At 59.0% G+C, this 52,930-nt stretch carries 50 protein-coding genes and 10 pseudogenes; 26 read left to right on the top strand and 34 right to left on the bottom strand.

Annotation, left to right across the window (positions count from 1 at the left end; all coding sequences use genetic code 11):
• From DMO26_RS30650 to DMO26_RS35010, 11 genes and pseudogenes are all read left to right on the top strand, one after another.
• A partial coding sequence (locus tag DMO26_RS30650; protein ID WP_117196099.1) for a site-specific integrase occupies window positions 1-1,004 on the top strand: 1,004 nt, incomplete at its 5' end.
• 367 nt (window positions 1,005-1,371) lie between these two features.
• Window positions 1,372-2,607, top strand: a complete 1,236-nt coding sequence (gene repA / locus DMO26_RS30645; protein ID WP_117196098.1) for a plasmid partitioning protein RepA — start codon at window positions 1,372-1,374, stop codon at window positions 2,605-2,607.
• Window positions 2,604-3,578 carry a plasmid partitioning protein RepB gene (repB, locus tag DMO26_RS30640; RefSeq protein WP_117196097.1) on the top strand — a complete coding sequence of 325 codons (975 nt, stop codon included), beginning with the start codon at window positions 2,604-2,606 and terminating at the stop codon, window positions 3,576-3,578. The genes repA and repB overlap by 4 nt, the downstream gene beginning before the upstream one ends.
• Window positions 3,579-3,734: 156 nt before the next feature.
• Complete coding sequence (repC, locus tag DMO26_RS30635; protein WP_117196096.1) at window positions 3,735-4,949, top strand: plasmid replication protein RepC; 1,215 nt, start codon at window positions 3,735-3,737, stop codon at window positions 4,947-4,949.
• A gap of 425 nt (window positions 4,950-5,374) precedes the next feature.
• Window positions 5,375-7,240: pseudogene (locus DMO26_RS30630) on the top strand (ParB/RepB/Spo0J family partition protein); the annotation flags it as partial.
• A gap of 452 nt (window positions 7,241-7,692) precedes the next feature.
• The gene (locus DMO26_RS30620) at window positions 7,693-8,631 is read left to right on the top strand and encodes a DUF2493 domain-containing protein (protein ID WP_117196094.1); all 939 of its coding nucleotides are present in this window, start codon (window positions 7,693-7,695) and stop codon (window positions 8,629-8,631) included.
• A 93-nt stretch (window positions 8,632-8,724) separates the two neighbouring features.
• On the top strand, window positions 8,725-9,009 hold the full coding sequence (locus DMO26_RS30615) for a type II toxin-antitoxin system TacA family antitoxin (protein WP_117196093.1): 285 nt from the start codon (window positions 8,725-8,727) through the stop codon (window positions 9,007-9,009).
• A 3-nt stretch (window positions 9,010-9,012) separates the two neighbouring features.
• On the top strand, window positions 9,013-9,528 hold the full coding sequence (locus DMO26_RS30610; RefSeq protein WP_117196092.1) for a GNAT family N-acetyltransferase: 516 nt from the start codon (window positions 9,013-9,015) through the stop codon (window positions 9,526-9,528).
• Between the two features lie 61 nt (window positions 9,529-9,589).
• On the top strand, window positions 9,590-10,216 hold the full coding sequence (locus DMO26_RS30605) for a plasmid pRiA4b ORF-3 family protein (RefSeq protein WP_117196091.1): 627 nt from the start codon (window positions 9,590-9,592) through the stop codon (window positions 10,214-10,216).
• 484 nt (window positions 10,217-10,700) lie between these two features.
• The gene (locus tag DMO26_RS30600; RefSeq protein ID WP_117196090.1) at window positions 10,701-11,024 is read left to right on the top strand and encodes a DUF736 domain-containing protein; all 324 of its coding nucleotides are present in this window, start codon (window positions 10,701-10,703) and stop codon (window positions 11,022-11,024) included.
• A gap of 54 nt (window positions 11,025-11,078) precedes the next feature.
• A pseudogene (locus tag DMO26_RS35010) lies at window positions 11,079-11,407 on the top strand (hypothetical protein).
• A 66-nt stretch (window positions 11,408-11,473) separates the two neighbouring features.
• Here DMO26_RS35010 and DMO26_RS30590 read toward each other — a convergent pair.
• Window positions 11,474-11,752: an HU family DNA-binding protein gene (locus tag DMO26_RS30590; protein WP_117196089.1), complete on the bottom strand. Its 279-nt coding sequence runs from the start codon at window positions 11,750-11,752 to the stop codon at window positions 11,474-11,476.
• 55 nt (window positions 11,753-11,807) lie between these two features.
• Complete coding sequence (locus DMO26_RS30585) at window positions 11,808-12,110, bottom strand: WGR domain-containing protein (RefSeq protein WP_117196088.1); 303 nt, start codon at window positions 12,108-12,110, stop codon at window positions 11,808-11,810.
• Between the two features lie 348 nt (window positions 12,111-12,458).
• Here DMO26_RS30585 and DMO26_RS30580 point away from each other — a divergent pair, with 348 nt between their 5' ends.
• Window positions 12,459-12,680 carry a hypothetical protein gene (locus DMO26_RS30580; RefSeq protein WP_117196087.1) on the top strand — a complete coding sequence of 74 codons (222 nt, stop codon included), beginning with the start codon at window positions 12,459-12,461 and terminating at the stop codon, window positions 12,678-12,680.
• A 17-nt stretch (window positions 12,681-12,697) separates the two neighbouring features.
• On the opposite strand, the gene DMO26_RS30575 is transcribed toward DMO26_RS30580, so the two are convergent.
• Window positions 12,698-13,900 carry a DUF1173 domain-containing protein gene (locus DMO26_RS30575; RefSeq protein WP_117196086.1) on the bottom strand — a complete coding sequence of 401 codons (1,203 nt, stop codon included), beginning with the start codon at window positions 13,898-13,900 and terminating at the stop codon, window positions 12,698-12,700.
• 275 nt (window positions 13,901-14,175) lie between these two features.
• On the opposite strand from DMO26_RS30575, the gene DMO26_RS33955 reads away from it, so the two are divergent.
• Complete coding sequence (locus DMO26_RS33955; RefSeq protein WP_162895130.1) at window positions 14,176-14,334, top strand: hypothetical protein; 159 nt, start codon at window positions 14,176-14,178, stop codon at window positions 14,332-14,334.
• An 8-nt stretch (window positions 14,335-14,342) separates the two neighbouring features.
• Here the strand turns inward: DMO26_RS33955 and DMO26_RS34605 are convergent, their stop codons facing one another.
• Both DMO26_RS34605 and DMO26_RS30565 read right to left on the bottom strand, forming a co-directional pair.
• Window positions 14,343-14,750: a hypothetical protein gene (locus DMO26_RS34605; RefSeq protein WP_117196085.1), complete on the bottom strand. Its 408-nt coding sequence runs from the start codon at window positions 14,748-14,750 to the stop codon at window positions 14,343-14,345.
• The gene (locus DMO26_RS30565; RefSeq protein WP_117196084.1) at window positions 14,747-15,457 is read right to left on the bottom strand and encodes a ParA family protein; all 711 of its coding nucleotides are present in this window, start codon (window positions 15,455-15,457) and stop codon (window positions 14,747-14,749) included. Before DMO26_RS30565 ends, DMO26_RS34605 begins: the two co-directional genes overlap by 4 nt.
• A 462-nt stretch (window positions 15,458-15,919) precedes the next feature.
• Here DMO26_RS30565 and DMO26_RS30560 point away from each other — a divergent pair, with 462 nt between their 5' ends.
• Both DMO26_RS30560 and DMO26_RS30555 read left to right on the top strand, forming a co-directional pair.
• A complete protein-coding gene (locus DMO26_RS30560; protein WP_117196083.1) occupies window positions 15,920-16,327 on the top strand; it encodes a plasmid mobilization protein in 408 nt (135 codons plus the stop codon).
• 212 nt (window positions 16,328-16,539) lie between these two features.
• Window positions 16,540-18,645, top strand: a complete 2,106-nt coding sequence (locus tag DMO26_RS30555) for a conjugal transfer protein TraA (protein ID WP_162895129.1) — start codon at window positions 16,540-16,542, stop codon at window positions 18,643-18,645.
• 281 nt (window positions 18,646-18,926) lie between these two features.
• Here DMO26_RS30555 and DMO26_RS30545 read toward each other — a convergent pair whose 3' ends face one another.
• The 14 genes from DMO26_RS30545 to DMO26_RS30480 all read right to left on the bottom strand — a co-directional run bounded on the left by DMO26_RS30545 (window position 18,927) and on the right by DMO26_RS30480 (window position 32,985).
• Window positions 18,927-20,051, bottom strand: coding sequence for a metallophosphoesterase (locus tag DMO26_RS30545; protein WP_117196080.1), 1,125 nt, complete (start codon window positions 20,049-20,051; stop codon window positions 18,927-18,929).
• Between the two features lie 126 nt (window positions 20,052-20,177).
• Window positions 20,178-22,175, bottom strand: coding sequence for a type IV secretory system conjugative DNA transfer family protein (locus DMO26_RS30540; protein ID WP_117196079.1), 1,998 nt, complete (start codon window positions 22,173-22,175; stop codon window positions 20,178-20,180).
• Entirely contained in the window at window positions 22,172-23,212 is a 1,041-nt protein-coding gene (virB11, locus tag DMO26_RS30535) for a P-type DNA transfer ATPase VirB11 (protein WP_117196078.1), read from the bottom strand. Before virB11 ends, DMO26_RS30540 begins: the two co-directional genes overlap by 4 nt.
• Window positions 23,175-24,431, bottom strand: coding sequence for a type IV secretion system protein VirB10 (virB10, locus tag DMO26_RS30530; protein ID WP_117196077.1), 1,257 nt, complete (start codon window positions 24,429-24,431; stop codon window positions 23,175-23,177). The genes virB11 and virB10 overlap by 38 nt, the downstream gene beginning before the upstream one ends.
• On the bottom strand, window positions 24,431-25,195 hold the full coding sequence (locus DMO26_RS30525) for a TrbG/VirB9 family P-type conjugative transfer protein (RefSeq protein WP_404947100.1): 765 nt from the start codon (window positions 25,193-25,195) through the stop codon (window positions 24,431-24,433). Before DMO26_RS30525 ends, virB10 begins: the two co-directional genes overlap by 1 nt.
• 47 nt (window positions 25,196-25,242) lie before the next feature.
• On the bottom strand, window positions 25,243-25,935 hold the full coding sequence (locus tag DMO26_RS30520; RefSeq protein ID WP_117196075.1) for a virB8 family protein: 693 nt from the start codon (window positions 25,933-25,935) through the stop codon (window positions 25,243-25,245).
• Between the two features lie 27 nt (window positions 25,936-25,962).
• A complete protein-coding gene (locus DMO26_RS30515) occupies window positions 25,963-26,967 on the bottom strand; it encodes a type IV secretion system protein (RefSeq protein ID WP_117196074.1) in 1,005 nt (334 codons plus the stop codon).
• A gap of 7 nt (window positions 26,968-26,974) precedes the next feature.
• Window positions 26,975-27,178 (bottom strand): hypothetical protein, encoded by a 204-nt coding sequence (locus tag DMO26_RS30510; protein WP_226951473.1) that lies wholly within the window; start codon window positions 27,176-27,178, stop codon window positions 26,975-26,977.
• Entirely contained in the window at window positions 27,179-27,892 is a 714-nt protein-coding gene (locus tag DMO26_RS30505; RefSeq protein ID WP_117196073.1) for a type IV secretion system protein, read from the bottom strand.
• Between the two features lie 16 nt (window positions 27,893-27,908).
• Window positions 27,909-28,988, bottom strand: a complete 1,080-nt coding sequence (locus DMO26_RS30500; protein ID WP_117196072.1) for a lytic transglycosylase domain-containing protein — start codon at window positions 28,986-28,988, stop codon at window positions 27,909-27,911.
• Window positions 28,985-31,399: a VirB4 family type IV secretion/conjugal transfer ATPase gene (locus DMO26_RS30495; RefSeq protein WP_117196071.1), complete on the bottom strand. Its 2,415-nt coding sequence runs from the start codon at window positions 31,397-31,399 to the stop codon at window positions 28,985-28,987. Before DMO26_RS30495 ends, DMO26_RS30500 begins: the two co-directional genes overlap by 4 nt.
• A gap of 2 nt (window positions 31,400-31,401) precedes the next feature.
• Entirely contained in the window at window positions 31,402-31,701 is a 300-nt protein-coding gene (locus DMO26_RS30490) for a type IV secretion system protein VirB3 (protein ID WP_117196070.1), read from the bottom strand.
• 2 nt (window positions 31,702-31,703) lie between these two features.
• On the bottom strand, window positions 31,704-32,042 hold the full coding sequence (locus DMO26_RS30485; RefSeq protein ID WP_117196069.1) for a TrbC/VirB2 family protein: 339 nt from the start codon (window positions 32,040-32,042) through the stop codon (window positions 31,704-31,706).
• A gap of 52 nt (window positions 32,043-32,094) precedes the next feature.
• On the bottom strand, window positions 32,095-32,985 hold the full coding sequence (locus DMO26_RS30480; RefSeq protein ID WP_117196068.1) for a lytic transglycosylase domain-containing protein: 891 nt from the start codon (window positions 32,983-32,985) through the stop codon (window positions 32,095-32,097).
• Between the two features lie 199 nt (window positions 32,986-33,184).
• Between DMO26_RS30480 and DMO26_RS30475 the strand changes: the two genes are divergently transcribed.
• The 4 genes from DMO26_RS30475 (at window position 33,185) to DMO26_RS30460 (ending at window position 35,517) form a co-directional block, all read left to right on the top strand.
• The gene (locus DMO26_RS30475) at window positions 33,185-33,751 is read left to right on the top strand and encodes a hypothetical protein (RefSeq protein ID WP_117196101.1); all 567 of its coding nucleotides are present in this window, start codon (window positions 33,185-33,187) and stop codon (window positions 33,749-33,751) included.
• Window positions 33,752-33,977: 226 nt separating this feature from the next.
• Window positions 33,978-34,280: a thermonuclease family protein gene (locus DMO26_RS30470; RefSeq protein ID WP_117196067.1), complete on the top strand. Its 303-nt coding sequence runs from the start codon at window positions 33,978-33,980 to the stop codon at window positions 34,278-34,280.
• The gene (locus DMO26_RS30465) at window positions 34,277-34,963 is read left to right on the top strand and encodes a thermonuclease family protein (RefSeq protein WP_226951472.1); all 687 of its coding nucleotides are present in this window, start codon (window positions 34,277-34,279) and stop codon (window positions 34,961-34,963) included. The genes DMO26_RS30470 and DMO26_RS30465 overlap by 4 nt, the downstream gene beginning before the upstream one ends.
• 23 nt (window positions 34,964-34,986) lie before the next feature.
• Window positions 34,987-35,517, top strand: coding sequence for a hypothetical protein (locus DMO26_RS30460; protein WP_117196066.1), 531 nt, complete (start codon window positions 34,987-34,989; stop codon window positions 35,515-35,517).
• Between the two features lie 26 nt (window positions 35,518-35,543).
• On the opposite strand, the gene DMO26_RS30455 is transcribed toward DMO26_RS30460, so the two are convergent.
• Window positions 35,544-35,792: a helix-turn-helix domain-containing protein gene (locus DMO26_RS30455; RefSeq protein WP_117196065.1), complete on the bottom strand. Its 249-nt coding sequence runs from the start codon at window positions 35,790-35,792 to the stop codon at window positions 35,544-35,546.
• Window positions 35,793-36,047: 255 nt separating this feature from the next.
• Here DMO26_RS30455 and DMO26_RS30450 point away from each other — a divergent pair, with 255 nt between their 5' ends.
• Both DMO26_RS30450 and DMO26_RS30445 read left to right on the top strand, forming a co-directional pair.
• A complete protein-coding gene (locus DMO26_RS30450; RefSeq protein WP_117196064.1) occupies window positions 36,048-36,284 on the top strand; it encodes a hypothetical protein in 237 nt (78 codons plus the stop codon).
• A gap of 32 nt (window positions 36,285-36,316) precedes the next feature.
• Window positions 36,317-36,793, top strand: a complete 477-nt coding sequence (locus tag DMO26_RS30445; RefSeq protein ID WP_117196063.1) for a helix-turn-helix domain-containing protein — start codon at window positions 36,317-36,319, stop codon at window positions 36,791-36,793.
• A gap of 383 nt (window positions 36,794-37,176) precedes the next feature.
• Here DMO26_RS30445 and DMO26_RS30440 read toward each other — a convergent pair whose 3' ends face one another.
• The 3 genes and pseudogenes from DMO26_RS30440 to DMO26_RS30430 form a co-directional block, all read right to left on the bottom strand.
• Entirely contained in the window at window positions 37,177-37,953 is a 777-nt protein-coding gene (locus DMO26_RS30440) for an SDR family NAD(P)-dependent oxidoreductase (protein ID WP_117196062.1), read from the bottom strand.
• Between the two features lie 364 nt (window positions 37,954-38,317).
• Window positions 38,318-38,677, bottom strand: coding sequence for a cupin domain-containing protein (locus DMO26_RS30435; RefSeq protein ID WP_117196061.1), 360 nt, complete (start codon window positions 38,675-38,677; stop codon window positions 38,318-38,320).
• Window positions 38,678-38,859: 182 nt separating this feature from the next.
• Window positions 38,860-39,759: pseudogene (locus DMO26_RS30430) on the bottom strand (L-idonate 5-dehydrogenase).
• Between the two features lie 106 nt (window positions 39,760-39,865).
• On the opposite strand from DMO26_RS30430, the gene DMO26_RS30425 reads away from it, so the two are divergent.
• Window positions 39,866-40,811 (top strand): IS630 family transposase gene (locus DMO26_RS30425; protein ID WP_117196060.1). Its coding sequence is split into 2 segments (ribosomal slippage): window positions 39,866-40,203 and window positions 40,202-40,811, totalling 948 coding nucleotides; the frame shifts between segments, so codons are not numbered across the junction.
• Window positions 40,812-40,823: 12 nt separating this feature from the next.
• On the opposite strand, the pseudogene DMO26_RS30420 reads toward DMO26_RS30425, so the two are convergent.
• The 10 genes and pseudogenes from DMO26_RS30420 to ltnD all read right to left on the bottom strand — a co-directional run bounded on the left by DMO26_RS30420 (window position 40,824) and on the right by ltnD (window position 47,374).
• Window positions 40,824-41,369 (bottom strand): annotated as a pseudogene (locus DMO26_RS30420) (gluconokinase).
• Window positions 41,370-41,401: 32 nt separating this feature from the next.
• A pseudogene (locus tag DMO26_RS30415) lies at window positions 41,402-42,167 on the bottom strand (SDR family oxidoreductase).
• An 8-nt stretch (window positions 42,168-42,175) separates the two neighbouring features.
• Entirely contained in the window at window positions 42,176-42,808 is a 633-nt protein-coding gene (locus tag DMO26_RS30410) for an SMP-30/gluconolactonase/LRE family protein (protein WP_319025421.1), read from the bottom strand.
• A 23-nt stretch (window positions 42,809-42,831) separates the two neighbouring features.
• Window positions 42,832-43,086: a hypothetical protein gene (locus DMO26_RS35005; protein WP_319025420.1), complete on the bottom strand. Its 255-nt coding sequence runs from the start codon at window positions 43,084-43,086 to the stop codon at window positions 42,832-42,834.
• Between the two features lie 2 nt (window positions 43,087-43,088).
• Window positions 43,089-43,855 (bottom strand): annotated as a pseudogene (locus tag DMO26_RS30405) (SDR family NAD(P)-dependent oxidoreductase).
• 17 nt (window positions 43,856-43,872) lie between these two features.
• Complete coding sequence (locus tag DMO26_RS30400; RefSeq protein ID WP_117196059.1) at window positions 43,873-44,637, bottom strand: hydroxypyruvate isomerase family protein; 765 nt, start codon at window positions 44,635-44,637, stop codon at window positions 43,873-43,875.
• A pseudogene (locus tag DMO26_RS30395) lies at window positions 44,634-45,200 on the bottom strand (class II aldolase/adducin family protein). The gene DMO26_RS30400 and the pseudogene DMO26_RS30395 overlap by 4 nt, the downstream one beginning before the upstream one ends.
• A gap of 47 nt (window positions 45,201-45,247) precedes the next feature.
• Window positions 45,248-45,723, bottom strand: a pseudogene (locus DMO26_RS34995) (nucleotide-binding domain containing protein).
• A complete protein-coding gene (locus tag DMO26_RS34990; protein ID WP_319025416.1) occupies window positions 45,720-46,430 on the bottom strand; it encodes a four-carbon acid sugar kinase family protein in 711 nt (236 codons plus the stop codon). Before DMO26_RS34990 ends, DMO26_RS34995 begins: the two are co-directional and overlap by 4 nt.
• Window positions 46,427-47,374, bottom strand: coding sequence for an L-threonate dehydrogenase (ltnD, locus tag DMO26_RS30385; protein WP_117196058.1), 948 nt, complete (start codon window positions 47,372-47,374; stop codon window positions 46,427-46,429). Before ltnD ends, DMO26_RS34990 begins: the two co-directional genes overlap by 4 nt.
• Before the next feature lie 60 nt (window positions 47,375-47,434).
• Here ltnD and DMO26_RS30380 point away from each other — a divergent pair, with 60 nt between their 5' ends.
• From DMO26_RS30380 to DMO26_RS30370, 3 genes and pseudogenes are all read left to right on the top strand, one after another.
• On the top strand, window positions 47,435-48,295 hold the full coding sequence (locus DMO26_RS30380; protein WP_117196057.1) for a tyrosine-type recombinase/integrase: 861 nt from the start codon (window positions 47,435-47,437) through the stop codon (window positions 48,293-48,295).
• A 12-nt stretch (window positions 48,296-48,307) separates the two neighbouring features.
• Window positions 48,308-49,486 (top strand): IS91 family transposase, encoded by a 1,179-nt coding sequence (locus DMO26_RS30375; RefSeq protein ID WP_117196056.1) that lies wholly within the window; start codon window positions 48,308-48,310, stop codon window positions 49,484-49,486.
• A 430-nt stretch (window positions 49,487-49,916) separates the two neighbouring features.
• A pseudogene (locus tag DMO26_RS30370) lies at window positions 49,917-50,917 on the top strand (IS256 family transposase); the annotation flags it as partial.
• A gap of 90 nt (window positions 50,918-51,007) precedes the next feature.
• Here DMO26_RS30370 and DMO26_RS30365 read toward each other — a convergent pair.
• Window positions 51,008-52,228, bottom strand: coding sequence for an IS110 family RNA-guided transposase (locus DMO26_RS30365; RefSeq protein WP_162895131.1), 1,221 nt, complete (start codon window positions 52,226-52,228; stop codon window positions 51,008-51,010).
• Window positions 52,229-52,490: 262 nt separating this feature from the next.
• Between DMO26_RS30365 and DMO26_RS30360 the strand changes: the two are divergent.
• A pseudogene (locus DMO26_RS30360) lies at window positions 52,491-52,703 on the top strand (transposase); the annotation flags it as partial.
• Window positions 52,704-52,930: the final 227 nt, after the last annotated feature.

Below are 52,930 nucleotides of genomic sequence, written 5' to 3'. Positions count from 1 at the left end.
CCTTGCCGGCGCACCTCGAAAGCCTCGCCGATCGGGCGCGTGGTTACGTCGAAGCGGCCTCCTCCGCCAACACGCGGCGGGCTTATGCCGCCGACTGGAAGCATTTTGCCGCCTGGTGCCGCCGCCAAAACCTGTCTCCCCTCCCCCCGGATCCGCAGGTGGTTGGCCTCTACATCACCGCCTGTGCTTCGGGCAGTGCCGTTGGCATCGCGACGCCCGGCATGACGCCTAATTCAGTATCGACCATCGAGCGTCGTCTCGCTGCGATCGGTTGGAATTGCGCGCAGCGTGGCATGCCGCTCAATCGCAAAGATCGCGCCATTGCCACGGTGATGGCCGGTATCCGCAACAAGCACGCCGCGCCCCCGCGGCAGAAGGAAGCGATCCTCCCCGAGGACCTCATCGCCATGCTGGAAACCCTCGACCGGGGTAACCTGCGCGGCCTGCGCGGCCGGGCGATGCTGCTGATCGGCTTTGCCGGCGGTCTGCGCCGCTCCGAAATCACCGGCCTCGATCTCGGCCGCGACCAGACGGACGACGGCCGCGGTTGGATTGAGATTTTTGACAAGGGGCTGCTGGTGACGCTGCGCGGCAAGACCGGCTGGCGGGAGGTGGAGATCGGCCGCGGCTCATCCGACGCCACTTGCCCTGTCGCCGCAATCGAAACTTGGATCAAGTTCGCCAGACTGGCATATGGCCCCCTCTTCCGTCGTGTGACGGGACAAGGCAAAGCGGTCGGGTCGGAGCGATTGAACGACAAAGAAGTGGCGCGGCTTGTAAAACGGGCTGCGATGGCCGCCGGCGTTCGTGGCGATCTCAGCGAGGCCGATCGGGCTTCAAAGTTTTCTGGTCACTCCCTTCGCGCAGGTCTCGCCTCCTCTGCCGAAGTCGACGAGCGTTATGTACAAAAACAGCTCGGCCACGCTTCCGCGGAAATGACCCGCAAGTATCAACGTCGGCGCGATCGCTTCCGTGTGAACCTGACTAAGGCTTCAGGACTTTAGCATGCCCGTCGATGACCCTAGGATGACAGGTTTTCCATCCGTTTAAGAGGTTCGTCGCCGGCAGGACCATCGTCCTGATCCGATTATGATTCGCGCGAAACAAGCTTGGTCCCACGAACTGTGGCCAATCGTAAGTTCTCGACTCTTTTCTCGAGTGGGAGGTTTTTCATTCAGAAGGCATGACAACGCCCTATTTCGTGGGCTTTTGCTATACAGAGGTGTCGATCCCGCAACACCCTCGAGCGGCAGTTAAGGTTCTGTTAACTTTAAAAAGCTTGCCGACTCGCATCTTCTAAGTCTTATTAGACCTGCGGAGTTTGACGGGTCATGCCGCAAATTAGCGCAGGTCACGCTAGAGGCACCGAGAATGGCGAAGATGAAGTCAGTCACACCAACCGAAACAGAACCGTTGAGGGCTGTGATTCGACGCCTATCTGAGACGCTATCGTCGCAACTCCAGGCACATCAGACCAGGGTTTTTCCGCCAACTGCCAAGAAAAGCATTCGTCCCTTCACGCCGTCTGAGGTGGCAAAATTGCTCGGTCTTGCCGAAGGTTATCTCCGGACCGTTGTCTCCGAGCTTGAGGCGCGGCCAGATAACGATTTCAGTCCGGCGACCGGGCCTGGAAATCGACGCGTGTACACCGTCGAAGACGTAGCACAGTTGCGTAAGCTACTTGACGAGAGCACGCGTGGATCCCGCGGTGCTCGTCGGTATGTACAGAACCGCAAGGCTGGCGAGGACTTGCAGATAGTTGCCGCCATGAACTTCAAGGGCGGTTCGGGCAAAACGACTACCGCAGCACATCTTGCCCAGTATCTCGCGTTAAGGGGCTACCGCGTACTCGCGATCGATCTTGATCCGCAGGCAAGCCTCTCAGCGCTCTTTGGTACCCAGCCGGAATTGGACGTGGGCGAAAATGATACGATCTATGGCGCGATCAGATATGACGATGAACGGAGACCCGTTCGCGACGTAATCCGAAACACATATATTCCGGGTCTCAATCTGATTCCCGGCAATATCGAGCTGATGGAGTTTGAACACGACACTCCAAAAGCTTTGATGAACAGACGGTCGGACGAACCGATTTTCTTCGCGCGTATCGAAAGCGTGATTGGTGAGGTTGAGGATGACTATGACGTCGTCGTAATCGACTGCCCGCCTCAGCTTGGTTTCCTCACGATGTCGGCGTTGACCGCTGCGACGTCTTTGGTGATCACTGTCCATCCGCAGATGCTAGATGTAATGTCGATGAACCAGTTTTTGGCGATGACGAGCGATTTGCTCGACGAGATCGCAAGCGTCGGAGCGGCGGACCGAAACAACTGGATGCGCTTCCTCATTACTCGATTTGAGCCGACAGACGGGCCGCAAAACCAGATGGTCGCTTTGCTGAGAAGCATGTTTAACGAACATGTCATGGTGAACTCGATGCTGAAAAGTACTGCGATCTCTGATGCGGGTCTTACCAATCAGACACTATATGAAGTTGAGCGAGGACAGTTCACGCGTACCACTTATGATCGTGCCCTTGAATCAATGAACAACGTCAACTCTGAGATCGAGAGCCTAATTAAACAAGTCTGGGGACGCCCATGAGTAGAAAAGGAATATTTGCGCACCTTAGCGAGACGGCGGAGAACGGACAGACGCCAGCTCCTCGCGCATTATCGAAACCGAAGGCTCTGGCAACAGTGACCAAATCGTTGGGCGATTTGAGTTCTCGTGGCCAGCGGGCCGACGAACTCGAAAAGATACTTGCCGCGGGACAAAGTGTTATCGAGCTGGAAACCGATGTCGTTGATCCGTCCTTCGTGCGAGATCGCATGGATAGCGATATATCCGGTCTCAAAGCTCGGATATCTGAACAGGGCCAACAGGTCCCGGTGCTTGTCCGCCCTCACCCCGATACGCCTGGTCGCTATCAGGTAGCATTTGGGCATCGGCGGCTGCGCGCAGTTTCCGAACTCGGGCTAAAACTCAAGGCAGTTGTACGCGACCTAACTGACGAGCAACTGGTCATCGCACAAGGCCAGGAGAACAATGAGCGTGAGGATCTGACCTTTATTGAGAAGGCTCGCTTTGCCCATCAACTGCACAAGCAGTTTTCACGTGACGTGATCATTTCGTCCATGTCCCTGGATAAGGCTGACTTGTCGAAGATGTTGCAGATCGTAGAGACGATACCCGAAGCGATCGTAGACGCGATCGGCCGCGCGCCTGGCGTCGGCCGCCGAAGCTGGCTCGATATGGCCGCCTTCGTTGAAAAGGCGTCGGATATAGAGGTTTTAACACGTTACGCGACTTCGAAGGACGTTCAGGGATTAGAGTCCGCTGCACGTTTCAAGGCGATCCTGCTCATGAAATCGAAACGCACGGCCCGCTCTTTGCCTGACGTAATGTCGGCACCTGCTGGGGATCGGCTTGCGCAGATCAAGGAAAGCAAAGCGAAGCTTGAGCTTGTCATCGACAAACGAGCGACGCCGGATTTCGCATCCTTCCTCCTTGAACAGGTACCCAGCCTGTTCGAGGAATACCGATCCAAACAAAAACTAAAAACTGGAGACTGAACCGCAAAAGAAAAGGCCCCCCAAAACGCTACCGCTCCGGAAGGCCCAATCTGTTGTCTAAGCAACTACAGATTCGCATTTCCCGGAATCTTCGTCAAGAGTCTTTGGCACCGTTTTGGTGAGCAATATTCTTTTGCCTTCTGAAAGGTGAAAGAGATGAATACGGGGAATGTGACGACGCCTTTTGGGCGGCGGCCTATCACCCTTGCGCTCGTGCGATGGCAACAGGCTTCCACGGAAATCAAGAAGGGCAAAACCGCTGATAAATGGAGAATCTACCGCGATGTATGCGCAGCGTTCGAGCTGCTGAGTATCCATTCAAACAGCGTAGCGGTCCTTAATGCTCTCTTGACGTTCCATCCAAACAACGAACTTCGCCAGGATGAGAACTTGATCGTCTTCCCATCAAACGCTCAACTTGCCTTGCGTGCCCACGGGATGTCCGGAGCAGCGCTCCGCCGCCACATAGCGGCACTCGCGGACGCAGGCTTGATTGTGCGAAAAGATAGCCCCAACGGAAAGCGCTACGCCAGAAAGGACAATGCGGGCGAAATCGATGTTGCTTATGGCTTCGATCTTTCCCCACTGCTCGCACGTGCGGAAGAACTGGCCCTCATGGCACAGCAGGTCGAGGCCGATCGCGCCGCGTTCCGAAAGGCTAAGGAAAACTTGACGATTTGCCGCCGCGACGTCCGAAAGCTCATCAGCGCAGCTATGGAAGAGGGGGCCGATGGGAACTGGCATGAAATCGAAGAGATGTATGTAGGCCTTGTAGCAAGGATCCCGAGGGCGCCCACTATGGCGACTGTCACGGCCGTTCTTGAAGAAATGCAGATGCTGCAGGCCGAGATCCTCAATCTCTTGGATATGCACGATAATGTAGGAAATAAGAGCAGCAATGCCGATCTTATCGAGCAGCACATACAGAATTCAAATACAAAATCCCTAAATGAATTTGAACCTAGCTCCGGAAAAGAGCAGGGCGAAGGATCGAGCCGAATAATCAGGCGAGAAACTGACAAGCTGAAGGCTTTTCCGTTAGGAATGGTGCTGAGGGCCTGCCCGCGAATTTTGGACTATGGTCGAGGCGGGGCGATCGGGAGCTGGCGTGAATTCATGTCCGCTGCCGTTGTCGTGCGATCGACGCTTGGAGTAAGTCCGTCAGCCTACCAGGATGCGTGCGACGTGATGGGTCCGGAGAATGCGGCGGTTGCGATAGCTTGCATTCTGGAACGCGCCGGCTTTATCAACAATGCTGGCGGCTATCTTAGAGATCTCACTCGACGGACATGGCGCGATGAGTTCTCGCTTGGTCCGATGCTAATGGCCTTGCTCAAAGCAAGTGGGATAGCGCATCCTAGGCAAGCGTAATCTGAGTAGGCCGCGGCCTACTCAGCAAAGCTCTGAAGGAAATCGCGTTTTCGACGCCGTACCAAAAGACTGAGCAAGTTCCATCTTTCGGCTTGTTGTCCCGTTGGAGATACCAATTTTTCAATGGCAGTGATGTGGGGGGATTTAGGTTATGCGTCGGCCCGAGTTCGACGGGTATAAGCTGGACGGAAGGCTTGGGTAGAGCGAGTAGGCCGCGGCCTACTCCGTAAGACATTGAATTAGCCACTATTTTCGATACGAGTCCAATTCATCTCGCGCGATAACCTGCGACAGCCGAGAATGGCGAATGAGGTTGGCGTAGTTTGCTGGCGGAGAAGTCTCAGAGGTAGAGGAGTGAGGGAGTCTTTGTGACGGATTGAGAGGGTTGGAGAGAGGCTCCGGCCGGTCCGTCATGGAGGAAAGACATGGCTCAGGCCACATCCAAAATCACCCTCAGTGCAGCCCGGGATATTCCCTTCAACAAGCTGGTGCTCAGCCAGCAGAACGTCCGCAAGATCAAGGCGGGCATCTCGATTGAGGATCTGGCGGAAGACATCGCCCATCGAGGGCTGTTGACCAGCCTCAACGTCCGTCCGGAACTCGATGACGATGGCAACGAGACCGGCATCTACCGCATCCCGGCCGGCGGTCGCCGTTACCGTGCGCTTGAGCGCCTGGTCGCGCAGAAGCGACTGGCCAAAACCGCCGGCGTTCCCTGCATCGTCAGCAAGGGCGAAACGCTCGAAGTCGAGGACTCCCTTGCCGAAAACGTCCAGCGCGTATCCTTGCATCCGCTCGATCAGTTCCGCGCTTTCCAGACCTTGCGCGAGCAGGGGCTGGGTGAGGAGGAGATCGCCGTGCGTTTCTTCGTCTCGGTTGCCACCGTGAAGCAGCGCCTGCGGCTGGCCTCCGTCTCGCCGCGGCTCCTCGATCTTTATGCCGAGGACGAGATGACGCTCGAGCAGATCATGGCCTTCTCGATCACCAACGATCATGTTCGCCAGGAGCAGGTCTGGGATATGGTCTCGCGCTCGCATAGCCGAGAGCCCTATTACATCCGGCGGCTCCTGACCGAGACCGCGATCCGCGCCAGCGACCGCCGCGCTGTCTATGTCGGCATCGAAGCCTACGAGGCCGCGGGCGGTTTGACCATGCGTGACCTGTTCGACCAGGATCAGGGCGGCTGGCTGCAGGATCCAGCCCTGCTGGAGCAGCTCGTGATGGAGAAGCTCAAGGCTGACGCCGAGGCGATCCAGGTGAGCGAAGGCTGGAAATGGGTCGAAGCCGCCTTCGACTTCCCCTACGGTCACACGTCTGGTCTGCGTCGCTTCTACGGCGAGCAGGCCGAAATGACTGATGACGAACTGGCCCGCTATGACGCCACCCGTGCCGAATACGACAAGCTCGACGCAGAATATGCGGAGGCGAGCGAGTACTCGGAGGCGACCGAACAGAAGCTGGAGAAGCTTGGTGCCGAGCTCGACCGGCTCAACGACCGGCCATATGTGTTCGATCCACAGGAGGTCGCCCGCGGCGGTGTCTTCATCTCGCTCGGCGCCGGTGGTGAACTCAAGATCGAGCGTGGCTTTGTGAGGCCAGAAGACGAGCCGAGGGCCGAGAGCGATCTATCTGACGACGACGATGAGAGCAGCGACGGGGAGGGCAACTTCCTGCCCTCGTCTCAAGCGGCAGGCGGAGACGCTGCTCAAACCGAGGACGAAGACGAGGTGATCAAACCACTTCCCGATCGTCTTGTTCTCGATCTGACGGCCGCACGAACCGTGGCGCTTCGCAATGCGCTGGCGAACGATTCGGTGATCGCTTTCATCGCAGTCCTGCATGCCTTCGTGCTGAAGACCTTTTATTACTACGGATCAGACTCATGCCTGGAGGTCACACTGCAAAGTGCCCGCTTCAGCCAGACGTCGGGTCTTGGCGAAACGGTGTGGGCGAAAGAGATCGATCAGCGCCATGAAGCGTGGGGTCAGGATCTGCCAAAGGATCCGAATGATCTCTGGGACTTCCTTGTCGCCCTCGACGAGGTCAGCCGGCGGGCGCTGCTTGCGCATTGCGCGGCGTCGTCGGTCAACGCGGTGATCGAGCCATGGAACAAGCGGACCCGCGCGATCGCACATGCCGATCAACTCGCCCGATCGATCGGCTTCAACATGGTGGATGCCGGCTGGACACCGACGGCTGACAACTATCTCGGCCGTGTCACCAAGGCCAGAATCCTGCAGGCAGTTCGGGAGGCCAAGGGTGATCAGGCTGCGGAGTTGATCGGCCATCTATTCGGGCCGAACGAGGCCATCGGTCGGCTAAGCTTTCCGCCGTGTCTTTCGTGAATGGACGGCGGCAAGCAGTCCGTCCAACCGATCCCGAGCGAAGAGGTTGTGTCTTTGCTGTGCCGCTGAACGGAAGTGGAAGAGGTGAGGGGAGGCAGCCTGCGTCGCATCGAGGGGGCTTGGCTTGGTCCAGAATCTCCGTGCGATGGCGCACGCCTGCGGACCTGCCGAGAGGCTTCCCTTACCAGGCGCGCCCTCAAGCCTTCAGCGGGTCGGTCGGGTTTCTTCCCCTGCCGGCGCGGTGCTGCCGGCATTCCTCGCGGATCAACAAACCCTCCCTCCGCCGCCCGGCGCTGCGCTGGGCCGCTGCACTGCGTTTGCGGTTCCGGCCCGGTCCCGCGTGAACAGGGATCGCCGTCAGGTCGCGAGAGTCGCGGCCCCAACCGATGGAGATCACGATGGACCTGTTTTCGACCCCGGACGACGGCAATGAGCCTTCCCACGCATCCTCTCCCACCGACCGCGTCATCTTCGAGATGCAACTGCACGGCCATCGTCCTTTCCAGGACGAGCCCGATCCACGGCCGCTGCCCGAAGAGCCTGCGGTCGAAGCCGGCCTTACCGCCATCTTCAGCGCCCTCTTCGAAATGCTCGGAGACACCCGTCTCGAACCCGATCTCGAAGACCTGCTCTGGTCGACCGTCAATCTCTTCCACCGCAGCGGCGAGCGGATCCAGCGCGAGCTCGACCGCAACGAGGAGGCGCAGCGTTCTGGCCAGCGGGAGCAAGACGGCTCCGAAGTCAAAAGCGTCGAGCTGGAACGGCTGATCGCCGAGGGCATCACGCTTCTGGAGCGCCGCAACAGTTTCGAGTTCATGCGCGACTATGCGAGCGACCTCTTCGAAGCCCAGACCGGATCGGCCTGGAGGCCGCGTACCGGCTCCAAGGTCAGCCACGCCAATATGACGGCGGCGATGATCGATAGCCGCGATTTCTTAGCCGCGCGCCGACGCGCCGAGACCGAGGTGCTCATTCCGGCCGGGACCAAGATCGCCTTTGCCGGCGGCATGGATTTCAACGATCACGAGCGGATCTGGGCGAAGCTCGACCAGGCCCAGGCCAAACACCTCGACATGGTTCTGCTGCATGGCGGATCGCCCAAGGGAGCCGAGCGCATCGCCGCCTGCTGGGCCGAGGCCCGCAAGATCACCCAAATCAGCTTTAAGCCGAACTGGACGAAACATGCCAAGGCCGCTCCCTTCCGACGCAATGACGAAATGCTCTCGGTCATGCCCGCCGGTCTGATCGTCTTCCCGGGCAATGGCATCACAGACAATCTCGTGGATAAGGCACGTCGTCTGGGCATCCCGGTCTGGCAGGCAGGAGGAGTTGCGTAAGGCACTTCTCCATCCCTCTCATCTCCTAGACTTGCAATGTACTGCGCTCTGCATTACATTCTGTCATCCAAATCATCTGAACAGGCCAACTTCATGTCCGCATTATCGATCCGAAAAGAGACGCCGGTTTCCATGCGCTTCCGCGACGACGATCTTGCGATCATCGACCGGGGCGCTGCATTGACGGGATTGTCGCGGACGGAATTCATGCGCCGCGCCGCCGTCCACGAGGCACAGTCTGCGATCCTGAACGAAAGCATCATCCGTCTGTCGCCGGATGCGTTCGAGGCTTTCGTTTCCGTGATCGAAGCGGACCCAACACCGCCCTCGGACAAGGTGACCGAGCGCCTCCAGCGCAAGGCACCTTGGGAAAACTGATCCGTGGCTTTCACAAAAGTCGAGTTACTCTCCGATCGGCATCGATTGGAGGGCTTTACCTGTGGAAAGCCCTCTCTGGATGCCTGGTTGGTCAAATTCTCCCGCAACAATCAGCAACATGGTTTTACCCGTGTCTTCGTGATCTGCGACGGTGATGTTGTCGTAGGCTATTACGGATTGGCTCCAACTGTTATCGCACCAAATCAGACCACCCGTAAAATCCGCACGGGCATGCCGCCAGACCCGATCCCATGCTTGCTGATTGGTCAGCTGGCAGTGGACCTCAACTACGGCGGACGAGGAATTGGCACGGCGCTGGTCAAGGATGCGTTCCAGCGCTGTGTCGCAGGTGCCAACCTCGTCGGCGGCCGCGCAGTGGTGGTCAGAGCAGTCGATGAAGAAGCCGAACGGTATTGGCAGAGTTGGGATTTCACGCCCGCGAAAGACAATCCGTCGGTTCTTGTTCGCTCCTTGTCTGATATTCGTGGCTGGCTAGAGTTGAGTGTAAGATCGCAGTGACGCCGATTATCCTTCCCCTGCCAGAAGGCAAAGGATCACGTGTTGAAATCGAAGGTATGAAATGTTCAAACCGATCAACGCCGCTCAGCTTCGCGTATCCATCGACGAGATCGAGCCGGAGATCTGGCGGAGGATTGTTCTGCCATCCAGCTGGAACCTGGAGCAGCTGCACCTCGCCATTCAGGCTGCCTTCAATTGGTGGAACTACCATCTGTATGAATTCAGGGTCGGCGGATTGCGATACGGCGACGTCAAACTGTTGATGGAGGATGCATTCGAGGGCGATTCCCGTGTCTTCGATTTCAGGGACGTCCTGCTGCGGGATTTCGAATATGGCGCCCGATTCACATATCACTACGATTTCGGAGACAGTTGGCGCCACACAGTGATGGTAGAGGAATTTCTTTCGCTCGATGTCGCTCCGAAACACGGCGCCTGCATTGCAGGTGCACGAGCAAGGCCACCTGAAGACGTTGGTGGTGTTCCTGGATATGAGCGGTTTCTGGAAATCATGGCCGATCGGAATGATCCGGAACATGCCGACACGAAGCGATGGTGCGGAGGCCAGTTCGACCCCGAGTGGTTTGACATCGATATCGTCGACAAGGACGTTCGCAACGCTTTGCGTTCGAATGCCAAACGCCGGCTGTATCAACCAAGGCCCAAGACGGCATCTCCGAAAAATTGAGGTTCGTGCTGGTTGGAATTGCGCTCACATGTCGGAGCGGCACGTATTGCTACCTGCGACCGTAAATCGGGCATACCGACTGGTGCGTGACAATGATGACTTTCGGCCTGCCGTTGACGTCGACGAACCCCGCCGCGATCGGAAGCCAGACGAGATTTGAGGTTTGGTGGATCGAGATTTCATGACCGCTCAGCATGCTCAGGCGTCGTAGGGGTCCACGCTCCATAGCCGTTAGGTGATCTTAACTGCCAAATCGGGCTGTGACTTGACGTGGCCGTGATGCGAACGGATTTGCCTGACTTCACCGCCCCGGCTGCTTCAAGACCATTCCCGTTCTTTATGTCGCCTTTCTAAGGGACCGGCCGCAATCAGCGTCAACCCCGCAAGGGGGTTCCCCTTCGCTTTGCTTCGGTGACGCCTGCGGCTCGGCCCCTTCTTCGGGCGCCATCGGGAATGGTCCCGAGCAACCGAAGGAGTAACTGACATGGCAACCACGATCGCATCCCTCACCCAGAAGACCGATGGCACGTTCGAAGGCGTCTTCGCCACCATCCGGGTCAACGCGCCGATCGCTATCGTCCCCAACGCCAGCAAGACGAGCGAGAAAGCCCCCGACTACCGCATCCTGCATCGCAAGACCGGCTTCGAGATCGGCGCAGGCTGGAACCGCATCTCCCGCCAGACCGGCGAGGAATACATCTCCGTCACACTCGAAGCGCCCGAGATCGGCGTCATCTTCGGCAACGTTGCACCAGCACCCGGCGGCGATGCCAACCGCAAGGTCATCCTCTGGAACGACCCGGCCTGAACGGAGCGCCGGCCCCAAAAATCGGGGCCGGCCTCCCATTCCAAGGAGGCCGCCATGAGCCGCTATACGATCACCGTTACTAAGACCGCATCCCGCCACTCCGACCCGGATGCCATCATCGGTTCCGACCGCCGGCTTCAGACGTTCTTCCTGCAGGCATTTCCGCGGGTGGCGATGATCTTGGACTCTGGCTTGGCATCGATGTTCGAGAGTTCGAAACGTTGTAGCAACTGCGGACCGCAGCCATCGCCCGTGGTTTCGACTTCATACCCCTGGCATCCGGCATTCTTCACAAGCTGCTGGACGATCATGCCCGCGAAGCGCATCGCGCGGTCAGCGACACGATCTTCCAGGATCTTCTTGAGCGGACATCCGCCCGCTGACATGTGCCCGAAAACCAAAATAGTCCGGCACGGCTGCCGGGCTATTTTTTTGCTTGCCCAACGAGATTACTTGTTCAGCGCATCCTTCAAGGCCTTGGCCGGTGTGAAGGCCAGCTTCTTGGCAGCGGGAACCTTGATGGTCGCCCCGGTTCCGGGATTGCGGGCTTCACGTTCCGGCGTGTGCTTGACCTTGAACTTGCCGAAGCCGGGTAGGCTTGTCTCGTTACCGGCGACGGCGGCCTCGGTAATCGAGGCAATCACTGCCTCGACGATCGCCTTGCCCTGTGCCTTGGTGAGGCCATGGTCCGCCGCAAGCTTATCGGCGATTTCATTGGTGGTTGTCATCTTGGTCTCCGCGTCAGAATTGATCAGGAATCCCTGACAGGGCAAGGATGGTCTGTCATCGACACGGTGAACACTGTTTGGACAAAAGCTCCGATTTCCACAGCTTCTCGTCCGATCTGACTGGTGTGTAGCCCTTCTGCCGCTTTCGACGGAGCATTGCCAGAAAGTGGATTGCTGCCTCGCGCTCCGTTGCGAAGACCTCGCTTTTTTCCTCACCGCGTGATCCGATCCTGCCCCAACGGCGCACGACCGCCGCTTCGCCGAACAGTGTCGGCTCAATCGCGAGAACGTAATAGCGCGCCATGTTCCGGGCGGGATCGACGCGCTGACAGTAGAGATGAAATGGATATAGCAACATGAGGCGGAGAATCGCGCGTTCGACGGATCCCGTCCAACGACTGTTTTGAATCGGTCGGCAGACTTCGATTCATGATTGTAATGGGTCGCCGACCCCGAAATTATGATTCCGGGCGGGGCGGCTTTGCCGCACGGCTCTATGCGCATGCGCACCGAACCCGCCAAGCGGTTTCGCCCCTTCGGGTGACGATCCTCTCACAGAGGATCATTGATTGTCTCGAGTCCATCAAAGAACAGGGCGCACGACGTTGGCTGCCAGCTCGAAAGCCGTCGCCAGGATGCGGCGTCGGATGCTGGTCATTTGGTTCAGGAAGCGTTAGATCGTCGCCGAACTGATAGGAGGCCAGGGATGGAAGACGCAATTACGATCGATAACCGCGGCGACTTCGGGTTATGGGCGATCGAGCTTGCCAAGCAGATCGTCAGCGAACAGGGGTTCGAGCTGGCGAGGTCCGCCCGCGACGGCTCGGAAGACGACGTCCGCGTCGCCGGCAATGCGCTCGGGCAGGCGATCACCAACGCGCTGCTCGAGGTCTATGACGGTCTGCTTGACGACACGACCGAGGACTAGAGCCCGTCCGGCCGTCGTCACCGCGGTGGCGGCAAGGATGGCATATCGCCGTCGCTGACGCGCCAGATCCACGACGCCAGATCGGGCCGCGCCTCGTTCATTTCCCCCAGCATGACCTCAAAACCCTCCCCTGCATCTGGTGGCACGAGATACATCGCCATTGGCAGGGGTTTCGCCTCGGGCAGGATGATATTTGCTAACGGCTGGCCTCGGGCGAGATTGAATCGCAGCCCCTTCACCGACTTCATGCGCAGCCGTGCAACGTGCTCGACGAGCTGTTGTTCATACGCATTCTCGATCGGCAGCCAATGCTCCGTGACCGTCATGAGTGCAACCTCATTCACGGTGGCGACCCCCGCGGAGGTGCCGCCGACCGTCATGATCGCCATGAGATGCGATGTGTCCCCGCTCTGCCATAACATCAGCTCGGTCTCGAACCGTCGCTGGAGAGAGCGCCAGGCCGGTTCTTCGAGATAGAGCCGGAAACCGGGCATGTGCTTGATGACGATCTGCCGGCCATTGCGCGCGTCCGCAAACTCCTTGATTTCCCCAACCAGCACCATCAGCCTTTTCGTGCCGCTCGCCGCCAGGAAAAGAGGCCCGAGCTTCTGCGCCCGCCTCTGTTCGATCGCAGCCTTGTCATCGACGCGAAACGGTTCCGGGATGAACAGCCTCTCGGCCAGAGCCTCGCCGCGGACCTCCATCAGCCGGGCGGCTTCGCTCAGGTGATGATAGACCTGCCACCAATGTCGCTTGCCGGACCAATGGGCGGTCCATTCCGTCAGCCCGCTCTCATGCCAGAGGAAGTGCAGGAGCCCGCGCAGGGATAGCTTCTTGCTATTGTTACGGACGCTGTCTGTCTGGGCCGTTTCACCGTCCAACCTGGAGACTGGCCCCCGCTTCGACAGCGAAAAATCGAACTTTAACGACGCTGTGCCAGCAACGGGATCGAGCTTGATGGCGCCACCCATCAAAGGCCCAAGGCCAGACAGCTCATAGGGCGGCTCATAGGAAGGGCAGGCCGGATCGTGCTTGCCGCCGGTGAGCGGCATACGCTTGATCACCAGCTGATCGCCGATGTCGGCAATATACATCGGGACTGCGGGCTCACAACACAGGCAGAGCGGGCGAACTTTCTCGCGATAGGCTTGGCTCAGAAGTTCCCGAAAGCCTTCCCCGCTCTCGTCGCAGATAGTGCCATCGAGCAGGTAACGCCTCATGCCGTCCACCCATGCCGAATTTGGGGAGAGGGTGGCGAGGGGTGCCACACGAGAGCTAAACCTGTCTGTTCAGATCGGCCGATTGTGCCGGACGGGCAAAGCCAGCTCAAGGCCACGCGGCCCCTCCAAATTTTTCTCCACTGCGTTTCACTTCGTTCCGACAAATTCGGTTCCTCCGCGCGCCGGCTCTGCCGGTCGTGTTCCCACGAGCCTTGACCTGTCTTTCCCCGCCCTGCGTGCCGCCGTCATCTCTCACACACGTCAAGGAGACGACGATGACGATAGCAATCGAAGAACTGCGAATGGAGGCCGCCAATGCCTCCACGATCGAGGAGCGCCGCCAGATCGAAGCCGAGCTCGAGATCGCTCACGCCGAGCTCGCCATCATCATGGCCGAGATCGACGGCACGATCGAAGCCGAGCCGCCCTTCTGAGGCGGCCGTCAATAACCGTTATCCTTCAGATAGGTGTCGATGGCGGCCTGCATGATGATGGTCATATGCACGTCGTTTTCATGCGCGGCGCGCATCAGCCTGTTCTTGACGTCCTGTTCGAGCGGCACGTTGACGTAAAAGCGGATATTGCGCTCTTTGGCCCGCTTCAGGTTCTTGAGCTTTCTGCGTGTCTCCTCCTGTTCGGCCGCCCGCGTTGCGCGCCGTTGATGGCGTTCCCCATCCGAAAGACGCTGCAGAAGCGGTGCAGATTGGTCGTCGCGATTCTGAGGGACAGGGACGATCTCAGGTGCATCGGAGGATATAGAAGGAGCGTCTTCCACCACCGGCGTCGCCTCGCCTTGGGGACGACGGGGTGCAAGTGCAAACTGGGCGAAGTCGATATTGCTCTTCGTCATGCGGCAGCCTCGACGGCGTCGCCGCTCCGGCGCGCTTCGATCTCCGCGACAAGGGCATTCACCTCGACACGGGCTTTTCGAACCGAGTCCGTCAGCTCCTGCATTTGCAGCGTCCCAAGTCCATTCTGGATTTCTCGGTAGATGTTGCGCTCGAACAGCTCGGTCTCAAGCAGCACGGTTTTGTAGTTCGCATCCCTCAGACCGGCGACAAAGGGTCGGATGTAGCGATAGGCTTCGAGGTTGCGCCCCGGCAATGTGATCCGAGTGCGTACGTTCATATGGATCACCGACAAGCCGTATTGATCGTTGACATCGTTTACCTCTGCAACGGTCTGGCCCGCCGCTTCGATTTCCTTGATGCCAGGCTGGACCGGCGAGATCACGACCTCTGACGCCCGGATGACAGTGTTCTGAAGAACGCTATCGACGCCAGGGGCATCGATGATCACGAGGTCGAATGAGCCTGTCCACTTTTTGATGACGTCGCCGACAGCCCGCTGGGTTGCCGCCGTGGTCACTTCTATGTTGGCAGGGATGTTTCCCTTGGCGTGGCAAAGCTTCCACCAGCCTGCGAGATTCTGTCGGCTGTCGGCATCGATTAACAGAACACGTTGGCTCTGAAGTGCGTACTCGCCAGCTATCAAAGTAGCGAGTGTCGTTTTGCCCGCTCCACCTTTGTTGCTCACCACTGCATAGGTTCGTGACATGGCTGCCTCTCAATGAGCGACCGCGGCCGCTTGTTTCGATTGAGACTATAATAGTCTTAAATTGTCTGGCGTCCAGCACTGGATCTGATCGCCGCATTATGTGGCAGATCGCCCAAATGGCATCGTGCTAGCATAGGGCGGTAAGCTGCCTCCATATCCTTGGGCAAATCGTCCATACCGAGCAAACATGCGATAAAGCAATGCAATGCTGTTATAGTTCCGAGAGATGTTTCGGTATCGGACTGTCGCACGATTCGGTCGTGTGGCCATGTCGTGTGTCGATGGAATGGGGACGTGTGGTCGTGTGGTAGCGATGATATTCGGAAATCCGATGTTGCAACTAGAGACTAAATCAGTCTATATTGGTTTGGCAGGATATGCAATTTTGTAACACAAATTGCTGACGATCGACGGACAGGCCGTCGATGGCGCCTGCGGCGCAGCCTGAAAGAGGCAACCAGAATGGCGAAAGCATTTCAGGAACCGCAACGAGCCCGGCGAGCAGGACAGGCCAGATCACGCATCGTCAATGTGCGGTTTTCGCCATCGGAGATGGAAGCGGTGATCTCGGCAGCTGACCAAGCCGGGCTAACGATCTCGCAATTCATGCGCTCTTTGTCCCTTGAAGGCGCAGGCGTCGAGCCGTTTCTGAATGAAGACGACCGCGTGATCTTTGCCTATCTCCGAGAGGAGTTGCGACGCATCGGTATCAACCTGAATGGTCTACTTCGCCTGGCGCACCGGGGAATTTTGGAGGAGCCCGAGATCGTCGAGCAGCTTGGTGAGCTCCGTCTGGGTCTTGCCGGACTTGGCATTGAAACCGGCAGGCTTGCGCCTCGAGCCTCGATCAGGCGACGGAGGGCGGTCTAGTGGAATTCTTTTTCGGGGCATTCACCAAAGACTGGGAGCAGCGAAGGGCTGTTCTGCTCCATGAGAGGACGCGGGGGCCCAGCCCGGAAGAGGAGGAGCGTCGGCGCAGGGGCGGTGTTGTTAGCCATGTGTCCGGTGCGGGCGGCGCAAGCATCCACTTTGGAAGTTTTGCGGCTGCATACAAGGTCCAGAGAGGAGCTCGACCCCGCGGGATGGGTGACCGTTTCCGCGCGCTCGCCCGAGGCAGTCAACCGGCTGTCGTCAAACTTGCGTCGTTCGGTGGGGCCGGACGGCTTGGCGCACTCGCGAACTATGTGTCGCGCAGCGGCGAGATTGCACTCGAAAACCATCTCGGCCAGCAGCTACGAGGGCGGGACCAGATCTCCACGCTTTCCACGGATTGGCAGAATGTGATGAGTGGTCGAGCCGAGAGCCGCGATATCGGGCTGTTTCAAGTGGATATTCGGCGCAACGAGCCTCTCGACAGGAAACACGCGCGCCAGATCCTGCGGTCCGGTTTTGGCGATCGATCATTCGTTTTCGCTATCTCACCGACAGAGGATGGTCATCGCATCAATGGTGTCGTCGTCCTGCGTGATCGCAACGGCGAGCGGCTGACGGCTGACGCCAAGGCCGCTGAAATCGTCCAGCAAAGATTGGATACGTCGAAAGAGGCCAATGCCACCGAAGCACGCATCAGGTTTACCGGTTACGGGAACGGTGTCGAATACGGAACCAGTCGTGTGCGTCGGTTGGTAGAGGAACAAGCAGGCCGTGTCGAAGACCAGGCTGGAAAACTCATCGGCAATGCAAAGCAGGCGGGCGATCTCGTTCAACTGGAATGGCGTGATCAACTGCATAGCCGTAAGTCCCGTGACGTCATGCACCTGATCATGTCGGCGCGGGCTGGCACTGATGTCGGGATGTTTCGGGATGCAGCCAGGGAGTTTTTAGCTGCCGAATTCAACAGACATAAATATGTCTTCGCAGTGCACGATCCCTCTGACGACCCGAAGGCAGAACAAGATGGCGGCCGACGCCCACATGTGCATGTCCATGCGGTCGTGGCCATGAGATCTGATGATGGCGAACGAGTTGAGACGAGCATTGCCTCGTTTCGACGTTGGCGCGAGTCCTTGGCAGAACACGCGCGCGCCAAAGGGATAGCGATGGAAATGACGGACCGGCGAGACACCGCGAGCGCGCCGTCCTATGGGCGCAACCAGGTCCGCCCCGTCAATCGTTCCGGGCGCACCGAGCACGAGGGCACTTCTGAGCTTGCGCAAGACCGCTATGCGCGCAAGCGACAGGAAGCGCCCTCAGCAGCGCGAACGCAAAAGAGCATATCATATACTGAAATAGTCTATGCTGAGTGGTCGAAACTAAATCATGCTGATAAGGATACATCTCTGCGAGAACACGCAGAACATCAGCTAATTCGCATTGAATCAGCAGGTTTCGAAGGCGCTAGATCACCATCAACACGCGAAACTAGGCACGTTTCGGACTGGAAATTCCAGACCGAAATAGTTACAATCCAGAAAGTCGTGGAGGTCGATAATATGGGTGTTATGACGCGATCAGAGTTCGAAGCCTACGAAAAGCGCGTCGAAACCGCGCTCTTTACTGCCGAGAAAGCGGTGCCGGCTGGCGAGCGAGAAAGTTTCGATGAGATCGTGTCCGCCGCGCGTGCGCATGTGGATGTGAGGCGCGAGATGATGGAACAGAGTGAGATGAGCCACGATGACGATTCAGATCGCAACAGTGGAGGTAAAGAAAACCGCGACGACGCGAATGAGCGGTGGGATGCGGCCGTCGCGCGACATGGCTTGCAGGTAGTCGAGGCCGCGAATGAGATCATGCTTCAGGTCGAGCATTTCCGAGAGGCGATCGAGCTGACGGATGTGGGCGAGATCCAGGCGAACAAGGCTTCGTTGCAGGCAAGCCTGCAACACGAATTGACGCGCGCAGCCGAGCTTGGAGCGGCTGGAAATGGAATGGTCCGCGAAATCAGCGAAGTTGATGAAGAATTGCGGACCGCAATCGAGGCTGCTGAGCGTCGCAGCGAACGTGTTGAAGAGAAGCGAAAGGATTCTTTGGTCGTCGAGGGTGATGGTCGCATCTCGACTGCCCGGCCTGCTGATCGCGACGAGATCGAGGTCAAAGGCGATGGTCACCAGGACCGGCGCACTGACGGCAGGGCAGGCGGCGATACCACCAGTACCGATCCCGCGAAACAGCACGTGCCGCGTTTGGAAGAGATACAACGCGAAGCGGATGAACGCGCCGAACGAGACCGCGACGATCACGATCGATAGGATAAGAGCATGCGCGATGACCGCCGAATATTCACCCCAGAGAACGATAATAAATCGAACGACGGCTTTGGGCGGTTTGCCGCTTGGCTCTTTGGTGGCGTGATGACGCTAGCGCTTTTGGACCGCGGAATGACTATTGTGTGGCAGACGGCGTACACCGGGTGCCGCTCAGCTTTGTCAGCGTTGGGATTCTGATCTCGTAGTGCCTGTTCAACTCCAATCTTCAATCGTTGAGCATCGGACCCTGCTTGGCGTCTTCGCGACTCCGGCGAAACTGCCGGTCACCTCTTACCGCTGCCGCGGAGGATGAAAACGGTGAGCTCGGAAGGCCGTCCAATCCTGAGCGCAAAGCCCGGCCAAAGCGCGGTTCCATTGTTCACATAGAGCTGCATGGTGCCGATGTTGTAGCGGCCGGATACAAAACCATTGTTACTCCTGGCCACCAGACGATCAAGACCAGTCACCATCCCACCATGCGTATGGCCGGATAGCTGAAGGGCGACGCCTGACTTTGCCGCTTGCTCAGCCATGCGGGGCTGATGATCGAGCAGGATTATGGGGACGCCAGCCGGCGCGTCTCTGATAGCGGCGTTGAGATTGGGAGCGGGGAATGAAGAACGGCTGGCCGCAAGATCGGTGACACCTGCGATGACCAGACTTGCATCGCCGCGCTTGAGAACCACGTGCTGGTTCTCCAGCATCTGGATGCCAAGGCTCCTGTCGTGCCGCATCCAATCGTCATAACCAAAGAAATATTCGTGGTTTCCAGGAATACCGAGCACACCGTCGCGCGCCCTGAGCATTGCAAGCGGCGCGACATCGTCTCGCCGTTTCTCTACCGTCCCGTCGATGAAATCCCCTGTTATCGCTATCAGGTCCACATCGAGCGCGTTCGACGAGGAAGCAAGTGCTTCGGCCCATCGCGCCGGAAACAGGCGGCTGATATGGAGATCGGTTAGTTGAAGGATCCGATAACCTTCGAATTCCGGCGGGAGACCCGCAATGGTGATGTCGACGTTCTTGACTGCAGGAAGGCATATCGCTTGGCTGACAGCGTAGGCAGCCAGGCCAACAGCGACGACACCCATCGCATACCGCACCTCGACCGGTACCTGCGGAAACCGTCCTTTCGCGGCGGCGATGATCAAGGACATCAGGTCCAGGGCGATCTGAAACACGGCGAGAAACACCATCGCCCCGAACAGGAGGTTTAAGAGAATAATGAAAGGACGGGGATATTCGGGGGAAAAGACCGAACCCGACGTGATGCGATTGATGAGCAGGTGCTGCGACGCCACCAGCAGGACCGCGGCCAGGGTGAGCTTCGTGGGCAGGACGAGCGGCAGGGCCGGGACAAATCGGAGAACGACGACAAACCATGGGGCGGCGAGGATGAAGTGGAACATGGACGCGCCTCAGGCAATGCGGATCGACGGGAAACCGACAAGTGGCGACTGGCAGCTCAGGGCGCAAGTGCCTTGACCTGCGTGGTTGTAGAAAATGCCGGGACCGGTCTCCATGTCTCCCGCCGTTCACTCGAGCCCGACTTCCTGCGGATCGGGAACGGTCTTGGCGAGGATCTCGAGAATGCTCTGGCGCCTTCGTTCGGAGCCATATGGCGAGGAGGCAAGCGTTTTCGAGACGGCCGATTTGAGCCGTTGCGCCGTCTCACCGAGGCGGTTGCCTGATTTTCCATCGATTGTTGCGTCCGTGGCTTTTAGGGGCCGCTGAGACCCGCGTGGTGCCGCGGTCACGGAGCGCGCAATCCTATCGGGCCGCTTTGCGAGCTGGGGGATATCGACCTCGATGGCCCGCTTCGGGACGGCCATCACCTCGCTCGCTCCCCCTGCGTAGTTCGCCAGTGTTGCAGGCACCGCGGAGAGGGCCGTAAGTTCCACCTCCGGGATCGCCACGTGCACCTTGCGATCGGCTGCGCTTTTAAAAGGCTGTGACGCGTAATATTTGACCTTGCCGGCAAAGATCGGCCTTTGTCCCTCGACGAGAAGAACGGCGCGGTCCTCCGGCATCTGCCGAACTTCTTGCGGCATCATCAGGTCGCGTTCGCGAATTTGCTCGACCTTTGTCCGGCGCGGAATGCCGACAAGTTCGAGGGTTCTGGATTCCGATTGATAGCGGATCGTGCGCTTGCCGAGCGCTCGCGAGGCATATTCTGCTGTGGCCTGATCATTGGCGCCGAGAATGAGCTGGAGGCCGCAATTGCCGAGCAGCGAGTGCCGCGAGGTCTCGCCATAGATCTCGTCGATATTCTTCAGGTCCTGGATGACAAAAGCCATCTTGATACCGTATCCGGCAACATAGGGAAGCTTGTTAAGGATCTCGTCCATCTTCTTCAGTTGCCGGAATTCGTCGAGCAGGAAATACACGGGCAGGGCGGTGGGATCGTATTCGCGGGTGAGCAGATCCATGACCTGCTGGACGAACAGGGTGAGCAGTGGCCGCAGGATCGTCATGTCGGTGATGTTGGGCGCCAGATAGATCGTCACCGGACGCCGCTGCAACGAGGCAATGTCCATATCAGTGACGGCGGTCGCCGCGACCACCCGCTCATTGCGAAACGGCGCGAGCGCCTTCTGAATATCGAGAAGGGCTGACCGGGCCGCGCGTTCGTTAAGGGAGATATACGCGTTGAAGCTGTCGGTGGTGAACCGGGAAAGATCGGTCTCGGTCTCCTTCACCAGTTTCATCAGCACCTGGAGATCGACGCCGGCATTAAAGAAGGCGTTGACCTCGCCGAGATTGCGCCTGTTACGATAGTGGCCGCTCTCCAGAACATAGCTGATCACCCCGGCGATCACCTGTTGTGCGGTTCCCTGCCATACTGCATTCTCCGAGCCGACAGTCTCCGGGATGAGGATCGCCGCCATGTTCTGGATATCGATCGTGCGACTGCCGCGATCGGATCGGACGAAGTCGAGCGGGTTCCATCGATGCGTCTTTGGTGCGCCCGGCGAAAACAGAAACACCTGATGTCCTTGCGTTTTGCGATAGGCGGCCGTCAGATCGAAAATCTCGCCCTTGAGATCGGTGACGATCATCGACCCCGGAAACATCAGAGCATTGGGGATGACATAGCCGACGCCCTTGCCGGAACGTGTCGGCCCGATGATCAGGTGGTGCCGATCATCCTTGCGACGCAGGATCCGCCCGCCGATCTTGCCGAAGACATGCCCGTCCTTGCGAAACCACCCACCTTTTCGCATAGCGGCGACATCCTGAAAGGCCGCGTCGCCTAGCGGGTTTGCCGGGCGCCGCAGACCGAAAGCTGCCGAAGCTGCAGCCGCGCCGATCGCTGGAACGGCTGCAGCAAGCGCCACAAGCTGGAGCGACCGATTGGTGGAGTAGGCTATAAACTGCTGGAACGGTGCGAACGGATTGGTGGTCGTCATCAGATGGAAAATCCTGCCATCCTTCCAGACGATCTGCAGGATCAGGCTATAGGTAAGCATCCAGACGGCGACTGCGATCAAAGCACAAAGCAGTAGATAGAAGGCGAGATAGCCGCGGCTCATGGTGTGCGCCGCGCATAAAAGATCTCGGAGACGCCGCGCCGGCCGCCGTCGCGCCGGAGCTGGATGACGATCGGGATCACCATGCGAATATAGGACATCAGATCCTGCTTCGAATATCCGGACGACATGCCGGCCTGCATCATCATCATGGCGAGTTGCTCGTAGGCGCCCATTGGCGTGTCGGCGTGAACCGTCGACATGCTGCCGGGATGACCGGTATTGATGGCGCGCAGGAAGGCGAAGGCTTCCGAGCCGCGGATCTCTCCAACGAAGAGCCGATCCGGCCGCATGCGCAGTGAAGCTTCGAGCAGCGATTGAATGGTCACCTGCGCCGTGCCCTGGTCGCCGCGAGAGGCGAGAAGATGGACGCTGTTGCGCTGGGGCGGAAACAGCTCGCGCGTGTCTTCCAGGGTCAGGATGCGTTCGTGTTCGTTGATGCTCTTCAGGCAGGCGTTGAGAAAGGTGGTCTTGCCGGTGGACGTCCCACCGCTGATCAGGATCGATACCCGCTCCCGGACTGCTGTCTCGATGAAGTCGTGGATGCGGTCGGCTTCGAGCAGTTCGGTCAATCTGGTCTCTGTATCGCTCAATCCGTCGACCGTAACGGCGACCTTGTCGAGCGCGCCGGCATCACGGTATTGCGCCAGGGTAAAATCACTGATCACCTGCTTGCGGATCGAGATCGAACCGCCATCCGGAGCTGCGGGAGGCAGGACGATCTGGATTCGCTCACCGGAGGGCAGGGCGGCACTCAGCAGCGGGTTGATGCGGCTGATGAATTGGTCGCTGGCAGCGGCGACGCGCTCACCGATATGCTCGATTTCCGCTGCAGTGAGCTCGGCGATTATGTGATGCTCCATGTGATTGGAGCCAAGCCGTTCGACAAATACCTCGCCGGGCCGATTGATGGAGATCTCGACGACCTTAGGGTCATCGAGAAACGCTGCCAGCGGCGAGAGAGCGCGCCGTAGGAAATAATGCGGATCATTGCCATCCGTTCTACTGGCGGTAACGACCCTGATCGAGGCCTCGCTCATGCTTGATCTCCTTCAGAGCTTCTTCGACCGGGTCCGGATACATGGCGGAAAAGTCGAGATCCTGGCGGACATAGACGAAGATGCGCTCCCCTTGTTGGATGCTGATCGTCGGCGGAATCTTGAGGTTTTCCGAGAGCGCCTGATTGGCCATGTCGGAAAAAGTCTGGGCGATGGTCTGGCGAGCTAGATCCGCGGCGCGATCAGAATTCGAGCTGCCGTTGTCACCGCTGCTACTGCCGCCAGAGCTATATTGGCCGCTACCATAGCCGGTCAGATAGGACGCGCCACCGCCGACGATCGACAGAAGGATGGCCGACCCGAAGCGCTCGCGCCATTTGTTGTCGACGATGCCGGTCAGGCCGGAACGCCCGAGACTGTCGGTGCCAATGCTGTTCAGGCGGACGGTGACACCATCATCCCGCAGCAGCCGGGTCCAGATGACAAAAATCCGCTTCTGCCCACGCGTCACCTCAGACTGGTATTCGCCGATCAGCCGCGTGCCGGTCGGAATGAGGACCCGACGACCGTCGAAGGAATAGACGTCCTGCGAGGTGATGGCGCGGATCTGGCCCGGCAGGTCGCTGACGATGGCGGTCTCCAGAATGCCGGGGATCAGGCTGCCTTCCGGGATCATCGCATCGATGCGCTTAATCTGTCGTGCCGTGGCTGAACGGTCGCCGATCGCCGACGCGGTAGCAAGGAACTTGCTGGCGCGGTCCTCGCCGGCGACCGTTGGGCCGCCTTCCGAATCACTGTTGCCTGCGAGGGACCCGTTGGCGGAACTGGCTTTGGCGATATCGACGACGATCTGCTTCGAGCGGTATCGTTCCGGAAACTTTTCCGGCGGTGGTTTATCGGGCTCTGCCGGCGTGGCCACCATCGGTGGCGGCGGAACGTTGAATTCGGTCGTGTCAGACTCTTCAACCGGCTTCTCCGGGGGAGGCTCGGGGATCTGAATGATTTCAGGCTGTTTCGTCGCCGGCTTTGGGTCTTCGCGCAGGAAGGACGGCGGTCGAAACGTCGTCGTCGAGAACTCCTCGTCACCCTTGAGGGCATCGTTTGGTTTGCGTTGCGGGGCGAATACGACGACATAGGCCAGCGCTGCGCCACCCAGGAGAAGGGCAACACCGCCGAGAAACTGCTTGCGTCGGGCACGCTTGTCCCCGACTTCCGTTTGGTCGGCGGCAAGCATCGCTTCGAGTTCGGGAGACCGCTGCATCAGTTGCCGCTCCTTCTACGCTTGGTCGCTTCGGGATCGCGTGATGGCCCCATGATCGAAGAGTCCGGCGCGCCGAAGTCCGGCTTCCGTAGATTGAAGATGCAGGTCCACTGGTTGCCGTCGCGCAGTGTATATTGCGTCGCAGTTCCATCGACGACGATGTAGTCGCTCTCGCGGCGGAAATTGCGAAGGGTCTCGCTGAAGTCAGAATTGACCGCGAAAATCGCCGGGACCTTCGGCCCGAACTTGAAGAAGGTTTTCTTGCCGTCGTCGAACACCATCAGGGGCTTCAGACTGCCATCGCCGGAGAAGGAGTAGTCGATATTGACGTTGGCCTTGTCGATGCCGGCGATGTTTGGATAGGCGGCCCGGGCCTCCGCCTCTCTGCGTAGTGAGGCATTGAGATCCTTGTCCGGATAGACGAAACGGATGCCGAAAACCTGCCTGTTAGCTTCAGGCGCAAAGTCGTTCAGTTCGAGATAGTAGATGCGCTTGGTCGTCACTACGTTTAGATTGGTAGTCACGTTTTTCGCCTTCGGCTTGACGAAGAGAATATTGCCTTTGTCGGTCGGCACGACATCCCAGCTGTCCGTGTCGCCCAGCGCAATCGTCTCGAATTTTTCGTCCTCGTCGAAGATGATCATCGTCGAGATGCCGTATGTGGCAAAGACCCGCACGACATTGTTCGGCTGGTAGGTGATGCTGGTGATGCGCGGATCGAGCCGGCCTGCCGCGGGTGTCGCTGCGGCATGAACGGTTATTATCGACGCGAGCCAAAATGAAAAGCCGAGAAGAATGTGCGTCTGCCTGATCACGGGTTGCTCCCCGTGACTGTTTCCTGGTCGCGGCGATAGTCGTAGACCTGGAATCCGAGCGGATTCTCGAACCGCCATTCGTTGGTCGCCGGGGTATCCGTGTAGCGAAAGCGGACGACGGCAATCCAGTGTCGAGTGATTGCGTCGGTATCGGACACTTCCGACGTGGCGAAGCGGACGATGCCGGTCGAGCTGTTCGGAAAGGTCACGGAGGCGATATCCGTCGTCACCCGCTTGGACTTGCCGTAGAGCTTGGCGGGGTTCTTGGCATTCGCGGCACTGTAAAGTTCCTGCAGTTCACGTGCGGCATTGCCGGTCGAAAGCAACGCCGCGATACCGAAATTGTCCGAAATCGCGTAAGGGTCATACCCCTCTCGCGAGTGAATGTAGCGAACGATATTGGCCTGTGTGATCGCCTGTTGCTCGGTGAGGTTCGTCGGCCGGGTCAGCCCGCTTTTCACCTCGAGGTAGCCGGTGTTCTTGTCGACGACGACGACATAGGGCTCAAAACTCTTCAGTGGCACGAGCGTGACCAGCGCCAGCAGGGACAGGAGCGTAATGCAGCCGAAGATCATCGTGACGAACCAGGCGAGCGCCCGTGATCTCTTGGCGCGTTTGACGATCTCCTGCTCCCACAGGTCGCCGCTCTGATAGTAGCTGCGAAGATCGATATCTTTGGTTTCAGCCATGAAGCTTGTCTTTTCGATGTGAACAGATCAGGTGGGGGTGCCCTGCCGGGAGATTTTGTCCTGCATGGCGGACCGGGCGCCGGTACCATCATCGCCATCTCCGCGACGGAACCGCCCGCCGACAGCGCGGCCGGCGGACATGGCGCCGCGCCCAATACTCCGAGGATAGTCGATACCAAGTCGACGGGTCATACTGGCCGCGGCACTGCCGATGCCGCTGGCGATCCCACCGGCAATACCCTGTCCGATCGACTGGATGTAGAGCATGACAAAACCGCCGGCGATGCAGAGCAAGAGAAAGCCGGCGATATCGGCCAAGGTCAGCGTCCGGGTATCGCTAGCGGCATCGATCTTCGACAGTTCGGGATTCATTGCGGCAATGAGGAATGCGGCGATGACGTAGATGAACAGGGGGATCAGCGCATAGGTCAGGACCTGGTTGAACCACCCGACACCATATCCGCGCGTTCTGTCGAACAACATGCAGGCGATGAAAATCGGCGCCGTGCCGATCAGGACCCACAGCATGACCTTGGCCAGGATGAGGATGGCGAGCGCGATGGCGATGAAGACGCCTGCGCCGACCATAATCAGCACACCGATCATGCTGGGAAGGATGGAGAAATAGCCCGATTGCTCGGCGAAGGCGGATGCTGCCTGGTTGGCCGTTTTCCAGATCTGCGACATGCCGTTGGTCGGTTCGGTAATACCGGTTCCGGACGCCGCAAGGATGGCGCGGCCGACATCCTCCGGCGTGTCGTTGATCCAATGATAGAAGAGGTTGTTGAAGTTCGCCCACGAGCTGATAAGCGCCAGAATGATCATCATCCGGGCGATCCGGCCGATGATTTCGCCGACACCGAGACGGGAAGTGCCCATCACCAGCTGAAAGCCGTACCAGGCGACATAGACGATGAAGATAATCCTGAGCAGGGGCATCAGCTCGTTGCCGACCACGGTATAGGCCTGCTCGGAAAAGCTCGAGCCGGAATCTTCGATGCGCTTCAGGAGATCGCCGAGAAAGTCCTCCATCGCGTCGCTATTCCTCGATACCGATTGCCGCAAAGGCGACCGTCGGATCGTTGACGGCACGCATGCCCGGGCATTCGCGACGAGGATCCTCGGCGAAGGATGTCAAGTTGGCCGGCCGCTTGCAGGGCGCGGTCTTTTCCTGAACTGTCCCGCAGCTGGCGAGAACGGCGGACCAGATCAGCAAGGCTGCAACCGGCTTCAGCATCCGCATTCAGTTTCCATAGCTCAGCGTCTTCTTGGTATTGGAAATGTCGGTCAGCCGCCGCTGGTTTTCGACCTGGAGCGAGGTCACCGCACCGTTCATCACACCGATCATCTCGTTGAGGGTGAGGCCGGACTGCACTTGCAGCTGGGTATTCTGATCGATCGAGCCCTTGATATCCTGGGAGGTGCCGATCTGGCTGCCGGCATGTTCGAAAGCGCTTTTGCGTGTCTCGATCGCTTGTTGGGAGCCGTTGATCATTGCCGAGACACCGAGTACGGCATTGACGAGCTGCTCGTAGGATTTGTCGCCGGAAAAGCTGCTGTTCTCTTTCCCGGACAGCGACTTGACCAGCTGCAGTCCATTGATGAACACCGTGGCGGTTTTGGCGATATCGCCGCTCATCGACCCGAAATTCGGCACGCCGTCCTTGATGAGACTATCAAAGGAAGGCACCGAGGAGACGCTGAATCCATTGCCGATCGCGAGATCCTTCATAGGCGACGCCGTGCTGGCGCGATCCCCGGTGACGGCCTTGAGTGTGTCGGTCACGGTCGTGAGGATGTTCTTGTTGGTGTCGAGGATTTTGTCTGTGGTCTCTGCTGTCTGTTTGGCGACCGCATAATTCGTCTTGTCGATCACTGGCACATCCGCCCGGGCGGCAGACACGGCGACCGCCGGTACGATAAGTGCGACATAAGCGAAGAAAGCCTTGGACCGCATTTCCCTGTCTCCTGTGCTATTGCGTTTCCAACATCAACTGGACCTGGTTTTCGTCTTCCCGACGCTGGACGCAGGCCTTGTCTTCCTCACTCCAGACCAGGCTCTGGCGAGGGTCGCAGAGGCCGGTCGTGTCGCGGGCTTGGTCGTCGTCTCTCGGTGGCGCCGAGCTCTGCGAAGATCCGGAGAGATTGGCCGATGAGACGGCGTTGCGGGCGTTCGCCAGATCCGCCATCGCCGTCGTCAGCTTGATGACGTTGTTGATCATTTCGAGATTGGCGTTGCGTGCGGTCGAATTGTGATCCCAGCTGTCCTGGATCGTACTGGTTTGAAGCTGCCCGAGCTGCTGATACCAGCTCGCGACATTTCCGAGACTGTCGCCGGTCGCTTTCGTTGCTCCCATGGCGCTCAGCGTCGAGGATCGCATACCCGTGTAGGCCGTTTCGCCACCCCCGAAATTCAGGGGGATACCGGACTTGTCCGAGCCACCGAATGCGGGCAGCCAGTCCTGGGTGATGGAGGCGACGTAGCCCTGGGTTTCCTTGAACGGCGGTATGCCGCCATATTTGTTGACGTTGCCGGAACCGGAATTGTATGCGGCGAGAGCCAGCGAGACATTCCCGTCATACCGGATCAACTGCTGGCGATAATAACGTGCGCCACCGCGCAGGTTGTCTTCGATATTGTTCTCGTCGATACGGAGCCCGGCTGCAGTTCCCGGCATCAACTGTGCGAGGCCTGTTGCCCCGGCACTGGACTTGGCGCAGGGATTAAAGCGGCTCTCCTGATAGACGAGGGCGAGAAACTGGTTTTCATCGACGCCTTCCTCGCGCGCGACACGGCGCACCAGGCCGGAGATTTCCGGGTTGGCTTCGGCCGCCCCCACGGGATCGTTTCGACGACCAGCTCGATACATCGAGCAGGTCACCGAGGTATGCATCGTATTGCGATCCTTGTCTGTATCTTCGATTTTGGTCGTGGTGTCGTCTCGTTGCTCATGCGGATCGAGATTGGTGTTGTCGAGCACCGGGACGTCGGCGAGGGCGACACTTGCGGCGAGTGCGGAACCGGCAAGGCCGAGAGAAAGCACTGCCCTCATGGTTCAACCTCCCATCCGCAGAAATGGGAAAGCCAACCGGATGGGTCATCGCCATAGACTTCACGTAACTGAGCACACTCCTCGACAGTTTCCTTGCGGCCGGAAAGGACCTTGATCAGATCCGGCATGGTGCCGAGATCGAGGCGGGCGATGACGCTGTCATTACCATGTTTAATCAGGAAGGCCCGCTTTTCAGGCGGCGTGTTGCGGATGAAGTTGAATTCCTTAACCGTCAGACCGAAACGCTGGATATAGCTTTCCTCGTCGGCGCGGGGGTTTGGGAAATGAATGTTTGTCGCCGATTGCTCGATCAGAGTGTGAGAGGCAGGTGAGCGGACAATGTCCGCCGCCGATTGAGTTCCGAAGCCGACGATGCCGTTCAGCTTTCGGATCGTCTTCATCTTATCGACGATGAAGTCCGAGAACGTCGCGTCGCGCAACAAGCGCCAGCCCTCGTCCATGAAGATCATGACAGGCGTACCGTCGAACAGCTCGTCGAGGCGGTGATAGATATACATCAGCGCAGGAGTGCGCACCTCGTCATTGTCCAGTATGCTGGTCATGTCGAAGCCGAACACGCCACGATCCTTGAACGACAGGACATCGTGCCGGGCATTGAACAGCCAGGCCTTTTCGCCTTCGATCCATGGCCGAAGCCGGGCGTGCAGATCGTTCGGCCCGGCGCGCGAACGCCCCGTCAGCAGGCCGGACAGGTTGGCGAGCGTCCGCTCGGCGGCAGGCTCCTGCATCAGCCGAACGATCGCCCGTTCGAGCGTGTCCTCCTCTTGCCTGTCGAAAGCGGATGCGCCGTCCCCGCGCAGCATCGCCTTCAGCAGCCGGACCAGGAAGTCGCGGTTCTCGCCGGTATTCGCGATCTGCAACGGATTGAAACCGGTTGGCGTGCCTGGCGCGAGAACCTCGTAGGATCCGTTCATGGCGCGGATGAAGATTTCGGCGCCGCGATCCTTGTCGAAGAACACGGCGCGCGGAGAGGGACGGACACGGAATGCCTGCGCCAACAGAAACGTCAGCGCCACCGTCTTGCCGGAGCCCGTTGGGCCGGTCACCAGGAAGTGGCCGATGTCGCGCCGATGGAAATTGAACCAGTAGGGCGTCTGGCTGGTGGTCTCCAGGATCGTGATTGGGCTTCCCCAATGCGTGCCGTCCTGCTGACCGGAGGCGAAATTGTGCATTGACGACAGGCCGGAGAAGTTGGCGCTTGAAAGCATGGCGCGGCGGGCAATGTAGGCATGGTTGCCGGGAAGCTGCGCCCAGAAGGCGGCCTCAAGGTTCAGATCCTCGCGCAGCCAGTTGATGTTCATGTCCGTCAGGCAAGCTCCGAGATCGGAGACCGCCTTGTTGACGCCGTCGAGATCGCGGGAGAGGCAGAGAAGCGTCAGATGATGGAAGCCGAACACGGCCTCCTGGTTGAGGAGGCTGTTTAGCGCGAAATCGATATCGTTCTCGACATCGCTGCCTGCTTCGTCGGACGCGCCGATCTGCCGCTTGAGGCGGGTGATGCGCTCCTGCGCGATCGGTTTGTCGGCAAGCGTGAAGGATTGGGTGAGGATGAACTCGTGGTTCACTTGCAGCAGCCCGTCCAGCATGCCGGGTCCGGTAAAGGGCGGATACTCCTTGATGGAGAGCATGGCCCCGAACCTGTCTTCCTCGCGGATCGGCCCCTGCGCCTGCATGGTCCGCCGGGAAAAGTGCAGGCGCGAGGTGCCGACATAACCGGCAATCCCCATGCGCGGAAGCCGCATCCTGCGCGGGATGCCGCAGGTCAGGATCATGTTGAGGAATTCGCAGGGTTCTGAATAGGGCTCGCCGTTGCGTTCGACAATCTTGAGCGCCCGCGCGCCGTATTTGCCGAGGTCACGAACGATATTGCCGACGAGCTCCTCGAGTTCGTCGATCGCCTCGCGCTGCTGGTCGTCCTTGACGCTTCGTCCTGCCGTGCGGTCGAGAAGACGACGCGTGCGGTCACCGACCGCGAGCGCACCGCGCATGCCGGATCTTAGTACCGTCAGATAGATTTCGTTGGTGAACATGCGCTTGCCGTTGAGCGATGCGGCATAGCGTCGATTGAGTTCGGCGCAGAACGGATCCTCGAACTCCCCCTCAATCGTGGTATTGACCTGCCGGCGGACGACCGTGGACCAGATCGAAAAGCGGCTCGATCCCAGCGCCCGGATCAACGTGTTCTGCACGATCGACCGCATGTTGATCTCTGCCTGATCTTCCGTCTGAAAGAAGAGGCCATCGATCCGGACAACACTCATCAGCGCGCCGTCCTCGAGCTTCAAGACCGTGTCGGCGACATGGCGCAGATAGGGAATGTGCCGGGCCATCGGCCGCTCACGGCCACGCGCGGCGCCAAATGCCAGTTCTTCCCTGATGACGTTCAACATAGTCATGGCCCATAGGAGTTGGCGCCCCAGAACGTCTTGTTACGGGTGCGAGGCGTTTGTCGGGTGGCGACCTGCAGCACATCGAGAATACGGGCGTCCCAGCTGCAGAGAGTGAACAGGAAGAGATAGGCAAATGGCGCGGTGAGCAGCGCCCAAAGCTCGTTGGTCAAGAGCCAGGCGATGATCGTCAGACCGATGACGATCACGACTGCCATATAGGGGACGCCCCAGAGGGTCGGCGATCGCGTCAGGCCGATCACCAATGGTGTCAGCAGCGGTTTGTCATCTTCCGTGCTCGCCATGTTCAGTTCCCGACCGTCGAGATCAGCTGATCGACAATCGCCGGCGCGCCAAAGACGAGGCCGATCCCGAGGACAACCGCCCCGGCAGTGAACCAGCTCAACCGACCGGCAAAGGCGAGAAAACCAAGACCAATTACGGCGATGATAGCGATGAGGCGTCCGAAGGGGCCCGTGATGAAATCGACGACGGCCTGAACCACAGTCTGCAGAGGCGCAAAAGCCTGGTTCGTTGCCTGTGCCAGAGCGGTGTCAGCGATCACCAACTGACTGGCGGCAATCACGCCGAGGGCGAGCGCTGTATGAAACATGGCTTTGCGGGGGGAGGTGAGGCCGAGTGTCATGACCGTTCCTTTCTTATCCATGGAGGCTTTAGAACAAGCAGGTGCGAGCAGCTCAGAACTGCATTACGCCGCTCACGAATTTTGGTGGACGCACTCCGATCACGTCAGGCGCACGCGCGGGTTCATCCTTGGAGCTTGGTTTTCTATTGGCTCCGGGACGCTTTCGGCTGAAATTGACGCCGAGCTGGCGATTGATCACCGACGCCACATAGTTGACGGTTTCGGGGTAGGCCGGGAAACCACCCTTGTCATAGATCGACTGTTCGCCTGCATTGTAGGCGGCGGCCGCGATCATCGGGTTCTTGAATTCGTCGAGCAGTGCACGGAGATAGCGAACGCCACCTTCGATATTGCTGGCCGGATCGCAGATATCCGTCACACCGAAACGCTTGGCTGTGCCGGGCATGAGCTGCATCGGGCCCCGCGCGCCCTTCGGGCTATTGCGGACCTGATCGTACCGACTTTCAGCCCAGGCGATGGCCGTTGCGAATTGAGGGTCGATCGAATGGCGCAACGCTGCCTCGGCGACAAGTCTTTCGATAGCCTCCGGTGCGAGCGGCGACGGGCCGCATTCCAAATTGGGGAGTGCCTTTGCTAGACTTATAAAGTCTGGATTTTCGTTCGGACTGGACGCTGCTGGTGCAGGGCTGTTGGCGTAACTCGCACCGCGATGGACTAGACCGGATCGGTCTGAATCCAAAGGGTGTTGCTCGACCGGCCTGACTTCCGCCGCTATACCATTGCTGCCGATTTCAAATGATCTGCTTGCCTCGTTTGTCATCCGCGACTGAACGCTAATCGCTTGATCCGCCTTGGAGGTCGGCCCAGAAAAGCGTTCGAAATCAAATTGTTCTTGCGCTAGCGCGACGTCAGCTGACGCGAGGATCCGAGTAATCACGCCGATTGATATAACAAGACTGGCATTGCTCATGATGCCGTTCATCCCTGGTCGATTTCGCTTTGTGAAGCTGAACTGGCGAAGCGAAAATTTGACAGTTGTCAGGTCAATGTCAAGACTGTAATAGTCTAGCTACATCGAAAATTCTGAGAACGGAAGTCAGAAAATGATGAAACGCAAAAAATCAGTGATGCGAGATCCAGTCCGTTTCAGTCATATTGTGTCGGCGATCGCCGTGGCCGTTATGCATTCTGAGCCAAGTCTTGCCGCATCGGGCCCTGACGCTGCCTATGTCAAATCGCTGGCAGCGCCAGGGAAGACGGTCCTCGTTGTCGAATATTACGACGGTGAGAAGAAGGTCGTGTCGCGAAAGGGTTACGCGAGCACGAGGGGGTTTCAGGCCGGTAACCCCACGACGATCCGGGTCGATGAGAAAACATCGCTTCGGCTGTACGGGTTGGAGCCTTGCGAGGGCGATGTCGTCAATCAAAAGGAGGGTTTCAGTGGGTCCTGCGGCGATTATGCATTGCTGCAGCTGAAGGCGCTTTCGAAATCGCCAAAGGTCATTCTCTGCCGCGCGTTCGTCTCCGAAGAGAATGCGCCTATGCAGGATGTGACGTGCTTCGGCTACTATAATTTTCCGGGTGCTCTCGACACCGTAACTAGCCTTGAGGAGCAACTGCTCTCGATTGGCGCTGTCCGTTTGGCCAAAGAGGCCGATGGCGCACCCATGCGCCCGGATCTGGCGGCTGCCGAAAAGATCGGCCGGCAAGGTTATGGGATCTGGGCCGATCCGAGGACAAAGCCATGATTCGTACGCTGATTGCTATGTGCTGCTTCGTCTGCTGCTTCGCATCTGCCACGGCAGCGCAGGACGGCACAATTTTACTTCATTCGAACATCGGTCTCGAATCCGGAGACACCTGGAGCGAGGATGGACAGCGGTATCGGCTCTATGGCGTCCAATCCTGCCTGCAGGAACTGAGTTCACCAATGGCACCGGGCGCAAGCTTGACTGCGGAGACGTTTCGCTCGCTGTGCTCGCCGCTTTCATCAAGGATATCCAGCCGCGTTGCACTCCCATCGCTCGTCGCGCCGACCTGACTTACGTCGTCTGTTTCGCGGTCGTCGGAGGTGCGAAGCTGGATTTGGGCACGATCCTGATCAGCCGCGGTTATGCATTCGCGGCCCTCGATGGCAGGGGGATGCCACTTAACTCTTCCTATGCGGTGGCCGAGGCGCAGGCGAAGGATGCGAAAGCCGGCCTTTGGCAGTTTCCCGATGTCCAGCATCCAGCCCTATTGCTTGGCAAGGCGGCGCAGCTCAGGAGTTCGAAATGAGATCAACGATTCTGACGTCCGCGGTCTCCGCATCGTTTGTCGCGGTCATCTCTGCCCCCTCATTTGCCGCCGATTTCGTCCAAAGTCGACTCCCGGGTGGCAACTCTTTCGCTGGCTATAGGATCGTCGCTCAGGTAAAGGGCAGGGCTGCCGCGCTGGATGGCCGGACACTTTGGTTTGCCGATGCGGGCCTAAAGGTTCAGCTTGCCGGAATAGACGCCTGCGCGCTGCCTCAGTGGAGCTTTGATCCGCAAATGACGTCGAAAGAGCAAAGCCGCTTGCTGCCGGTGCCATGCGGCCCCTTTGCGAAGGCTTGGTTGAAACGGACTGTTGGCAATAAGAGGGTCGATTGCCGGCTTCAATCTGAGGTGCCAGCACCGGCCCATCGATGCACGGTTCGGGGCCGGGATCTCGGCCGAGAAATGCTGCGTGCAGGCTGGGCGCGAACGTCCTCACAATCAGACAATCCAGGCTATGCAGCCGTCGAGCGTTACGCGAAGGCTGCGCGCTACGGGATGTGGGCGACCTATGTCCTAGACATGGACGAGTGGCGCGAAAGAGCGATCGACCGTACCGCTGATCGCCAGCCGATCGCCGACTACAATTTGCTGAAAGAGCGACGATCCGAAATCTCGCCTCCATTTGCAGACGCGCGCCGCCTTCCTTCCCGCCACGATCGCTGACGAACAATTGAGAGGTTCGGGTCATGAAGCTCGTTGCAGTGACTTTATCTTTCGCTCTGCCGTTTCTGGCGCTCGCGCCCAAGGCCACGGCCGATGAATGGGGCTGTACTGTCCTGCTCTGCGCGGCATCAACCAATCCGTCTTGGCACGGAGTTCCGGAATGCCGGCCGCCGATGCAAAAACTCATTTCCGCAATGCGGCGTCCCGGCTTTTCCTGGCCAACATGCCCTGAAGGCGGAGCGGGGAAACCAGGCTACGAAAAGTTCGCCGAATGCCCGGTCGGATGGACAGAGACCAGCAACGAGACAGGCAGTGGCGATAACGCTGGCAATGGGGAGCTGTCCCGATGCATGCGGCAGGTCAATGACTGCGCCGGGTATAATTCGGATCGGCAGCGGCCAAGTAGCGAAAGCCAGATCCAAAGCGTGTGGGGCGAGGGGTGTCAACGAACAGACTACATGGCCCGGCCGCTGCGTGACCAGCCGTATTTCTTTGACATGAGGGACGAGCAGACCGGCACGCTGACACGATTCTATTTCGATCTCAATCTCTGAGGTCCAGAGCGATCTCGTACTGTCTCTTACTGTGGACCGTCGCCCTGATGCTTCCGAGCTTGACTGAGATCCTCAAGCAGCAAATCGGCAGCCTTGCTTCCCAGCGCTTTTGCCAGTCGATCGACAATGTCGATCGTCGGATTGTAGACGCTTCTCTCCAGAGAACTGATATAAGTTCTGTCAATCCCGGCGCGATCAGCCAGCGCTTCCTGCGACAGGCCTGCGGCTTGCCGAGCCGTTCTCAAATTGCGTGCAAAAATCTCTCGAATATCCATGTCCGAGAGCAGAGGGTCTTGTAGAGTATTTCGCCACGGAGTATACTCTACAAAGAGGACTCAGGGTCTCGTGTTGGGCTTCCTCGCACGGTTCGTAAACCGCGCAGGCTCGTCTCGGATAAGCTTCAGGGACAACTCGTCATAGGGGATTTTTGCAAGGATCGCGTTTGCGAGCACCTGCTCCAGCTTCGATTCTGATAGCTTGCGTGTGGGAGCCTCCCAGTTCAAAAGGCGCATCCTTGCTCGGACTTCACGATGAGACGCGACCGTGAGGTCAAGGCGGACATTCTCCCCGTCCGCGAGCCGTTCGCGCAGATGCAGAAGGACTTCAATGGCAGAGCGGTGGGCTTCCACAAGGGCGGTCAGTTCTGCATCGGGATCAGGCATATCATTGCGATCTCAAGGAACGGGGCCGCGCGCGAAAACGAGGCCGCGTGGCAGCGACGGAGAGATTTGTTTGGGAAAGCGCATGGTCAACCGTCCGCCCTGTGATGTATGAATCGCCGACGGGCGAGGCGGAATGAATGACGAAGAGAATTGAAACCTATATCAATGAGGAGGGGCTCGAGGCGACGACGGACCCGAAAGTCGACCGTCCCGTCTATCGACGGCCCGGATTCGATGGGATTGCCAGCCCGAGCGAGATGGACCAAGCCATCGCCGCAGCTTTAAGCCAAAAACGGCAGGAGAAAGGGCTTTCGAGGGCAGACGTCGTCCTCCTTCTCGGCTCCATCCAGGAAGTCTACGGCCGCTACGAGCGGGGCGTGACCAAATTGCATGCCACCCAAGTCCTGCACCTCTGCGAAGTGCTCCGGATATTCCCTGATGATCTTCTCTTCGATGCCGCTCCCCATCTTTGGGGCGAAACGCCGGACGAAGCGCAAAAAAGGCGCCGTATCACGAAGATGATTCAGGAGTTACCGGCCGACACGCTGGATACTATCGCGACGATCCTGGATTCAATTTTTAAAATTCAAAAGGCTGGCAACGATCATCAGTGATGTCGCTCGCTACCAACTAGAAGTTATATTGGAAACTTCAGGATAAAAAAGCAAAAACTTTCCAAAGCTGATAGTTATCGTCAACTTTTTGAGCTGCGTTTCAACGTAAAGTTTCGAGTTGACTCAATTGCTTGATGCAACTGAAGAGGAGCGGGGCACTAGTTGCCTCGCGGCGAGCTGAGTACGCCCTGCTGTCAACTGGTCAGACCCAGGAAATAAAGTCTAGGTTGCGTTATGGTATAACATCACATAATATAGCTTATGGAACTAGAGTGGTATGCGAGACGGTTCAGGACCCGCCCGAACAATCGTGAAGAACGCAATAGACGTATTTCCGTAGGGTCCCGAGACGATGGACTTCGTTGGTATCCTCTTGCTGTGTATCAGCGAGTGGTATAGCCACCATCGACGACCACAACTTCGCCGGTAATGTAGCTGGACGCCTCGGAGGCTAGGAACAAAACGGCAGCGGCCACCTCTTCGGGTTGGCCTACCCGCTGCATTGGCGTCATCTCTTTCCAGACGGGAAATTTGTTAGGGTCGGCCATGCCGCCGCGTGACATTTTGGTGTCTATGTAGCCTGGAGCAACAGCATTTACCCGAATATTATCAAGAGCCAGCTCACTCGCAAGCGTCTTGGTCATCATATGCACCGCCGCCTTGGAACTATTATACCCTGCTTGATGCTGTGGAATGTTGGAAACGATACCAGACATCGATCCGACGTTAACGATTGTTCCGCCGCCCGTCCGGCGCATCGAGGGAATAGCCGCCTGACTGCACCAGAAAACGGAATCAACGTTCAACGCCATCATCATGCGCCAGTTTTCTTCTGTAAAATCTACAGAGGCCCCTGACTTCGCAACTCCTGCATTGTTGACCAGAACATCCAACCTGCCTGCATCCTGAATGACCCGGCTTACGAGTTCGGCGGAATTTGCACGGGTCGACAGATCGGCGGCATAAAACGTTATGTCGTACCCTGCGCCCCGTAGCCCGTTACCGTCTTCAAAGTCCTCATTGCGAGCGCTCAAATATAATTTGGCGCCTGCTTCACCGAATGCATGCGCGGTCGCCAGACCAATACCACGCGTCCCACCAGTGATGAGAGCTACCTTTCCTTCCAGTTTGAATCTCTCAAGCATTTTACCAGCGACCATTAGTATTCCCCTATTGATCCAGTGCGCTAATTATCATGCTAGCCATTATCAGAGCACGACAATCTCGCTAAATCAGCTATACAAACGATTGTACCATAAGCAAAGAACTTTCACAATATTCCGATACTTCGGAATTGTCGTGAGTTCGGACGTGACATATCACCGGCACACCGATCGAAGTTCGGTCGGCGATCGACGATCCAATGGTCCGCCAACGGCCGAATGACAAGTGCCGGTGAAATATCCTTCGGGTGCCCCAGCGAATATCTGAAGCGACATCCCTGATTCGCCGTTGGAGACCCTATCAGGGATGAACCGCATCATTCATTGGAAACAAGCCGGCTAGGCAAGCTCCAACACGATCTTATCTCACCACGACGTACATCTTGCGGACCGTTTCGATAGTTCTCCATGTTCCGCGAAAACCGGGTTTAAACAGGAAACTATCGCCGGCCCGATATATTTTCGGTTCTCCCCCGTTTTCGGTTATTTCGACCACACCCTGAAGAATCAGGCAATATTCATAAACGCCGTCTTTGATCGCGTGCGTCAGGCCGGGCGTTGCTTCCCATATGCCAGTGCGCACCTTCCCATCGAAAGATATGTCTTGGAGCCACGTTCTAAAGTTGGGATCGCCTTCGATTTTCTCCTCAGGCGATGGACTTCTGCCGGTAGGCTCAGGGAGTTTATCAACGTGGTTTTCGAGTGTTACAAGCAGTGACATAAATGCTCCTGAATTTGAGAACAATCGTTTGTATTTGAATCTACAAACGATTGTCAATGTTACAAGTGAATTTCTGAGGGGCACTTTCAGCGCCCGAAATGTCAGGTCTCCGTAGGTCTCTGTCACAAATTGGACGCTCGACATAAGCGAATAATTGGGAGAAAGCCCTTCTCGCTGACAGTTCAGAACGTCAGTTGTACTTTCATTGATTTCGATCTGTTGCCAGCGACATTGAAAGCGGTAACGGCATCGTTTATTGGATAAGTACCGGTGATCAGCGGCTTCAGATCGACGCGGCGCTGGTTTATGAGATCCACGGCAAGACCGAATTCCTCATGGAAGCGGAATGTACCCTTCATCTCGATTTCCTTCGACACCACGAGGTTCTGCGGGATAGACACGTCGCCGCCAAGCCCGAGCTGCACGACGGCCGAGCGGGGCTTCAGCGCTTCCAGACCGGAGCGCACGGCGCGCTCGTTGCCGGAAGCCTCGAACTGAATGTCGAAATAGCCCTTGTTGGTCGAATAGGCGGCCAGCGTGTCCGCTTCGGTCGCAACGTTGATCACTCGGTCCGCACCGATTTCCAGCGCCTTATCGAGTGCGCCGCGGCCCGGCACGGTTGACCGCATGCAGCGTCACCGCCTCGTTGATCGAAACGCCCTCGGCGACCTTGTGGCACTGATAGGCTTCTGCCACCAACGGCTGCCGGAAGGCACCCTGAATATGCGGCATCGGCATGGCAGAGCCGTAAAAACGCATGTTAAGGCAATGGTTCTGCTGGCCTTCAAGGCAGTAGTCGCAGGCATTGCGGGGCGCGACGGCGATACCGCCACCCGGTCGCTGACCGCAAGACCCGAGACACCGGCGCCCAGAGCCTTGATCGTACCGGCCACTTCATGGCCGAGAATCATCGGCTCGCGTACCCGGCTCGCGCCGAAGCCGCCGTGATTGTAGTAACGCAGGTCCGAGCCGCAGATGCCGTCCGCCTCGATGGCGACCTCGACCTGGCCCGGGCCGGGAGCCTCGACAGGCCGATCCTCGATCCTCAGATCCTTCGCGGCATGGATGACAACAGCATTCATCGGAATATGTCCTTTTAGAGCGGAATCCGATCTGAATGAATCGCACTGGCTATGCAAATCAGCTTTTGTCTGATTCATGGGTGTTCGCCGGCAGGAGGCGGCGGACATGTCGAAAGCTTTATCGATGGATTTACGCGTTCGGGTTCTTGCGGCGGTTTCGCAAGGTCTTTCGCATCGGGCTGCGGCCGAACGCTTCAAGGTGAGCGCAGCCAGCATCAGCAGATGGCGCCAGCGTGAGCGTGAACAGGGCGATGCCCGGCCTGGTGCCTTGGGCGGAGATCGGCGCTCTGCCCGGATCGATGCGCACATGAACGCCATCCTCGAAGCCTTGGGTCCGGACAAGGACGCCACCATTGAAGAGGTTCGACACAGCCTTGCCGAACAAGGCCTGTTCTTCGGTTTTGGCACGATCCAGCGTTTCTTCGCGCGTCATAACATCACGCGCAAAAAAGAGCGCGCATGCCACGGAGCAAGATCGTCCCGACATCCTGAAGCGTCGGCAGGAATGGTTCGACGGTCAGCTCGACCTTGATCCGGCGCGTCTCGTCTTTATCGACGAGACCTGGGCATCCACCAATATGGCGCGCCGTCATGGCCGGTGCATGAGAGGCGAGCGTCTGAGGATCAGCGTTCCGCACGGCCACTGGAAAACTACAACCTTCATCGGAGCGCTGACGCTACGCGGTTTCATCGCACCCTTCGTCATAGACAGGTCGATCAACCGCATTGCTTTTGAGACCTACGTGGAAAAGGTCTTGCTGCCTGAGCTTCACGCCGGCGACATCGTCGTGATGGACAATCTGTCCAGCCACAAAGGGCCACGGGTCCGCGAAATGATCGAAAGCGTCGGCGCAAGGCTCGAATATCTTCCGCCCTACAGCCCGGATTTCAACCCTATCGAAAACGCCTTCTCGAAGCTCAAGGCACTGCTGCGAAAGGCCGCCGAACGATCCATTGACGGTCTCTGGACCGCCATCGGCCGCTTGCTCAAGCTCTTCACGTCGAACGAATGCCAGAACTATTTCGCAGCAGCCGGATACGATGCAACGTGATCGGATTCCGCTCTAGCGCATAGGAGTAGAAAGTCGTGCGAGCGCCTCTTCGACGATGGCATCGATCGACTGATCGATATCGACGGTGACGACGCCGCCCTCGCTTGCATCGGGCACTTCCAGCGTCGCGAGCTGACTGTCGAGCAGCGTCGCCGGCATTTATTCGTGCTGGCGGCCGGCAAGCCGCGCCGCCAGCACCGATTTGGCGCCGCTCAGATAAACGAAGCGAAGCGGGTGCCTTGGAGCCTCGATCGCAAGCTGCCGCAACCGGTCGCGGTAAACCTTCTTCAAGGCCGAGGAAGAGGCAACGACAGGTGCGCCCTGGGTCTCAGATCCGCCCAGCTGCCGCCCGATCTTGTCGAGCCAGGGCTAGCGATCATCGTCGGTCAATGCAATATCAGCCCGCATCTTTACGACATTGGCGAGCGTGTGAAGGCTATCGCCTTCGACGAAACCGAGTTTCAGCCGGGCTGCAAGCTGCTGGCCCACAGAACTCTTGCCGCAGCCGGAAACGCCCATAACCACGATTGAACCGTGACCGGAAAGATCCTTATTCATCTCCCGCAATTCTCCGCCGTCTCAAACTCCTATCAAAGGCTTGTTGTGATGCCGCCATCGACATACAGCGTATGGCCGTTGACGAAGGACGAGGCCCTGCCAGACAGAAACACGGCGGCACCCACCAATTCATCCACATTGCCCCAGCGTGCCGCAGGTGTGCGCTTTTCAAGCCAACTCAAAAACTCCGCGCTATCGACCAGGGCCTGGTTGAGCGGCGTCTTGAAATAGCCGGGCGCCAGCGCATTGATCTGCAGGCCGTATTTCGCCCAGTCCGTCGCCATGCCCTTTGTCAGATTCTTCACCGCGCCTTTGGTGGCCGTGTAGGGCGCGATGCCGGGACGCGCCAGTTCGCTCTGCACTGAGGCGATATTGACGATCTTGCCGCGCCCGCGCGCAATCATGTGCTTCGCCACGGCCTGTCCGGCATAGAAAACGCTGGACACATTCGTCTTCAGCAATTGTTCGAAGCGATCTGCAGGGAAGTCTTTCAGCGGCGAGTGGAACTGCATGCCGGCATTGTTGATCAGGATATCGATCGCGCCGATCTCGGACTCGATGGCATCGACGCCACGCTTGACGGCTTCCGCATCAGTCACGTCGAAATCGGAGACCGAAACCTTGGCTCCGGCATCCGTCAGGGCCTTGACCGCTGCGGCAAGCTTGGCCTTATCCCACCCGTTCAGCACGATCTCGGAACCACGCGCCGACAGGCCCTCAGCCAGCGCATATCCAAATTCCCTGTGACGAGCCGGTGACAAGAGCACGGAGTCCTGTCAGGTCAACGAGTTGAGACATAGTCTCATTCATCCAAAATAATAGACCGACGTCGAAGCTGTGATGTAGAATCGCATAAAGCCTGATCGCTCATCGATGACGAGATTTGACGTGATCTCCGGAACATTGATTTTTACGAGGAGCGAACCGTCATCACCGTAACACCAGACACCGTCCCAGGCGCTCGTCCAGACCCTGCCGGCCCGGTCGACCCGCAAGCCGTCCGGCAGGCCGGCGTCGATGATGGCAAAGACGCGGTCGTGGCAAAGGCTGCCCTTATCAGTAACGTCGAAGACGCAGATGTGGTGTGGGCGGTCGGCGACCAGAGGATCCGGGTGCCCGGCGCCAAGCGATGCGCCGCTGTCCGCGATATAGAGACGGCGCCCGTCCGGCGAGAACGCAAGGCCGTTGGGGCGATCGAAGTCGACGGCGGCGATCGACAACGTCGCGGTGACCGGATCGAAACGGTAGACATAGTTGCCGTCCTGTTCCCGGTCGGCCTTGTACCCCTCATAATCGCTCTCGATCCCGTAGGGTGGGTCAGTGAACCAGATGCTGCCGTCGGGCTGGCAAACCACCACGTCGTTCGGTGAGTTCAGGCGCCGGCCCTGATAAGAATCGACCACGGTTTCGGAGTGCCCGTCGCGCGTGGTTCGCGTCACGCGTCGACCTCCATGTTCGCAGGTCAGGATGGCGCCCTCGCGATCCAACGTCCGGCCGTTTGCGAATTGGACGGTTGTTTCCAGGTTTCTGGCTCACCGCCTGCCCAGCGCATGATGCGGTTGTTGGGAATGTCGCTGAACAACAGCGAACCATCCCATGGCAATATGAGCGGACCCTCCGTCCACTTCATGCCGGTGCAGAGACGGCGAAGCTCGGCGTTCGGGGCCAGCAGGCCCTCCCCGCGCGGATCGTAGATTTCGATAACATCTGCTGCCATGATCAACTCCAGCCACCGTCAACGGTAAAGAATTGCGAGCTGCACATTCGGCTGTCGTCGGCGGCAAGCCATAGGGCCATCCGCGTAACATCCGCCGGCTGGACCAAATCCTTGAGGCATTGCATATCGACGATCCGTTTCTTGACGGCATCGTCAACCCACAGCTCAAGTTGCCTGCCGGTCATGATCCAACCTGGAACGACGCAATTGACCCTGATCCCATCGACGCCGAGATCGCGTGCCAGGCCTTTGGTCAACCCTTCGATCCCAGCCTTGGCCGCGACATAGATCGGCATTCCAGCCGATCCAATTCGCCAACTGAACGATCCGAAATTGATGATGCTTCGGTTCCGCGACGTTTCATCCCAGGTGCCACGGCCTTGGCGCAGAACACCAGGTGGCGAAGATTGAAGGCGATGCGCTCTTCGAAATACTCGGTGGTGACGTCTTCCACCCGGTGGCGTTCGTCATGCGCGGCATTGTTGAGCAGCACCTCGACATCCCCCGCCTTGGCGGTGAAGGAGGCGATCGCGGCTTCCACTTCGGGAATGTTGCGCAGGTCGGCCCGCAGGAACTCGGGCGCGGCCAGGCCCTCCGACGTCAACTGCTCGACCAGCGCCATGGAGACGTCCGGATTGTAGTCGATGAAGCCGACACGGGCGCCTTGACGGCAGAACTGCGTGACGTGTTCGGCACCGATGCCGGAGCCGCCGCCGGTGATCAGCACGACGCGGTCCTTTAGGCTTGGATATTGTGCCCATTTGTTCATGTTGTTTCCTCCGTGATCTAGATTTTTCTGGCAGTCGCCATCCAGCCGAGCGTGGCGTCGGTATCGCCCCCCGGCTTGTACTCCGCGCCGAGCGGCGCTTCCCATGCGAGCGCGCGGATCGCCCTGAATACGTAGTCGTAATTGAGTTCTCCGTGATCCGGCGCTGCGCGATCGGGAACGGAGGCGAACTGGATGTGGCCAATCCGGTCCAGAAGCGTGGCTAGCCGATGGGTCACATCCTCTTCGGTGCGCTGGACGTGGTAGCAGTCGAACATCAGCTTGAGATTGGGCCTGCCGACTTCCGCGATGATCGCGACCGCCTGGTCGGTCGTGCTGAGGAAATATCCCGGCACATCGTGACGGTTGAGCGGTTCGATCAGAATGGTGATCCCCAGCGATGCGGCCTTGCCGCAGGCGTAGCGCAGGTTTTCGACATAGGTCCGGTGCGCCGCATCGCCGGCACCGAATCCGGCCATGACGTGAACGGCGGCCGCATCGACGCCCTTGGCGTAGTCGATGGCCTGGTCGATCGCGTCTCGGGCTTCCTCCTCGCGACCTTTCAGCGCCGACAGGCCGAAATCACCGGCGGAAACGTTTCCCCTGGCCGTGTTGAGCCCGAGCATCCACAGTCCGGTTTCCGTGAGCGTAGCGGCGACGTCTTCGGCCGGGATCGAATAGGGCCAATGGCACTCGACCGCGTCGAAGCCGGCGGCGGCGGCGCGAATGGCATTGGGCAAAGGCGTATCGGCCCACAGGAAGCCGAGATTGGCGGATAGTTTCATGCATCCCACTCCACGTCGAATGTCGTGACGATGTTTCGCACCTGCTGTTCGCTGAGCATGATCGGATCGCGACCATGCATCAGCATGGCAAGACGCGCGGTATCTTCCATTTCCTCGATCGCGTTGCAGGCTGCCTCGATATCGGCGCCCGCGCGACCGGCCCGTGGCTGGCAAGCATCACTGCCGAACGCTTGCCGGCAAGGCCACGTATGGCCTGTCCCATGGCAGGATCGCCCGGCAGGAAAAACGGCAGGAGCTTGACCTTGCCGAGCCGCATGATCGAATAGGGCGTCAGCGGCGGCAGGAAATTGTCGGGGTCGACGCCCGGCATCATCGACCAGGCAACGCAATGACATGAATGGAGATGCACCACCGCTCCGGCCTTGGAACGGGTCTGGTAGAAAGCGTCGTGAAGCGGCATTTCCTTGGTCGGAGGAACGGGAAAGCCGAGCCGGATCCAGCCGGCCGAAAGAGGAGCCGGTCGGCGATACCAGCAGGCCGCCATCCGGCGTGCGGGCCGATATGTTGCCGGTCGATCCACCCGTGAGGCCGCGATCGAACATGGACCTGGCAAGCAGGCAGATCTGCTCACGCAACTAGCTTTCGGCGTTCATACGGCCTCCGCTGCCGCCAAAGCATCCTTGAAGAAGGTTTCGGCGCCGAAATTGCCGGATTTGAGCGCCAGCGCGATGGGTTCTCCCGCCGAGCGGGAAAAGCACCAGGGCACGCCGGGCGCGATTTCCGGGCGATTTCCAGGCGGTCGACACCGAGCGCGCGGGCAACCGCGCCCGACGTTTCGCCGCCGGCGACCACGAAGCGCCGAACGCCAAAATCTCGGGCTGCCAGCGACAACTCGGCCAGCGCCGTTTCGACGATCTCGCCGGCGCGGGCCACGCCCAGATCTTGCTGGGCGGCCTTGACGGCCTCCGGTCCGGCGGTGGCATGGAGAAGCGGGCTGCGGGAAAGATCCTGTTGTCGCAACCAGGCCAGCGTGTCCCCGATGCCGCTCTCCGCGAGCGCCATCGGATCCAGCCCGAAACCGGGCGCACCGGTCGAGAGGTAGGAGCGGACCTGGCGATTGGTCATCGCCGAGCAGCTTCCCGACAAAACGATCGAAGCGTCGGCGAGGCACGGTCTTGCCGGGGCCTTTGCCTTGTCGTCCAGCAGGCCGTCAGGTCGTTATCGTCGATCGCGTCGATGATCGCGTGGTTGTGGCCATCCCGGTGCAGGGCAGACAGGGCGGCAGTGATATGGTCCGGTCCGCGCATGGTCGTCAAACGATCGACAAGTCCCACGCGACCGGAGCCCTGCTGCTGCAGAAGGCGGACGAGGTTCGAGTCGCGCATCGGCGTCAGCAGGTGGTCCTTCATCGGGCTTTCGGCCAGCGGCTGACGTCCGATGAAGAGATTGCCCATATAGACTGTACGGCCGTTTTCCGGGAAGGCGGGGCAATAGATAGTCTGCTGCGTACCGAGGTCCGTCATCAGGGCTTCCGCTACCGGTCCGATATTGCCTTGCGCGGTGCTGTCGAAGGTCGAACAGTATTTCCAGAAGAAGCGCCGCGCGCCAGCCTGCTGCAGCCAGCGGAGCGCCGCTCGAGCTTCAATGATCGCCTCGTTGACCGGTATGGTGCGGATTTTCAAGGCGACGACCTCAATGGCGGCGCTGTTGCCGGACGGTTCCTGCGGCACACCGAAACGCAGCGTCACCTGCCTGCCGCTGCGCGCGAGGAGTGCGGCGATGTCGCTGGCGCCGGTAATGTCGTCGGCAATGACGCCGAGAAGCGTGCTCACATGCGCTCTCCCTCGACGCCCGGCAGGACGACGCCTGCCTGGCGGGCATAGACCTTCACCACGGCGGCGTCGTCCTCGCGCCCGAGTCCCATGGCAGAGGCATCGGCAAATTGCCGAAGTGCGGCGGTTGTAATCTGGACCTCGAAACCTGCGGATCCGGCGATCTCCCGCACGATGCCGAGATCCTTCGGCCAGATGTCTATTGCGCTGTGGGGCGTATAGTCGCCGCTGACGATATGCGGAGCGCGGTTTTCCAGCATCCAGCTCGTTCCGGCGCATTTCTGAATGACCGAGAGGAATGTCGCGGCATCGATGCCCTGCGTGGCGGCAAAGGTCAGCGCTTCGGCCATGACAGCAATATGCACGCCGGCGAGCAACTGATTGGTCGCCTTCATCGCCGAGGCCGAGCCGGCCGAAGCGCCGAGTTCGAAGACGGTTTCCGCCAACGCATCCAGTACAGGGCGAGCGGCGGCAAAGGCGGCATCCTTACCCGAAGCCATGATCGTCAGGCAGCCGTTGGCAGCCTTCAGAGAGCCGCCGGAAATCGGCGCGTCGAGGTAGAGCACGTCATGCTCGGCGCATCGCGTTTCCATGGCCTGCGCGAATGCGGGCGCAACGGTGACGCATCCGAGCACGACCGCGCCCCGACGAAGCCTCGGCACGATAGCTTCAGGACCGAACAATACGTTTTCCATCTGCGCCGCATTCAGAACCACGATCACGACAGCATCGAGCGCTGCGGCTGCCTCGATCGAAATACCCGCGGTGCCGCCTTCCTGCTGCAACCGCTCCATCGCCGTGTGATTGATATCCTGCCCCCAGATCCTGTGGCCGGCGCGAAGAGCCGAAATCGCCATCCCAAAGCCCATGGATCCGAGTCCAATCACACCGATATGTGATTGAACGAAGCCGCTGGCGCGGCATTTGGGGCATCTGATTTGCATACAGTGCTCGTGTTTTGAAGGAATGGGCTGTTTGGCCCAACCTTTGAACGGGAGAGTACCATGAGTGAGATGAGCCCCCTGCGCCGGCGGATGATCGAGGACATGACGATCCGCAATCTGTCGCCGGCGACGCAACGATCGTATTTGCATGCGGTGACGAAGTTTTCGCGCTATTTCGGGCGCTCGCCTGACCGATTGGGGCTGGAGGAAGTACGCGCGTTTCAGGTGCATCTGGTGTCATCTGGCCTATCGTGGCCAGCCTTGAACCAGACGGTTTGCGCCCTTCGCTTCTTCTTCGGCGTCACGCTTGGGCATGCGGAGATACCGGAGCGCATTGCCTATGCCCGAACGCCCGCTAAGTTGCCGACGATATTGAACGGCGATGAGATAGTGCGGTTTTTGGAAGCGGTCCCGAGCTTAAAGACCCGAACCGCGCTCACGACGGCTTATGCGGCCGGATTGCGCGCCACCGAGACAGTCAGTCTCAAGGTCAGCAATATCGATGGCGAACGCGGTGTCATCCGTGTTGAACATGGCAAGGGCGGCAAGGACCGTACCGTGATGCTGTCAGCGCAGTTACTGCATATCCTGCGGGTCTATTGGAAGCTGGCGCGGCCGCAGATATGGCTGTTTCCCGGACGCGACGAAAATAAGCCCATCGATGTCCAGGTTCTGCATTCTGCCTGCCGTTCGGCGCGGATTGCCGCCGGAATCGACAAGCGAGTGTCGGTGCACACGTTGCGACACAGCTTTGCCACCCATCTTCTGGAGAGCGGCACCAACATCCGCATCATCCAGGTCCTACTCGGCCACAACAATCTGTCGACCACGGCGCGGTATAAGAAAGTGTCCAACACGCTCATCCGTGCCACGACCAGTCCGCTTGACCGGCTGACGCCGGAGGTGGTGCCGACAGGCTGATGACATCCCGCCATGGCGGCGGGATTGGAGGTGGCGGACATTTTTCGCCGCCATGGGGAAGAATATCGCCAATCCCATGACACGCATCTCGGGCGGCTCGAACGCCGGGTGATGAGCGCGGTTGCGATGTGCCGGACCGCCCGACTGGGTGGCCATATCCAGCAATGCCAGGATTGTGAGGCGCTCCGCATCGCCTACAATTCCTGCCGTAACCGGCATTGCCCGAAGTGTCAGGGACAGGCCAGCCGTGATTGGCTTGCCGCTCGGCAGGCCGACCTGCTGCCAGTCAGCTATTTCCACGTCGTCTTCACCGTGCCGCAAGCGATCGCCGCGATTGCCTTCCAGAACAAGCAGGTGGTCTATGCTATCCTGTTTCGCGCTGTCGCCGAGACGCTGCACAGACTTGCCGCCGATCCCAGACATCTGGGTGCCGACATCGGCTTCATCGCCGTGCTGCATTCCTGGGGGCAGAATCTGCATTATCACCCACACATCCACTGCATCGTGCCGGGCGGCGGATTGTCGTTCGATCAAACCCGCTGGGTGGCTTGCCGGAGGAACTTCTTCCTGCCCGTGCGGGTACTGTCGCGCCTGTTCCGGCGACTGTTTCTCGAACACCTCGAGCAGGCTCATGACGAAGGCCAGCTTCAGTTCTTCGGCAGCATCGCGAACCTGGCCAATCCAGCCGCATTCATGTGCATGATCAAAGAAGTGCGGCGCGTCAATTGGGTCGTCTATGCCAAGCCGCCCTTTGCCGGACCCCAACAGGTGCCGGCCTATCTCGGCCGCTATACCCACCGTATCGCCATCTCCAATTCCCGCCTCGTCAGCATGGATGGTGATCAGGTCACTTTCCGATGGAAGGATTATCGCAAGGGTGGCAGGCAGAAGCGGATGACGCTCGATGCCCACGAGTTCATTCGCCGTTTCCTGCTGCACACGATTCCGGACGGCTTCCATCGCATCCGTCACTTTGGCTTGCTTGCCAACGGCCATCGGCAGCAGAAGCTGGAGGCCTGCCGCAATCTCCTCAATGTCCCGCAGCCAGAAGAGCCGATCGAGGGCATGGATACGGTCGAGGCCCCGCCGTTTGCACACCGCTGCCCCTGTTGCGGCGGAAGGATGAGCATCCTCGGCACCTGGAAGCCGCGTCAACCAGCCTGTCGGCCAGCATGGAACGATAGTTCATGACCCTATCAGGCGCGGCATCACTTCAACGATCAACGTCGGCATATCGAAAGGCCGCGAGGAGAATGCTTTGGCCAAACATAACGGCGCAGCATAAGACCCAGCAGCATCAAGGGCGCGGTCGGTGCAGACCGACTGAATGGATCGTCAAAAACATCGCAGTTCCCGACGAGAACCTTCTTCCCAGCCCCTCTTTCCGCTCCCTCCGGGGCAACCCCTGCCAAACACCATCTACCGCATCGGCAAAATCCCCATAGTGCCAAACAACCCGCGGCTTCGTTCAATCCGGCTTCAATGAGGTCCGATCAGCAATTGCGACATCTAAAGCGACCGGGATGATGTCCCGAGAGGTGGTGTAGGTCGATAGCGGTGGTCATCGGCTTTTTCCGGTAGGGTTGGGTTGTTCAAGCACAACCTGATGGAAAGACTACCGATGACCAATGACATGATGGACCTCCGCTCGCTTGTTGAGAAGAGCGCTGATGCGGATTTGCTGCGCGAGATGATCGGCTTTGCGGCCGAGAAGCTGATGGAGCTGGAGGTCGGCGCGAAGACCGGTGCGGCCTATGGTGAGAAGAACGACTTTCGACTTGCTCAACGCAACGGATATCGCGATCGCGACTGGGAGACCCGCGCCGGAACTGTCGAACTTCGTATTCCAAAGCTGGCACCGGCAGCTATTTCCCAAGCTTTCTGGAGCCGCGTCGCATGGCTGAGAAGGCACTGACGGCGGTGATCCAGGAAGCCTATATCCAGGGCGTTTCGACCCGCTCGGTGGACGACCTGGTCAAGGCGATGGGCATGAGCGGCATTTCCAAAAGCCAGGTCTCCAGGCTTTGCGAAGAGATCGACGACAAGGTGAAGGCCTTTCTTTCCCGCCCCATCGAAGGTGACTGGCCCTATCTCTGGATCGACGCCACCTACCTCAAGGTCCGGCGTGGCGGACGCGTCGTCTCGGTCGCGGTGATCATCGCCATCGGCGTCAACACGGATGGTCGGCGGGAAGTGCTTGGCATGGAAATCGGCACCTCCGAAGCTGAGCCGATCTGGACTGAGTTCCTGCGCAAGCTCACGCGGCGTGGCCTACGCGGCGTCAAACTCGCCGTTTCCGATGCGCATGAAGGTATCAAAGCCGCCGTCTCCAAGGTTCTTTCCGCAACCTGGCAAAGATGCCGGGTTCACTTCATGCGCAATGCGCTGGCTCATGCCGGCAAGAGCGGGCGACGCGTCGTCTCAGCCTTCATAGCGACAGCCTTTGCCCAGGACACGCCGGAAGCTGCCAGCCAACAATGGCGCAACGTCGCCGATCAGATCAGGCTGAAGGTGCCGAAACTTGCCGCCCTGATGGATAGCGCCGAGGAAGATGTCCTCGCATATATGACCTTTCCCAAGCAGCACTGGACCAAACTTCACAGCACGGATGAGATCGACAAGCGCTTTCCTTCCAGACGTGGTAAGATGCCTTTGCGCGGGCGACCTCGTGGTGAAGCGTGGTGCATCGGCTGAAAGCGCCGCCGGGCCACCTCATTCGAGCCTTGCCGGATTGAGGCGTCCGCGCGCCTTTTGATTTGGCGGGCGCGGACGCCAGGTCTCGACAAAACGTTCGTAGCCCTTTTGTGCTTGCTCAGCGATGCGCATCTCCTGGTCACGGAGCTTTTTGACGTTGTAGGCGTAGGCAGGGCCCGGCTTGTTCCCCTTCTTCTGCGGTTTGCCGGCCTGCAATTCCATTGCGCGCGTTTTGTGTGCGACGAGGCTCGGGCGCGCCCAAAGATAGTCGGTCTGCTTGGTCAACATATGCCAGACCAGAACAGTGAGTTTGCGAGCGACCGCGACAGCCGCGACCTGATGGCCGCGTCTGGCCCTGACCCGGACGAAGAAGGCGTGCAAGGGGCCTGGTGCCTTCGCCGCTGCCCACGCTGCCTCGACAAGCATGGCGCGCACATGGCTACGGCCAATTTTGCTGATGCGTCCGTGGTGCGCGGCACCCAGTCCGGACTGGCGAACCCGAGGGTTGAGCCCGAAGTAGCTGACCAGCTTCTGGGGACTGTTGAAGCGTCCGATGTCACCGATGGCCGCCATCAGCCCGGTCGCCACGGTAAGGTTGACGCCGGTGATCGTGAGCAAACGCCTGACCGCCGGATCATCCGTCGTCCCTTCGGCGATCTGTCGGTCGAGAATTGCAAGGTCTTCGCCAAGCCGATCGAGTTCGCGTATATGCCTCTCGATTGCAATCTGCTCATCCGCGGGCAGAGGTTGGCGCTTGAGCCAGTCCCGCCCCCGGTTATTGAACAGATCGGCATGCGGGCACTTCGGGATCAAATGGGCATGCAGGATGGAATGGACCTCGTTCTTGATCCGTGTCCGATGCCGAACAACCTGGTAGCGCCGCGCCACGAGGCGCCGCATCCGCTCGGTAGCTGCGTCCGGCGTCCAGATCTGCGGCAAATAATCCGCAGCATGCAAGCTCGCCAAAGTGCCCGCATCGATCTTGTCGGTCTTTACATGGGCCTGTGCGATCGCCTTGACCTGCAGCGGATTGGCAATCACCACTCTGCGCACAAATGGCGACAGGACACGAGACACTGCCATGCAGTTGCCCGTCGCCTCGATCACCACTTCGTCCGTTACCGAGAGGCTCTTGCCAAGACCCTCCAAGGCTGTTCGTGTCATGTCGACACGGCCGCCGTGACGTAGCCGGCCATCTTCCCAGAAAACCACCTCGCCAAACGTTCGGTGAATATCAATTCCAATCACCCGTCGCATGCGCACCTCCTGTCGATTGAACAACGGGAGCGGCGGGCGACACGACAACTACGGATCCGCGCTCTCGGCGCAACCGGGCGAGTCGCAGAGGCGGCCAGCTACTAACACGAGCTCGCAGCTCATCGTGTGCATCGGCCTGCCCGCACCTTCGTGCTCCCGGTGCCTCTGTCCCGGATGGTCACACCATACGCCACGATCCACAAAATCGCAGCAGAACATCGGCACCGCAGATCTTATACCGGTTACGAACCCGATTGAGCGACTGAACGGCGAGATCAAGCGAAGGACAGAGGTCGTGGGCATCTTTCCCAACGACGATGCCATCGTTAGACTCGTCGGCGCGCTGCTGCTGGAGCAAAATGACGAATGGGCGGTTCAGCGCTCGCGATACATGACACTGGAAACCATCGCTACAATGAGCGATGATCCACTTATCAACCTGCCCGCGGCAGGCTGATCCGTTCCCGGCCCTGTCCGGAAAGCTCGACGATCAGCGGAGCTACACCACTCCAGGGGACGTCATCGCGACCGGACCTCACAGAACCCTCCCGATTGAACTAAAGCGTGTCGCGGTTAACCGGATTCGGGCTTCCTGTTTGAGCTGATTTGTGATTCCGTTTGTCCATGGAAGGAGAAGAACCATGGGCAAGCCGCATCCGATCGAGTTGCGTGAGCGTGTCGTTG

This window comes from Rhizobium terrae (genome assembly GCF_003425685.1).
GTDB lineage: Bacteria > Pseudomonadota > Alphaproteobacteria > Rhizobiales > Rhizobiaceae > Neorhizobium > Neorhizobium terrae.
Note: the sequence above shows the minus strand (reverse complement) of the source record. Positions and strands in the feature narration are given on the sequence as shown.

Excerpts from the sequence above, each read along its gene's own strand:
- DMO26_RS30380 (WP_117196057.1), top strand. The coding sequence starts at position 47,435 with ATGAGTGAGATGAGCCCCCTGCGCCGGCGGATGATCGAGGACATGACG.
- DMO26_RS30495 (WP_117196071.1), bottom strand. The coding sequence starts at position 31,399 with ATGTTGAACGTCATCAGGGAAGAACTGGCATTTGGCGCCGCGCGTGGC.
- repC (WP_117196096.1), top strand. The coding sequence starts at position 3,735 with ATGAATACGGGGAATGTGACGACGCCTTTTGGGCGGCGGCCTATCACC.
- DMO26_RS30515 (WP_117196074.1), bottom strand. The coding sequence starts at position 26,967 with ATGGAGGACTTTCTCGGCGATCTCCTGAAGCGCATCGAAGATTCCGGC.
- ltnD (WP_117196058.1), bottom strand. The coding sequence starts at position 47,374 with ATGCAAATCAGATGCCCCAAATGCCGCGCCAGCGGCTTCGTTCAATCA.
- DMO26_RS30560 (WP_117196083.1), top strand. The coding sequence starts at position 15,920 with ATGGCGAAAGCATTTCAGGAACCGCAACGAGCCCGGCGAGCAGGACAG.
- DMO26_RS30490 (WP_117196070.1), bottom strand. The coding sequence starts at position 31,701 with ATGGCGAGCACGGAAGATGACAAACCGCTGCTGACACCATTGGTGATC.
- DMO26_RS30400 (WP_117196059.1), bottom strand. The coding sequence starts at position 44,637 with ATGAAACTATCCGCCAATCTCGGCTTCCTGTGGGCCGATACGCCTTTG.
- DMO26_RS30465 (WP_226951472.1), top strand. The coding sequence starts at position 34,277 with ATGAGATCAACGATTCTGACGTCCGCGGTCTCCGCATCGTTTGTCGCG.
- DMO26_RS30510 (WP_226951473.1), bottom strand. The coding sequence starts at position 27,178 with ATGCGGATGCTGAAGCCGGTTGCAGCCTTGCTGATCTGGTCCGCCGTT.
- DMO26_RS30445 (WP_117196063.1), top strand. The coding sequence starts at position 36,317 with ATGACGAAGAGAATTGAAACCTATATCAATGAGGAGGGGCTCGAGGCG.
- repB (WP_117196097.1), top strand. The coding sequence starts at position 2,604 with ATGAGTAGAAAAGGAATATTTGCGCACCTTAGCGAGACGGCGGAGAAC.
- DMO26_RS30565 (WP_117196084.1), bottom strand. The coding sequence starts at position 15,457 with ATGTCACGAACCTATGCAGTGGTGAGCAACAAAGGTGGAGCGGGCAAA.
- DMO26_RS30460 (WP_117196066.1), top strand. The coding sequence starts at position 34,987 with ATGAAGCTCGTTGCAGTGACTTTATCTTTCGCTCTGCCGTTTCTGGCG.
- DMO26_RS35005 (WP_319025420.1), bottom strand. The coding sequence starts at position 43,086 with ATGGCAGCAGATGTTATCGAAATCTACGATCCGCGCGGGGAGGGCCTG.
- DMO26_RS30500 (WP_117196072.1), bottom strand. The coding sequence starts at position 28,988 with ATGAGGGCAGTGCTTTCTCTCGGCCTTGCCGGTTCCGCACTCGCCGCA.
- DMO26_RS30580 (WP_117196087.1), top strand. The coding sequence starts at position 12,459 with ATGGAAGACGCAATTACGATCGATAACCGCGGCGACTTCGGGTTATGG.
- DMO26_RS30585 (WP_117196088.1), bottom strand. The coding sequence starts at position 12,110 with ATGTTGCTATATCCATTTCATCTCTACTGTCAGCGCGTCGATCCCGCC.
- DMO26_RS30555 (WP_162895129.1), top strand. The coding sequence starts at position 16,540 with ATGGGTGACCGTTTCCGCGCGCTCGCCCGAGGCAGTCAACCGGCTGTC.
- DMO26_RS30600 (WP_117196090.1), top strand. The coding sequence starts at position 10,701 with ATGGCAACCACGATCGCATCCCTCACCCAGAAGACCGATGGCACGTTC.
- DMO26_RS30545 (WP_117196080.1), bottom strand. The coding sequence starts at position 20,051 with ATGTTCCACTTCATCCTCGCCGCCCCATGGTTTGTCGTCGTTCTCCGA.
- DMO26_RS30485 (WP_117196069.1), bottom strand. The coding sequence starts at position 32,042 with ATGACACTCGGCCTCACCTCCCCCCGCAAAGCCATGTTTCATACAGCG.
- DMO26_RS30505 (WP_117196073.1), bottom strand. The coding sequence starts at position 27,892 with ATGCGGTCCAAGGCTTTCTTCGCTTATGTCGCACTTATCGTACCGGCG.
- DMO26_RS30435 (WP_117196061.1), bottom strand. The coding sequence starts at position 38,677 with ATGTCACTGCTTGTAACACTCGAAAACCACGTTGATAAACTCCCTGAG.
- DMO26_RS30450 (WP_117196064.1), top strand. The coding sequence starts at position 36,048 with ATGAGACGCGACCGTGAGGTCAAGGCGGACATTCTCCCCGTCCGCGAG.
- virB10 (WP_117196077.1), bottom strand. The coding sequence starts at position 24,431 with ATGCAGCGGTCTCCCGAACTCGAAGCGATGCTTGCCGCCGACCAAACG.
- DMO26_RS30375 (WP_117196056.1), top strand. The coding sequence starts at position 48,308 with ATGGCGGCGGGATTGGAGGTGGCGGACATTTTTCGCCGCCATGGGGAA.
- DMO26_RS30440 (WP_117196062.1), bottom strand. The coding sequence starts at position 37,953 with ATGGTCGCTGGTAAAATGCTTGAGAGATTCAAACTGGAAGGAAAGGTA.
- DMO26_RS30540 (WP_117196079.1), bottom strand. The coding sequence starts at position 22,175 with ATGAGCCGCGGCTATCTCGCCTTCTATCTACTGCTTTGTGCTTTGATC.
- DMO26_RS30480 (WP_117196068.1), bottom strand. The coding sequence starts at position 32,985 with ATGAACGGCATCATGAGCAATGCCAGTCTTGTTATATCAATCGGCGTG.
- DMO26_RS30615 (WP_117196093.1), top strand. The coding sequence starts at position 8,725 with ATGTCCGCATTATCGATCCGAAAAGAGACGCCGGTTTCCATGCGCTTC.
- DMO26_RS30475 (WP_117196101.1), top strand. The coding sequence starts at position 33,185 with ATGCATTCTGAGCCAAGTCTTGCCGCATCGGGCCCTGACGCTGCCTAT.
- DMO26_RS30520 (WP_117196075.1), bottom strand. The coding sequence starts at position 25,935 with ATGGCTGAAACCAAAGATATCGATCTTCGCAGCTACTATCAGAGCGGC.
- DMO26_RS30575 (WP_117196086.1), bottom strand. The coding sequence starts at position 13,900 with ATGAGGCGTTACCTGCTCGATGGCACTATCTGCGACGAGAGCGGGGAA.
- DMO26_RS30605 (WP_117196091.1), top strand. The coding sequence starts at position 9,590 with ATGTTCAAACCGATCAACGCCGCTCAGCTTCGCGTATCCATCGACGAG.
- virB11 (WP_117196078.1), bottom strand. The coding sequence starts at position 23,212 with ATGAGCGAGGCCTCGATCAGGGTCGTTACCGCCAGTAGAACGGATGGC.
- repA (WP_117196098.1), top strand. The coding sequence starts at position 1,372 with ATGGCGAAGATGAAGTCAGTCACACCAACCGAAACAGAACCGTTGAGG.
- DMO26_RS30455 (WP_117196065.1), bottom strand. The coding sequence starts at position 35,792 with ATGGATATTCGAGAGATTTTTGCACGCAATTTGAGAACGGCTCGGCAA.
- DMO26_RS30620 (WP_117196094.1), top strand. The coding sequence starts at position 7,693 with ATGGACCTGTTTTCGACCCCGGACGACGGCAATGAGCCTTCCCACGCA.
- DMO26_RS30590 (WP_117196089.1), bottom strand. The coding sequence starts at position 11,752 with ATGACAACCACCAATGAAATCGCCGATAAGCTTGCGGCGGACCATGGC.
- DMO26_RS34605 (WP_117196085.1), bottom strand. The coding sequence starts at position 14,750 with ATGACGAAGAGCAATATCGACTTCGCCCAGTTTGCACTTGCACCCCGT.
- DMO26_RS33955 (WP_162895130.1), top strand. The coding sequence starts at position 14,176 with ATGACGATAGCAATCGAAGAACTGCGAATGGAGGCCGCCAATGCCTCC.